The organism is Bacillus cereus group sp. BfR-BA-01347 (assembly GCF_022663835.1).
In the GTDB taxonomy this organism is placed as follows: Bacteria; Bacillota; Bacilli; order Bacillales; family Bacillaceae_G; genus Bacillus_A; species Bacillus_A thuringiensis_K.
In genome coordinates this window covers 115,343-173,013 of sequence record NZ_JAKUGG010000011.1, presented here as the reverse complement: position 1 = coordinate 173,013, position 57,671 = coordinate 115,343, and the positions used below count along the sequence as shown (strand labels likewise).

Sequence of the window (57,671 nt, the reverse complement as noted above, 5' to 3'; positions counted from 1 at the left end):
GTGTTGGCCGAACAGGGGTTGTAACACCGACTGCAGAACTAGAGCCAGTGAGAGTTGCTGGTACGATTGTTCGTCGTGCTTCTTTACATAACGAAGATTTAATTCGCGAAAAAGACATTCGAATTGGTGACTACGTTGTTGTGAAGAAGGCTGGAGATATTATTCCTGAAGTTGTGAACGTTATTTTTGATAAGCGTACTGGTGAGGAAGAAGAATACCGCATGCCAACTCATTGTCCAGCATGTGAGAGTGAACTTGTTCGTTTAGAAGAAGAAGTAGCACTTCGTTGTATAAATCCAACTTGTCCTGCTCAAATTCGAGAAGGGTTAATCCATTTCGTTTCAAGAAATGCAATGAATATTGATGGACTTGGAGAACGTGTCATTACACAACTCTTTGATGCTGATTACATTCGTACATTTGCTGATTTATATGCATTGACGAAAGAGCAATTATTACAGTTAGAACGTTTTGGTGAAAAATCAGCAACAAACTTAATACAAGCAATTGAAAATTCTAAAGAAAACTCGTTAGAGCGATTATTATTTGGTCTTGGAATTCGCCACGTTGGAGCGAAAGCAGCACGTACATTTGCAGAGCACTTTGAAACGATGGATGAGCTTGTAAAAGCAACGGAAGAAGAACTAAAAGCAATTAATGAAATTGGCGAAAAAATGGCTCAATCTGTTGTGACATATTTTGATAATGAAGATGTATTAGAGTTATTACAGCAGTTTAAAGAGTATGGCGTGAATATGACATACAAAGGTATAAAAATTGCAGATTTACAAAATGTTGAATCTTACTTCGCAGGAAAAACGGTTGTTTTAACAGGTAAGCTAGAAGTTATGGGACGAAGTGAAGCGAAGAAGAAGATTGAGGCATTAGGTGGAAAAGTAACAGGAAGTGTTAGTAAGAGTACGGATTTGGTTGTTGCAGGTGAAGCAGCTGGTTCGAAATTAGCACAAGCGGAGAAACATAATGTTGAGGTTTGGAATGAAGAGAGGTTCTTACAAGAGCTAAATAAGTAAGAGGTGCAAACTTACCATGAAAAAAATAGCATTAGCGGTATTAAGCCTTGGCCTACTTGTAAGTGGGTGTAGTGCAGGTGCCGACAAAGATGAAAAAGTGGCTGGGAAATCGGGGAAAGCAAAAGAACAATCAGTTGTTCCAAAATACGCTATTTCGGATGAATATTATAAGACGACTATTCCATTTGATGGTGGAAAGGCACGTGGTTTAGTGGTGCAAGGGTTAAATAGTCGCCTTGATATAGATGAATTTGAAACAGGATTAATGCGAATTGCAAAAGAATCATTTAGTACGAAAGATAATTTTTTAAAAGGCGGAAAAGCTCTAGATACTCAAACTATACAGATGCTTGTTAAAAGAAAACGTACAGATGCTGAACAAAAGGAACTAGAGGAAAAATTAAAAAAAGATGCAGTTAAATTTCCTAATATAGGATTAAATCCTGCATTAGGAACAGGATCCGAATCACTAGAAGTGAAAAATAAAAAAAATCCAATATATATTTCAAATATTTTAGAGCATGATTATTATGTGAAAAAAGGCGATAATGGCGAGGAACGTGTTGGTATGGTAGTTGGATTAGCGATGAATTCTGTTCAATATTTTAACGAAGAGCATGGTTACCCACGTGAAGCTGCAATCCCAGATGAAAAGATGTTAGCTGAAGGGAAAAAAATGGCGCAAGAAATTTTGAAAGTCATACATCAAAAAGAACCTGAAACAAAAAATATTCCGATAACATTTGCGATTTATCGCCAAGCTCCAAAGTCTTCGCTCGTGCCAGGTAATTTTGTTTCTTATGCAAATGTCGAAAAAGGTAGTGAAACGGTTGAAGATTGGAAACAAATTAATGAAAAATATTATTTGTTCCCATCAGAGCAAGCGAAAACAGATAATAAACGTGAAGATCTTGCAAGAGTATCCAACTTTAAGGCAAAACTAAGCGATTATTTCCAAGGAGACTATACAGCTGTTATTGGTACTGGTATGTATAGAGATGATGAATTAAGAGAAATGAAGCTTGATATTCCTGTCCAGTTTAATGGAAAAGCTGAAATAGTTGGTTTTACACAATATGTGGCAGGGCTTGTTATGGAATACTTCCCGAATTATATGAAAGTACAAGTAACGATTAAATCTGTAGAACGCCCAGAAGCTATTATTATACGTGAAGCAAAAAAAGATGAACCACTTGTGAAAATTTTAGATTAAATATGAAGGCTGTTCCTCTATGGAACAGCTTTTTTTCTTATGTAATTTTGTTATAATTTAAAATGTTGTAAAAAATAGGGGTAAGGGGTAAAGCTCATGGACGAATTAAGTTTTCAAGTCATTATTTTATTAATTGCATTCGGTTTTTTAGCAGCTTTTATTGATTCCGTTGTTGGAGGAGGAGGGTTAATTTCGCTTCCTGCACTTATGTTTGTTGGCCTATCGCCAGCTTCGGCAATTGCAACGAATAAATTAGCGGCAACAATGGGGACATTTACGAGTGCGATGTATTTCATTCGATCAGGAAAAGTTGATTTTAAAATTGTAGGAAAGTTAATACCGTTAACTATTGTTGGAGCTGTGGCAGGCGCTTTAGTAGTAAAATTTATTCCATCGGATATTTTACGCCCATTAGTACTTGTAATGTTGGTATTTATTTCTATTTATATTATTGCAAAAAAGAATTGGGGAAGTGTGTCTACCTATAAGAAGATGACGCAAAGAAAAACATTAATATTTTTCTTTGTTATTTTAATGATAGGATTTTATGATGGATTTTTTGGACCAGGGACAGGGTCGTTTTTAATTTTTGCATTTTTATTAATTGGCTTGGATTTTATTCAAGCAGCAGCATCTGGAAAACTTTTGAATTTTGTTAGTAATATTGTATCTTTAATTACTTTTTTATTTTTAGACATAATTCATTTTGAATACGGTATTATCATGGGATTATCAATGATCTTAGGTGCTTATTTTGGATCGAAGTTTGCGGTTCAAAAAGGCGTTGGATATGTGAGGACTTTATTTTTATTAGTTACCATATTATTGATTGGAAAAAATGTTTTGGAATATACTCATATTTTGTAGATTCATACCCATGTATGGATCTCTTTTTTTATTATATTTTAAAAATTTATTAATTTTTAAAATATAAGTCTAGGAATATTTGAATAAATCTAAATTATCGTGTAGAATAATGTTGTAAAATGTAAACGTTTTTCTAAGGGGAGGCTAAAAAGAATGGTAGTAGCATACAAACATGAGCCATTTACAGATTTTTCAGTGGAGGCTAACAAATTAGCGTTTGAAGAAGGTTTAAAGAAAGTAGAATCTTATCTTGGACAAGACTATCCATTAATTATTGGGGGAGAAAAAATCACTACAGAAGACAAAATTGTTTCTGTAAACCCTGCAAATAAAGAGGAACTTGTTGGTCGTGTTTCAAAAGCAAGCCGTGAGTTAGCTGAAAAAGCAATGCAAGTAGCGGATGAAACATTCCAAACTTGGAGAAAATCAAAGCCAGAAATGCGTGCAGACATTTTATTCCGTGCTGCAGCAATCGTTCGTCGCAGAAAACATGAATTCTCTGCTATTCTTGTAAAAGAAGCAGGTAAGCCATGGAATGAGGCAGATGCTGATACAGCAGAAGCAATCGACTTTATGGAATATTATGGTCGTCAAATGTTAAAATTAAAAGACGGTATTCCAGTAGAAAGCCGTCCAATTGAATATAATCGTTTCTCTTACATTCCATTAGGAGTAGGTGTTATCATTTCTCCTTGGAACTTCCCATTCGCAATTATGGCAGGTATGACAACAGCTGCTTTAGTTTCTGGTAACACAGTATTACTAAAACCAGCTAGTACAACTCCTGTAGTAGCAGCGAAATTTATGGAAGTATTGGAAGAAGCTGGCTTACCAGCTGGCGTAGTAAACTTCGTTCCAGGTAACGGTTCTGAAGTTGGTGACTACTTAGTAGATCATCCTCGTACACGTTTCGTAAGCTTCACGGGATCTCGTGATGTAGGTATCCGTATCTATGAGCGTGCAGCGAAAGTAAACCCAGGACAAATTTGGTTAAAACGCGTTATCGCTGAAATGGGCGGTAAAGATACAATCGTTGTTGATAAAGAAGCAGATCTTGAATTAGCAGCTAAGTCTATCGTTGCATCAGCATTCGGATTCTCAGGACAAAAATGTTCTGCATGTTCTCGTGCAGTAATCCATGAAGATGTATACGATCACGTATTAAATCGTGCTGTTGAATTAACAAAAGAATTAACAGTTGCTAACCCAGCAGTATTAGGTACAAACATGGGTCCTGTTAATGACCAAGCTGCATTCGATAAAGTAATGAGCTATGTTGCAATTGGTAAAGAAGAAGGTAGAATCTTAGCAGGTGGCGAAGGAGACGATTCTAAAGGCTGGTTCATCCAACCAACAATCGTTGCTGACGTTGCAGAAGATGCTCGCTTAATGAAAGAAGAAATCTTCGGACCAGTAGTAGCATTCTGTAAAGCGAAAGACTTCGATCATGCACTTGCAATTGCAAACAATACAGAATACGGTTTAACAGGAGCAGTTATCTCTAACAACCGTGACCATATTGAAAAAGCACGTGAAGACTTCCACGTAGGTAACTTATACTTCAACCGTGGATGTACTGGTGCAATCGTAGGATACCAACCATTCGGTGGCTTTAACATGTCTGGTACAGACTCTAAAGCTGGTGGACCTGATTACTTAGCACTTCACATGCAAGCAAAAACTACTTCTGAAACTTTATAAGAAATAGTAGAGGAGCTCTTCACAGAATGTGAAGAGCTCCTTTTAAAATTGAAATCCTATATATTACTATCGTTCGAAAGGAATGAGCTAAAACCTATTAATAGCGGGATAAACATGTGAACAGAAATAAAATGATGAGAAAAGTTGACTTATTAGTCATTTTTTTTAGTATTCATTTTGAGAATTTCCTGTATAATACAATTTGAAAGAAAATCTATGGTTCGACAAGGAACACTCCTTTCGGTTTTGCTCACTGAAAGGAGTGTTTTTTTATGTAGCTAAAAATTCTTTCGTGCTTATTACATTTGCATATACACCATTTAAACTAGCTAAAATTGTATTGTGAATATAAACAGCTGGTATAGTAGCGTTCTTAAAAGAAAGGTCTTTTGTAGCACAAGCATCATGTATAACGGTACATTGAAAGTCAAAATCGAATGCAGCCCTTACTGTAGCATCAATACACATATGAGTCATCATCCCGCATACAACGACATGTTCAATATCTAAACGTTTTAATTGCTCTAGAAGATTAGTTTCTCGGAAGCTATTTGGATAATGTTTGACTATAACTGTTTCTTCTCTAAGTGGACGTACGCTTTCGTGAATATGTACACCTTCTGTATTAGGTAGGAAAAAAGTAGCGTCATCTTTTATAGCTACGTGTTGGATATGAAAAATAGGTTCGTTGTTTGTTCTAAAGTGTTGTAATAACTGATTAGCATATTCGCTTGCTTCTACTGGATTACGCAATTCCATCTTTCCATTTGGAAAATAATCGTTTTGAATATCGACGAGTAAAAGAGCTGTTTTCATATATTTATCTTCCTCCGAGTTTCATATTCAAATAAATTTATTCAATTCGTAGAGAGGATTCTCCTGTTTAAAAATATGAGGAAAAAGAATTTTAAATAACCTTGAAAGTTACTATTTTCTCATGAATTCTCATCTGAAAATTTTAATAAAGGAATAATTAATATTTTTCTAAAAAATGTATTGACTCTTATTATTCTGAGTTCTATAATGAGAATTAATTAAACGACAATTAAATCGATACATTCTTATCCAGAGAGGTGGAGGGACTGGCCCTACGATACCTCAGCAACGGGTTTTTTTAATACCGTGCTAACTCCAGCAAGCCATATAAAGGCTTGGAAGATGAGAAGATGTGAACGAGTACATATAAGTGCTCTCCTTCTTATCTTTATGGTTGATAAGAAGGAGGGCACTTTTTATTTTACCTCGAAAGCTCTGCTTCAAGTTTTTACAGCATATAGGAGGGGAAAAAATGATTTCTTTTAACAATGTAAGTAAAGTGTATGAATCAGCTGGGCAATCTGTTCATGCGGTGGAGGATGTAACATTATCAGTTGAGAAAGGCGAAATTTTTGGCATTATTGGTTTTAGTGGCGCTGGAAAGAGTACGTTATTACGCTTAGTAAATATGTTAGAGAGACCGACGGCAGGAACGATTTCAATAGATGATAAAGATATTACATCATTATCGACGAAAGAATTACGTAAACTGAGACAAAGAATTGGAATGATTTTTCAAAGTTTTAATTTATTTAATTCAAGAACAGTATTTGGAAATATTGCTTATCCATTAAAGTTAGCGAAAGTACCAAAGAATGAGATAAAAGAAAGAGTAAATGAACTGCTGAAGTTTGTAGGGTTAGAAGATAAAGCAAACTATTACCCAGAGCAGCTATCAGGTGGACAAAAGCAGCGTGTGGGCATTGCTAGAGCACTTGCGACATCGCCAGATATTCTTATATGTGATGAGGCAACATCAGCCTTAGATCCAGAAACAACGACAGAAATTCTAAACTTATTAAAGAAAGTAAATAGAGAATACAATTTAACAATTCTTCTTATTACACATGAAATGCATGTTGTGAAAGAAATTTGTCACCGTGTAGCTGTAATGGAGAAAGGAAAAGTTATTGAAGAAGGAAAACTGTTTGATGTTTTCACGCAACCAAAAACAAAGACGACTCAAAACTTTGTACGTTCTGTCATTAATGATCATTTACCGGAAAGTGTTCTAGCGAAAATTCAAAATGGTGGTCAAATTTATCGTCTAACATTTACTGGTGAGGAGACAGGACAGCCGGTACTATCATATATCGCAAAAAACTATAACGTCGATGTAAATGTACTGTACGGAAATATTATTGAACTTCAAAATGTGCTATTTGGAAATCTTCTTGTAGAGTTGCAAGGTGAGCAGAGGGAAATTCAAAAAGCATTACAACATCTAAGACTGCAAGTGCAGCTGAAGGAGGTAGAAGCTCATGCGAGTTGATTGGAGTATATTTTGGCCGCGCATACTAGATGCGACGGGGGATACCCTCTTAATGGTAATTGTAACCCTTATATTCGCTACAATTCTTGGTATACCCCTAGGTTTACTATTATATGTAACGAGAAAAGGAAACTTTTTGGAAAATAAATGGGTCTTTTCTATTCTTAATATCATTATTAATACAATTCGTCCGGTTCCATTCATTATCTTTTTAGTAGCTTTAAGCCCACTAACAAGAAGTGTTATCGGAACGACGATTGGAACAGCAGCAGCAATCTTCCCAATGACGTTAGTTGCATCAATCGGCATTGCTAGAATGGTTGAAACAAATCTTGTTTCTGTTCCAAAGGGAGTCATTGAAGCAGCTCAAGCAATGGGGGCTTCGCCAATTAGAATTGTTTTTGAAATTCTTGTGCCAGAAGCGTTAGCGCCATTGATCTTAGGGGTTACATTTATGACAGTTGGTTTAATTGAATTTTCTGCAGTTGCTGGGCTTGTCGGTGGTGGAGGTCTTGGTGATTTAGCGATGACATATGGTTATCAACGTTTTGATACATCAGTTATGTTCGTAACGGTCGTTTTACTTATCATTCTTGTACAGGTAGCTCAAAATTTAGGAAACTACTTTGCGAAAGTCTTTTTACGCAGATTATAAAAAGGAAGAGGGTAAAAGAAAATGAAGAAAATTTTAGCATTTGCATTATCAGCGATTGTAGGAGTTTCAGCGTTAAGTGGCTGTTCAAGTGGAGACATAGGGGCAGGAGCTAAAGAAAAAGTAGTTCGCGTTGGTGTAACTGGAACGGATGGAGACGCTTGGGAAATTTTGAAGAGGAAAGCTGAAAAAGAAGGAATTAAAATTAAACTGGTTGAGTTCTCTGATTACACAACGCCAAATAAGGCGCTAGCTGATGGAGATATTGAACTAAACTCATTCCAGCATATTGCTTTCTTAGAGCAATTTAAAAAAGAGCATAAGTTAGATATTACAGCTGTTGGTACAACGCAAATTGCGCCAATGGGTTTATACTCTGAAAAATATAAGAAAGCAAATGAAATTCCAGATGGTTCAGAAATTGCAATTCCAAACGATCCAACGAACCAAGCACGGGCATTAAAACTTCTTGATGCAGCTGGATTATTAAAGCTTAAAAAAGACTTTGGTCTATTTGGAGATCCAAGTGGTATTGCTGAAAATCCGAAGAAATTAAAAATTACACCGGTTATCGCACAGCAAACACCTCGTGTGTTAAAAGATGTAGCGGCATCAGTTATTAATAACGGTGTTGCTGGTCAAGCTGGATTAGATCCAGCGAAGGATCCTATTTTCTTAGAAGATCCAAAGAATGAAAATGCGAAGCCTTATATTAATATTTTCGCAGCTCGTACGAAAGATAAAGATGATCCAACACTGAAAAAAGTAATTGAATTATACCATTCAAAAGAAGTAACAGATGCAATTAAGAAAGAAACAAATGATGGTTCCATTTCAGTAGATCTTTCACTTGAGGAGCTTGAAAAAATCGTAAAATAATCATTGGGTTTAATGGACTAACAGAAGGAACCCCTCCGCTGTTAGTTCGTTCAACATATAATCTACTTAACAAACAAAACAAACCCTAATTCTGTACCTTCCAATTCTGTATAATATAGAATCCAATGTTTGTTAAGTAGAGTAATAGACCAGGAGTTTTCCTGGTCTTTTTTTATTACTGAAAGCAGCTAGCGAGTAGTAAGGTAATCCAAATTATAATGGGATAAGAAAATAAGCTGAAAAGGAGTGTAATTACGAATTGCTTTTGATGAATTAAGTGTTTTTTTGATAAAAAAAAGAAAATAGAAAAGAGAGTAATGAAAAATGCGGATATTACGCCGGGGTTATAGGAGCGATAAATGAAAAACAAAATAATATGTTGAACAGAGTTGAAGAAGATGGCCCCTTGTATAAAAATAATCCAGCATATAGAAGACAAGAAGTTAAGTTGATATAGAAAGACGATAAGTAATACAAAGATTGTTAATACGGAAATGGCAATGAAAAATTGTTGGCTAGTTATAAGACGGATTGAAAATTGATTAGCAAGGTATTGTGGCATTTGGAAAGCTTCTTCAAGGTTATGAATGAAAAATAATAAGGGAATAATCCAGAGTATAGTAGTGGAATGTTTTTTCATCAATTTACATCACTCCAATAAAGTATAGAAAGCCTAAAAAAAGGCCATCTATACAGAGATAGTTAATCAATTATGATATTTTTTAAATTAACTTCATGATGCTCTCGTTCTATCGAATAAGCAGCTAGTTCCTCTTGTAAAATATTTAATATTTGCTTAGCGGATTGCTGGATTGGATTAGGTAGCTCTTCTAATATATGCATCCCGACTTTTACTTTTGTACGAATTACCCTTCGTAGTAATTCCTCATGCATGGACTATACCTCCAAACCGAATATTTAGTACATCTTCATCAAATTTTGCTCCTTGAATAGAAAGGTGTGTTAATGTTTTTGGTAACGTGATGTTCCGTTTAACAGAACCCGCTCGAATAATAAGTTCATCACCTTTTTGATTTAAGGAAAGTTCACTTTTGTTTGAGAAGGGAATGGACAGAACGAAAATATACTCATCGCCATCCTTTTTTACATATTGAGTGCGCCCGTTAAATTTCACTTCTGTAGGGGAATGATCAGTTTTAAATAAAGAATCTCCTACACGTTCTAACATAGACAAACCAACAACTTCTTGTTCAAACATTGGAGCTTCGTAAATAGGAAGGGGTTGAAAACTATCTTGAATTAATGTTTTATATTTCTTCTGTGCATCTTTCCATGCCTGAAAATAAGGATCGGTGACAGTGTTAGGGATGACGCGGTTAATCATAATGGCATCTACGTTATAATCGTATAAATTCAAATAAGTAAAGCTGCGCTGGGCTTCCTTAATGACCATTTTTTCAGGATTTACAACGATGCGGATACTTGTTACTTCTCGATTTGATAAAATATCTCTCATTTCTCCGAGCTGTTCAAGTGTACTTGTTAATTCGTCCATAATATCGTCGGTTGGAAGAGGGACACCAAGGAGTGGTTGAGCTACAGGACGAACGACTTTTAAAACTTTTCTTTTAATAGGAAATAATTTTTCCATCCACCAGCCGAGCATGTCTGGAAAGCTTAGCATTGCTAATGTTTCTCCTGTTGGGGCACAATCAATAATGATAACATCATATGTGTTTTGTTTATAATAATCGAGTACGCGAAGTAGGCTAATTAAATCTTCCATACCGGGAAACATCGTTAATTCTTCTGTTGTAATATCATCGGCTGCTTTGGAAGTGAAGAGTAGTGTAATATATTTCTGTAATTTTCCCCAGCCTTTTTCCATCTCATAAATCGTATTAATTTCTTGTGCCCACAAATTTTTACGAACTTCTAATGGCTCAGAAGATAGCTTTATACCAAATGAATCTCCTAAACTATGAGCAGGATCTGTGCTCATTACTAATGTTTTTAATCCTTGTTTCGCACTTTGAATTGCTGTTGCTGCTGAAATGCTAGTTTTTCCTACGCCGCCTTTACCTGTATACAAGATAATTCTCATCATTCATATCCCCTTTGTTTCGAATATCGAATATTACGAGTGTCGAAGTAAATGATTGAATAAAAACCCAGATAGGGTTTTATTCAATCGGAATGTTTTTCATTTTAGGTGTAGAAATCTTTTCTTCTGTTTTTTGCTGTGACGTAGCGATGTGATCCATGATTTTTTGGAAGATTTGTAGTAAGAATGCTTTTTCTTCTTCTGATAATGCTTCTGTTACTAAGCTAAAGTAATGGGCCGCATTTTGTTTTAATTCTTGAACGAGCATTACGCCGTTTTCTGTTAACCGAATTAATACAATACGTCGGTCATTTTCATCACGGTAGCGTTCAATATATCCCTTTTTTACAAGGCGATTTACAACGCCCGTTGTTGTACTCATCGGTATATCAAGAAGATCAGCAATTTTCGTCATTGTAATATCTGTATTTCGTTCCATCCAAAGTAAACAAAATACTTCTGTTTTAGAAAGTGTTAAATCTAGGCTTACCCATTCTTCAGGATAGAAAAGTTTCTTGGCGTTATCTAGCAGTAAGTCTAAAAAATGTTCATATTGCAACAATTAATTCCACTCCCGTATATTTCGAGGTTCGTAATATTTATTTTTATTTTATGTAGAATAGAAATAATTGTCAATGATTTTAATTGTTTTTTCAGATTAGGCAGAAAACTTTCTTTAAAATAGTATTCTTTTATGATAGATTTATAAATATAAAACTAGAATTTACATAAAAATCCATCATGGTAAATATACTTATCTATAATGGGTATACAGCTAACGAGGGGGAGAACGATGAGAAGACGTAATACGCAAGCGTTCACGTTTTTAGCATGGACTTCATTTGTTTGTGCACTTTCAGGTATGCTAATTGGGATTTATACGTTAGATGAAACGCTTAGTGTAAAAGGATACTATTTAATTGGAACATTATTTTTAACGATGTCTTGTTTTGTATTACAAAAAACAATTCGTGATAATGAAGAAGATAACGAGAGATTTCCGAAAAATAAACCGTTAGATAAAGAGTAAATTGTAAAGAAAGGCATTTGCCTTTCTTTTTTTATGTAAAAATGGCGTAAGTACTCTGTGTTGACTTGCTTGAAGTACTGAAAATTTGGTATCATCAATAGTATTGTAGATTGAACGATATATTATGGAGGTGGCCTAGCCGTGTCAAGAATTTCCGTTGAGAATGTAAAGCACGTAGCACATTTAGCACGTCTTGCAATTACTGATCAAGAAGCAGAAAAATTTCAAAAACAACTAGATGCAATTGTTACATTTGCAGAACAGTTAAATGAATTAGATACAACAGATGTAAAACCAACAACTCATGTATTAACTATGAAAAATGTTATGCGTGAAGATGTACCAGAAAAAGGTTTACCAGTTGAAGAAGTATTAAAAAATGCACCGGATCACAAAGATAATCAAATCCGTGTTCCAGCAGTATTAGAATAGAGGAGGGGAATTTCGATGTCATTATTTGATCATTCAGTATCAGAGTTACATAAGAAGTTAAACAACAAAGAAATTTCCGTTACGGATTTAGTAGAAGAATCTTACAAACGTATTGCGGATGTTGAAGATAACGTAAAAGCTTTTCTTACATTAGATGAAGAAAATGCACGCGCAAAAGCGAAAGAATTAGATGCAAAAATCGGCGCTGAAGATAATGGTTTATTATTCGGTATGCCAATTGGTGTAAAAGATAACATTGTAACTAACGGTCTTCGTACAACTTGTGCGAGCAAAATGTTAGCAAACTTCGATCCAATTTATGATGCGACAGTTGTGCAAAAGCTAAAAGCTGCTGACACAATTACAATCGGTAAATTAAACATGGACGAGTTCGCAATGGGTTCTTCAAATGAAAACTCAGGATTCTACGCTACGAAAAACCCATGGAACTTAGATTACGTTCCGGGTGGATCTAGTGGTGGTTCTGCAGCAGCTGTAGCAGCAGGAGAAGTACTATTCTCTCTAGGTTCTGATACGGGTGGTTCTATCCGTCAGCCAGCTGCATATTGCGGTGTTGTAGGTTTAAAACCAACTTATGGACGCGTATCTCGTTACGGATTAGTAGCATTCGCATCTTCACTTGACCAAATCGGACCGATTACACGTACAGTAGAAGACAATGCATACTTATTACAAGCTATTTCAGGTATTGACCGCATGGATGCAACTTCTGCAAACGTTGAAGTTGGAAACTATTTAGCTGGTTTAACAGGCGATGTTAAAGGTTTACGCATTGCTGTACCGAAAGAATACTTAGGCGAAGGTGTTGGCGAAGAAGCTCATGAGTCAGTACTAGCTGCTTTAAAAGTATTAGAAGGTATGGGCGCAACTTGGGAGGAAGTATCGCTTCCACACTCTAAATACGCTCTAGCAACGTATTACTTACTATCTTCTTCTGAAGCATCTGCGAACCTTTCACGCTTTGATGGCGTGCGTTACGGTGTTCGTTCTGATAATGTAAATAACTTATTAGATCTTTACAAAAACACACGTAGTGAAGGTTTCGGTGATGAAGTTAAACGTCGTATTATGCTTGGTACATTTGCGCTTAGCTCTGGTTACTATGATGCATATTACAAGAAAGCACAACAAGTACGTACATTAATTAAAAACGACTTTGAAAATGTATTTGCTAACTATGATGTTATTATTGGACCAACAACGCCAACTCCGGCATTTAAAGTGGGCGAAAAAGTTGATGATCCAATGACAATGTATGCAAATGACATTTTAACAATCCCAGTAAACTTAGCGGGTGTTCCAGCGATTTCTGTTCCATGTGGATTCGGTGCTAACAACATGCCACTTGGTTTACAAATCATTGGTAAACACTTCGATGAAGCGACAATTTACCGCGTTGCACATGCGTTTGAGCAAGCAACAGACTATCATACAAAAAAAGCAAGTCTGTAAGGAGGCGAGCATAGATGAATTTAGAAACAATTATTGGTTTAGAGGTTCACGTTGAGTTAAAAACAAATTCGAAAATTTTCTCTGCGAGTCCAACAGAATTCGGAGCGGAGCCAAATACACAAACAAGTGTAATTGACTTAGGATACCCAGGGGTACTTCCTACTTTAAATAAAGAAGCAGTTAACTTTGCAATGAAAGCTGCAATGGCATTAAACTGTGAAATCGCAACGGAAACGAAGTTTGACCGTAAAAACTATTTCTATCCAGATAACCCGAAAGCTTACCAAATCTCTCAATTTGATAAGCCAATTGGTGAAAATGGTTGGATTGAAATCGAAGTAGACGGTAAAAAGAAACGTATCGGTATTACACGTCTTCATTTAGAAGAAGATGCTGGTAAATCAACGCATACAGCTGATGGTTCATTAGTAGACTACAACCGTCAAGGTATGCCTTTAATCGAGATCGTATCTGAGCCAGATATGCGTACGCCAGAAGAAGCATATGCATACTTAGAGAAGTTAAAATCAATCATTCAATACACCGGTGTATCTGATTGTAAGATGGAAGAAGGTTCCTTACGTTGTGATGCGAACATTTCTCTTCGTCCAGTTGGACAAGAGAAGTTCGGTACAAAAGCGGAACTGAAAAACTTAAACTCATTCACTTACGTACAAAAAGGTCTTGAGCATGAGCAAGTGCGCCAAGAAAAAGAACTGTTATCTGGTGGCATCATCCAACAAGAAACACGTCGTTATGATGAAGCAACAAAGAAAACAATCTTAATGCGTGTGAAAGAAGGATCTGACGATTACCGTTACTTCCCGGAGCCAGACTTAGTTGAACTTTACATCGATGATGAGTGGAAAGAAGCAGTTCGAGCTTCTATTCCAGAACTTCCAGATGCACGTAAAGCTCGCTACGTTGCAGAATTAGGCTTACCAGCTTATGATGCACACGTGTTAACATTAACGAAAGAGATGTCTGATTTCTTTGAAGCAACTGTTGCAGACGGTGCTGATGCGAAATTAACATCGAACTGGTTAATGGGTGAAGTACTTGCATACTTAAACAAACAACAAAAAGAATTAAAAGACGTTGCATTAACGCCTGCTGGTTTATCTAAAATGGTTCAATTAATTGAAAAAGGTACAATTTCTTCTAAAATCGCGAAGAAAGTATTTAACGAATTAATTGAAAAAGGTGGAGACCCAGAAGAAATCGTTAAAGCGAAAGGTCTTGTTCAAATTTCTGACGAGGGTACACTTCGTAAAGTTGTAACAGAAATTCTTGATAATAATGAGCAATCTATCGAAGACTTTAAAAACGGTAAAGACCGTGCAATTGGCTTCTTAGTTGGTCAAATTATGAAAGCTACAAAAGGACAAGCAAATCCACCACTTGTTAACAAAATCTTACTTGAAGAGATTAATAAGCGATAATAGTAGTGACTTTTAAAGATTAAGCAGAAAAACACCCGTACATGGGTGTTTTTCTAGGTTAATCAAACGTTTGTTTAAATGAGACAAAATCGTTTAAACAAACGTTTGATTAACTGTCAAAAGTGGAAAAATGTTTGTATAGCAACTATGGTATGATAGTTGCAAAAAGGTGGGAATAATGATAAATCTAAACATAGAGGTTTTTTTCATCTCATGAAATAATAGATAGTTATTATTCGTTATATGTAAATTTTTATGGAAGAATGGATAGAAATAAAGTGAAACTTTAATCAGTAGGAGGTTCATCCAAAGCTGATTATTAGCCCTCACCAATTGGGCATTTACTGCCCGCAAATAGCGGGATAAATTTTGGAGTCAAATAAAAAACCATTGAAATGAATATTTACTTTTGATGGACTACACGAATCGGGTTCTTACTGCCTGTTTGAGCGGGATAAAAGAAGGATAGCAAGATGAGAGGAGGTAGGCATGGGAATACTGAATAGAAGTTCAGTATGTTCTTTTTCGATACATAAAGAAATTTCCTGTGCTAATAAATGATGAAGCGAGCAAGAATTATTTATAATCCTACTTCTGGGCGTGAGCTATTTAAGAAGAGCTTACCAGAAGTATTACAAAAATTAGAACAAGCTGGCTATGAGACATCTTGTCATGCGACAACGGGTCCTGGAGACGCTACTGTGGCGGCGAGGCAAGCTGCGGATCGTAAGTTTGATGTTGTTATTGCGGCTGGTGGCGACGGTACATTAAATGAAGTAGTAAACGGTTTAGTTGGGCATGAATTCCGTCCGAAATTTGGAATTATTCCAGTTGGAACGACAAATGACTTTGCACGTGCAATTGGTGTACCTCGTTCTATTGAAGAGGCAGCAGATATTATTTGCGAAGGAAAAACAGTGCCATTAGACCTTGGTAGAGCGAACGATACATATTTTATTAACATCGCTGGTGGCGGTCGTATTACAGAATTAACATACGAAGTACCGAGTAAGTTAAAGACAGTATTAGGACAACTTGCTTATTACCTAAAAGGTATCGAGATGTTACCATCATTGCATCCGACATATGTTGAAATTGAGTATGATGGAAAGTTACTACAAGAAGAAATTACGATGTTTTTAATTACGAATACTCGTTCAGTAGGTGGATTTGAAAAGGTAGCACCGTATGCATCTATTAACGATGGGTTATTTGACCTATTAGTACTGAAAAAAGGTTCTATCGCTGATTTAATTAAAGCAGCAACACAAGCACAACGTGGTGAACATATTAATAATCCAAAAGTGTTATATACACAAGCGAACCGAATTAAAGTACATTCACCAGATAAACTAATGATTAATTTAGATGGTGAGTATGGTGGAGATGCACCGATGGAATTCGAAAATATATATCATTGTTTAGAACTATTTGTTCCTGAACATCAAGAGGATGCCCTGTAAAGGCATCCTTTTTTACTTTGTTAAAATGAATTGTAAATTGGGAGTTAGTTTGATTTTTATGGTATTTTTACAATTCTTTTATTTTACATCCATATTTTATTGATACACTGGAGGAGATAAGAAACGAGAGGTAGGATGCTATGGAGAAGGTAAAAGCAATATTATTTGATAAAGATGGGACATTAATGGATTTTCATTCAATATGGATAAAAGTAGCTGAAGAACTTGTAGCTGAATGTATAAGTTTATATCATTTACCAAGTACAATAGGGCAGACCTTATTAGAAGAGATTGGTGTAGAGGGAGCATTTGTTAATCCGAGGAGTGCAATAGCTGCTGGAACAAGCCTTGATGTAGCGAAGGGGCTTTGTAATTATATTGAGTCTGCTAGAGAAGAAGAGATGCACCATTGGGTAAGTGAGAAGTTATTTTCCCTTATGTATGAGCATCGTTCGCATATGAAAATGACAGCAGATTTACCGAAAGTGTTACAGGCATTAAAAGATAAAGGATTTATATTAGGGGTTGTCACGGCAGATGATTTCGCACCAACAGAATTATTTTTAAAACAATATAAGTTGGAGAACTTTTTTGATTATATTATAGCCTCGGATACATTCCCTGCGCAAAAACCAGATAAAAAGATTATAGAAGTGTTTTGTGAGAAATTTAATTTAGAATCATGTGAGGTTGCGGTTGTTGGAGATACGCCAACTGATTTACATTTAGCCAAAAATGGCGATTGCTATGCAATTGGGGTGCTATCTGGTACGGGAGACCGTCCAACATTAGAACCACTTGCTGATTTAGTGTTAGATTCTGTTGGAGAGTTTATTTCTCAATCGGGTGAGTTTTTCTGGGAGAAAGAAAAGTCTAATGTGTAAGGAAAATAAGTCTATAAAGACTCTTAATGAGTCTTTATAGACTTATTTTTTATGCCTGGATACAAAGAATATAGGATAAATGCTAGAAAAGAAAGTTGGCATACATTTTGCAATAAAAAGAGAAAACAATGTAAAGAAAAGGATGGGGTACGCAATGAACACAAAAAAATTTGCTAAAGTAAATGAACAAATTCCAGGACCGAAAGCGGCATCTTTATTAGAACGCCGTCAAAATATAGTACCAAAAGGAGTAAGTAACGGCATCCCAACGTTTGTACAATCTGCCAATGGTGCTCTTGTAACGGATGTTGATGGTAATCAGTACATTGATTTTGCAGGAGCAATTGGGACAATTAACGTAGGGCATTGTCATCCAACGGTTAAAGAAGCGCTCCATAAACAAGTCGATCAATACATTCATACTGGATTTAATGTCATGATGTATGAGCCATATATTGAATTAGCGGAAAAGCTTGCGGCATTGGCACCGGGAAGTTTCGATAAGCAAGTCCTCTTTTTAAATAGTGGTGCAGAAGCAGTTGAGAACGCGGTGAAGATCGCTCGTAAATATACGAAGAGACCTGGTATTATCGCATTTTCTAAAGGTTTCCACGGGCGTACATTAATGACAATGACGATGACAAGTAAAGTGAAGCCATATAAATTTGGGTTTGGTCCCTTTGCTCCAGAAGTATATAAAGCGCCATTTCCATACGAATACCGTCGCCCAGAGGGATTAACGGAAGAGCAGTATGATGATTTTATTATTGAAGAGTTTAAGAACTTCTTCATATCGGAAGTAGCACCAGAAACAATCGCAGCTGTTGTAATGGAACCTGTTCAAGGGGAAGGTGGATTTATCGTCCCAAGTAAGAAATTTGTTCAAGAAGTACGCCGCATTTGTTCAGAGAACGGCATTTTATTTGTAGCGGATGAAATACAAACAGGCTTTAGTCGTACAGGAAAATATTTTGCAATTGATCACTATGATGTCGTTCCAGATTTAATTACAGTGTCTAAATCATTAGGGGCTGGTGTACCGATAAGTGGTGTCATTGGACGTAAAGAAATTATGAATGAATCTGCACCAGGTGAACTTGGTGGAACGTATGCAGGAAGTCCATTAGGATGTGCGGCAGCATTAGCAGTACTGGATGTAATAGAAAAAGAGAATTTAAATGATAGAGCGATAGAATTAGGAAAAGTCGTAATGAACCGATTCGAAGAGATGAAAAATAAATATCATTGCATTGGTGATGTGCGTGGGTTAGGAGCAATGTGTGCATTTGAGGTCGTTCAAGACCGTAAGACGAAAGCACCTGACAAAACGTTAACGGCTAATCTATGTGCAGAAGCAAATAAGCGTGGGTTACTGTTATTATCAGCAGGAACATATGGAAATGTTATCCGTGTGTTAATGCCTTTAGTTATTACAGATGAGCAACTTGAAGAAGGTTTAACAATAATTGAAGAATCATTGCAAGCTTGTTATGAGCAAACAAACATAGCTCGTGTTTAAAAACTGAAGGATAAATAGCAAACATTCTAGCTGACTCTATATTAAATACAGAAAATTCACTTTATAATAAAGGTAGTGAAGTGGATCGATGGATTTGAAGTTAGGGGTGGCTAGGATGGTTGCAGAAAAGGAACGAGTTTTAATGGATTTAAAAGATGTATTTGAATATGCGTTTGACGAAATTTTTGTTACAGATGAGCAGGGAATCGTTGTGCGTGTAAATAGTACATGTGAAAGGCACTACCAACTAGCTGCCGAAGAGTTAGTGGGTAAGCATGTAAAAGAACTACAAAAGGATGGAATCTTTTATCCATCAGCGACATTAGAAGTGATTGAAAAAAAGAGGCCAATTGAACTCGTTCAAACTACAAAATCAGGAGAGTATTTACACGTTCGTACAAGGCCTGTTTTTGATGATGAGGGAAATTTAAGAAGAGTGATTAGTTATTCTCGGGACCTTACTGAACTCTATCAATTACGTCAAAAGGTAGAGGAAATGGATAATCAGCTAAAAACATATAAAAAAGAATTAAGAGAAACATATGAGCATGAAGGACTTATTTTTAAAAGTCTAGCTATGCAAAAAATAGTCGATACAATTAAAAAAGTATCTGTAGTGGATAGTACTGTTCTCGTTTTAGGCGAAACTGGAGTTGGGAAAAGTCGATTAGTACGCCATTTACATGAAGTGAGTCACCGTAAGAATGAAAGTTTCTATGAAATTAATTGTGCGGCATTGCCAACTAATTTAATTGAATCAGAGCTTTTTGGATATTCAGGTGGATCTTTTACAGGTGCGAATCGTGAAGGGAAAAAGGGACTATTAGAATCCGCGCATAAAGGAACTCTTTTTTTAGATGAAATCGGTGAAATGCCGATTGAAATTCAAGCGAAGCTTTTGCAAGTATTGCAAGAAAAAACATTTCGTCCTATAGGCGGAAGAGAATTAAAAAAAGTGGATGTTCGAATTGTGGCAGCAACAAATAGAGATTTAAGTGAGATGGTGAAACAAGGAACATTTCGGAAAGATTTATACTATCGTTTGAATGTCATTCCAATTGCAATTCCCCCGCTTAGGGAAAGGACAGAAGATATTTTACCGCTTATTTATCATTACTTGCAGCACTTTAATAAAAAATACGGACGTGATGTGAAACTAGCGCCGAGTACGTTACAAATGTTTGTTGGATATCCGTGGGAAGGAAACAATAGAGAAATAGAGAATGTAATTGAGAGAATTGTTATTACTGTCGATGATGTTGTAACGGTAGAGGATTTGCCACTCTCTATGCAAGAGGCTGCAGTTGAACAATCGGGGCAAAGCCTTTATAAAATGCTGGAAGAGGTAGAGAGAAATATTATTCTTAAAGCGTATAAAACGTATGGATCAAGTTATAAAGTAGCTGAGTTTTTGCAAATTAGTCAATCTGCTGCTACTAGGAAAATTAAGAAGTTCATAGAGGAGGAAGAAAACATTGGATAAAAAGGCGACTTTCGTAAGTATAGATAGAAAGGCGATGTATATAAATGGTGAGTGGATTACACTACAAGAACAAATTGAAGTAAATAATCCTGCGACGAAGGAAATATTTGCAACTGTACCAAAAGGCGGAGTAACAGAGGCAAAGCAAGCTGTTGATGCTGCACATGAAGCTTTTAAAACGTGGTCTAAGTTAACGGCAGCAGATCGTGCAACGAAGTTAAAAAAGTGGTTCATGCTTATTGATAAAAATAAAGAAGAGATCGCAGCGATTATGACGAAGGAACAAGGAAAGCCGTTTGCAGAAGCGCTTGGTGAAGTAAATTATGCAAATAGTTTTGTTGAATGGTATGCAGAAGAAGGGAAACGTGTGTATGGTGAAATGATTCCTGCTGCTCATCCGAATAAGCGCATTTTAGTTATGAAGCAACCAGTTGGCGTTATGGCAGCTATTACACCTTGGAACTTCCCAGCTGCTATGATTACGAGAAAGGTAGCCCCAGCGCTTGCAGCAGGCTGTACAGCCGTTGTGAAACCGGCAAGTCAAACGCCGCTAACTGCATTAAAATTAGCTGAATTAGCTCATGAAGCGGATATTCCAAAGGGTGTAATTAATATCGTAACAGGTAGTGCAAAAGCAATTGCTGATACATGGATGGAAGATAGTCGCGTTCGAAAAGTGTCCTTTACAGGGTCAACGGAAATTGGGAAAGAGTTAATGGCTAGTGCGGCGCAAACGATGAAAAAAGTTTCACTTGAGTTAGGTGGTCACGCTCCGTTTATCGTAATGAATGATGCAGATTTAGATAAAGCAGTAGAAGCGATGATTGGTTCGAAATTCCGTAACGCAGGACAAACGTGTATATGTACAAACCGAGTATTCGTTCAAGAAGAAGTATACGAAGTATTTGTAGAGAAGTTCCAAAGGGCAGTAGGGCAGTTGAAAGTAGGAGACGGTTTCGGTGACGGAACGACTGTCGGACCACTTATTGATGAGAATGCAGTTTCAAAAGTACAAGAACATATTGAAGATGCTATTCAAAAAGGTGGAACCGTTTTATATGGGGGTGAAAAGGTCGCAGAGTTAGAGGGACATTTCATTCAACCGACTGTAATTGGGTTGGCAAATGATACGATGCTTTGTATGAATGAAGAAACATTTGGGCCAGTGGCACCAGTTGCGAAATTTAAAACAGTTGATGAAGTAATCGAACGTGCAAATAATACACCATACGGTTTAGCTGCGTATATTTTCACGAAAGACATTAGCCAAGCATTCCAAATTAGTGAAGCGTTAGAGTACGGTATTATCGGTCTAAATGACGGTCTTCCATCAGTTGCACAAGCACCATTCGGTGGCTTTAAAGAAAGTGGTATCGGCCGTGAAGGAGGCCATTTCGGCATCGAGGAATATTTAGAAATTAAATATATTTCATTAGGACTATAAGTAGTATACTAGAATCTCTATAAGGTAACAGAGAAGGAGATTCTAGTATGGTATATTGGCTATTATTACTTGTTACAATTATTTTTGAAGTGGCTGGAACAATTGCGATGAAACTATCAAATGGTTTAACAAAGCTCGTTCCAAGTGTATTGATTTTCGTATTTTATGGAATTTGCTTCAGTGTGTTCGCCATCGTTGTGAAGAAGATTCATTTAAGTATTGCTTATGCTATTTGGTCTGGCGTTGGAACATTACTTATTACAATCATTAGTGTGTACTTTTTTAAAGAGCATATTAGTTTATTTCAAGCATTTTGTATTCTTTTTATTGTTTTGGGTGTCATTGGGCTTAAGGTTTCATCGGCATCCTGAAAGCTATCTTTTGTAGAAGATAGCTTTTTTCTATTTGTGCAGTTAGCAATTAATACGACAAAATATGACAAGAAAGAGTAAAGCGTTTTGTTATAATACATATGAAATATTGTCTTATGTGGAGGAAAGAGTATGTTAAAAAAGGTAAGTCAAATTGTTTTAATTTTTGGCATAGCTTTTAGTTTAAGTGCTTGCACTGAGACTAAAGATAGTAATGAAAGTAAACAAGAAGATGTTCAAGATAAAGTGTATAAAATAGGGGAGACAGTAGACGTAGATGGTTTGCAAGTAACTATCGATTCAGTTAAATTAGGATATCCGGATTATGATGAGGATAAAAAGAAAGAGGAGATTTTGGGGATTATTTTCAAAGTAGAAAATAATAGTAAAAAGGAAATACCTTTTGCATTTTATGAATTTGAGATTACCGATAAGAAAGGTACAAGATTTAAAGAATATAATAACCCTGATAGCTTTATTAGTAAAAAGTTAGCACCAGATGAAAAAATTCAAGATATCATGCTATTTGACGTAGCGAAAGAAAATACGTATATCGCTACGTATAGACCGGAGTTTACGCGTGAAAATAGAACGATAAAATTTGAATTGAAACCAAATAAATAAAGAAACACATTGGATTATCCAATGTGTTTCTTTATGGTAATAGATTTAAAACGCCCAGTTACCTTTACGGAAGATAGGCTCATGTCTGCCATCAGCAGTAATACCGTCAATATCAAGCTCAGCTGATCCAATCATAAAGTCGTTGTGTGTGATACTAGCGTTTGCGCCGTTTTCAGCAAGTTCTTCTTTAGACATTGTTTTTCCGCCAACTAAGTTAAATGCGTAAGCATTTCCAATCGCAAGGTGGCAAGATGCATTTTCGTCAAATAGTGTATTGTAGAATAAAACATTTGTGTTTGAAATTGGTGAGTCATGAGGTACTAAAGCTACTTCCCCTAAGAAGTGAGAACCTTCATCTGTTTCTACTAAATGTTTTAAAGCTTCTTCACCAGCTTCAGCTTTATAGTCTACGATACGTCCGTTTTCAAATGTTAACGTGAAATTATCGATAATATTACCTGCAAATACTAACGGTTTTGTACTAGAAACTTGGCCGTTTACACCTGTTTTAAGTGGCATTGTAAATACTTCTTCAGTTGGAATATTAGCCATAAATGGTACGTTCTTTTCATTTAAGCTACCAGCACCAGCCCATACATGTTTTTCTGGAAGTTCGATTGTTAAATCTGTTCCAGGACCTGTATAGTGAAGAGCTTTATAATGCTTTTCGTTTAAGTAATCCACTTTTGTATGTAATGTTTCATCATGTTCTTTCCATGCTTCTACAGGGTTTTCTAAATCAGCACGAGTAGCTTTGAAAATAGCATCCCATAACTTTGCTTCTTGTTCTTCTGGCGCTACGTCAGGGAATACTTTCGCAGCCCATTCTTTCGTAGGAACAGAAATGACACACCAACTTACTTTATCTGCTTGTACGTAATCACGGTATACTTTCATTGCTTCTCCAGCTACTTTATGAGCTGTTGCGATACGCGATGGTTCTACACCTTTTAATAAATCAGGGTTTTCTGCATAGATAGACATAAATGCAGCGCCTTCTTTTGCTAATTCTTCACGAGCATGTGCTTTCCAAGATGGAAATTCAGCGAAAGCTTCTTCAGGAGCTAGATCGAATTTTAAGCGTGTTAACGTCTCATCATTCCAATCTACATATACGTGTTTTGCACCAGATTTATATGCTTTTTCTGTAACGAGGCGTACAAATTGTACAGCTTCAAGAGGTGCACTAATTGATAAAGTTTGTCCAGGTTGAATATTAACACCAACATTAACTGCAAGAGCAGCATATTTCTCTAACGTTTGTTCAAATGACATATGTATAATCTCCTTTAATTTGAAAGATTTCTTACTATATATAATACAAGAAAATTCTAAAAATATATATAAATATAAAGTAAAAAGAGAGCTCAAAATGTATTGAGCTCTTATATTTACTTAATTGAAGAAGCAAACTGCTCTACAGTCGTTGTATGGTGTATACGAACGCGCTTCATCTTTAACAATTCATCAGGTTCACCCTTCGTAATGAATTGGCCAGGCTTTGTCGTCGTCGCAAATTGATAATACTTCTTCGTTTCTGTAACAACCTTATCATCTACATGACCGAATGGATAAGCAATCGCGATAACAGGCTTACCTGTTATTTTTTCTAGCTTTTCTTTTGAACCTTTTAACTCTTCCTCATAGTTTGTAATTTTCGGTAAGTCTGCATGTGTTGCAGTATGAGATTGCACCGAGAAAATGCCGGAATCAACCATTTCTTTTATTTCAGAAGTAGACAATGCTCCTTCTACATCAACGTTATCAACAATCATATATTCTGTTGCTGCCGGTTTAAAAGTATCATCTTTTAGCTTTTGTAAAATGCGAAATGCATTCATATTATTTTTCATACCGTCATCAAATGTAACAAAAATCGGCTTATTTACTTTATTTATATCGCCCCAGCGTTCAAACGTTAAAAGCGTATAACCATTATCCTTTAAATATTTTATTTGTGCTTCAAAGTTAGCTGGTGATACGAATAAGTCTTTAATACCTTGACCATGATAATCATCGATTGCGTGATACATAAGAACAGGAACCTTTTGTTCGAAAGTAATAGTAGATTTCGTAAGCGGGATTGTTTTCCCATCTTCTTTCATTCCTGTTGCTTCAATTTGGAACTCACCGCGTTTTCCTTCAAATTCTTTTATGTCAAAAGGAATTGTAAATTGTTTCTCCTTTTCTTTAGAAGAAAAAGATTTAGCACGTTCCTTTCCATCAGCTGTGCGCCAAATTTTATATTGTACTTCATTTAAAGAATCTTTTAAGTCTGTAATATGAATACTTGTGTTTGTAGATTCGTGTGTGATGGGAGTATAAGAAATTTTACCTTGTTCGTGTAGAGTCTCTTTTTGTATAGCTACTTCTTGAACCTTTTTCTCTTTTTTAGGTTCTTGGCTTACATTGCTAGTATTGCAGCCTGCTAGAATGGCAGACGTACATAAAGCAATTGCTGCGTATTTTCTCATAAAAATCACCTTCTATTGTGTAGTATGTTGCATATTGACATTAAAATCCCCACCGCTATAAGAGTGGTGGGGATATACCCTTGTTCATCATATCATTTGAAGAAAATGAGGGGAATATGATTTTTAGGAGGCTATTAAGGTAATAGATTAGTGACTTTGAATAGATGTATTTTTTTGTTTCTTATTAGAATTAATAATAATATAACCGACTACAAAGATAAGAGGAATAATGAAGACATAGATAGGCATTCCCCATACATAATAGCTTTTCAGCGTTAAGACTAGTAAATGTAAGAAATCGAAAAGGGCGTGAATTTTCATAAGGTCCTCCAATGTTTTTTTACAAATTATAACATTTAATACTTGTTATTTGTATAATTTGGAAAGTGATTTAAGCTAATTTTAAAGTAAGAAGAAGACTTATTAATATGCAATTTTGCATACAGATATGGATTTTATTAAAATATAAAGATTTTATACTATAATAAAAACCGCTATAAAACTAAGTAAGAACAATGTATGGAGTGGAGAATAGAAATGAAATATAAAAAAATAATATATATCTTTTTCATATCACTATTTATAGTTGGTTGCCAAAGTGAAGTGAGTAAAGCGAATAGTGTGGAAGAGTATATTCCATCGCATCTTATGAATGCGGAAGTGACGGCGGATATTATGACACTAGAGATGGAACCAGATACTCTTAAAAAGGTAGGGAGTATTGGTCAAAGAATGAGAGAGCATCTAGCGAGTAATATGGAATGGTATTTAAAATATGTAGAAGAACATGCAGAGAAAAAAAGTTTTCCATATCACCCTAATTTCGGTGTTACAAAAGAAGAGTATGAGTTTGTACTAAATGCAATTGATCAAAGTAAATTGGTTAATACAAAAGATGGAAAGCTGAAATTTAAGAAAAAAAATGATCATGAAGTAGAGATTTTTTCAAGTGAAAGTATAAAGCTCCTTAAATATGTAGTTATTAATACGAAGAAGAATACAGTAAAAACATCTCTAGGCGAATGTGAATATTTTGGAGAAATACTGGCGTCACCAGAACAGAAGTTAACTGGTCCTTGGCACGGAAAACAATGGATGTTAAAAAAAGATGATTTAATATATATATTTTCTTTAGGGAAAATGGAAGCAGAAAATAAATCAATTATTGATATTTCGGTGAAAGGTAAATATAAGGGGGAAATTATTAATAAGGAAGAGGCATTAGAGTTTTCTTCAGTTTCTTAAATGATGATAATAAAAAAATCACCTTGCTGTCTAAGCAAAGGTGATTTTTTATTAAATAAACAATCCAGCGATTGTCGCAGATAAAATAGAAGCAAGTGTTGATGCAAATAGCATTTTCCAACCAAATTTAGAAACAACGCTTCCTTGTTTTTCAGAAAGGGCACGGATTGTACCAACGATTGCACCAATTTGGCTAATACTTGCGAAGCTAATTAAGAATACTGTAACGATTCCAACTGTACGTGGAGCTAATGTTGTAGCTGTGTCTTTTAAATCAAGGATTGCTACAAACTCGTTTAAAACAATCTTCGTACCCATAATACCACCAGCTGGGATAATATCTTGAGTTGGAATACCCATTAAGAATGCGAATGGAGAAAGTACGTAACCGAAGATTTGTTGTAAAGTAACAGCATGTCCCATTGCGCCTGAAGCTGCACTAATTACGTAGTTTACAACTTCCATCACACCGATAAAGGCGATCATTAATGCGGCAACGATACCAGCTACTTTTAAACCATCAAGCGCACCGTTAATCATTGCGCCGATAAAGCTGTCTCCGAATAGAGTTCTATCAAATTTCTGAATCACTTCATCTTCTTTCTTCGTATCAACTGGTGTTAATAACGAACAAACGATTAAGCTTGAGAATAAGTTTAGCGGAAGAGCTGCTAGTACGTATTTTGCATCTAACATCATTACGTATGATGCTGTAACAGAAGCAGAAACGGAGCTCATCGCAGAACAACAAATGATAAACATACGGTTTTTATTGAAATGCTGTAAATCGTTTTTAATAACGATTAATGCTTCACTTGAACCGAAGAATACAGAGTTTACTGCGTGGAATGACTCAACGCGTGGTAAACCAGTAATTTTTGAAATTGCACCGCCGACAACGCGAACGATGAATGGTAAAACACCTAAATAACTAAAGATTGAAAGTAGTGCTGAGAAAAATACGATGATTAATAATACGTTTAAGAAAAAGACAAAATCTCTGTGAATTCCATTAAAGAGAAAATCGACACCTGTCGTACCAAGTTTAATTAGTTTGTTGAAAACTTTACTAATGAAAATAATGATTTGTTGACCAATCTTTGTAGCAAACATAAACCAACCGATTAAAATTTGGAAACCAATCATAATTGCAATTGCACGGAAGTTGATTTTACTTTTGTTGTTTGACAAAGCAAAACATAAACCTAACACGGCAATAATACCGATAATGCTCATTACATATTGCATGTAGTTGCCCCTTTCAGAAGTTCGTATAAAGTTTGTACATAAAACGCTCGTTATATTACTAAAAATAAAGGAATGAGGTTTTATGTCATACGTAAGATGTCTGACCTTTTAGAAAAATAAAAATAAAAAAAGACCCATATGGATTCACTTTCATCTATGAGAGAAAGCTAATCAATATGAGTCCTTTTTTGCGCATAGGCTAATATTCATTAGTTTTCCCCATAGTCCAGCAATTTAAGGTTGCCGGGTAGAAACTCTCGATCCATATTATCAAGTATATATGAGGTAACATCGTCCGTATTAAATTAGTAGTAGCGTAACATTAACAGAGAAGTATCGTCAATAGCTTTTTTTCTTCCAATAGAAAAAGACCATATAAGTATGATAAAATGTAACGCAGTGTTATGAAAAAGAGAGGTCGGAAAATGAGTACTAAAATGACGCCACCAGTTGAGAAAAACGAGTTTATAGATGTAGTATTTGAAGATTTAACACATGATGGTGCCGGTGTTGCGAAAGTAAAGGGCTATCCTATTTTCGTTAAAAACGGATTACCAGGTGAAGAAGCGCAAATTAAAATTATTAAAGTGAAGAAAAACTTCGCATTTGGTCGTTTAATGAAGCTTCATACAGAAAGTCCATATCGTAAAGATGCTGAATGCCCAGTATATAATCAGTGCGGCGGTTGTCAGCTTCAGCACTTAACTTATGAAGGACAATTACAAGCGAAAGAAAAACAAGTACGTGACGTTATGCAGCGCATCGGAGGACTAGGCGATGTTCCTGTTCATCCTGTACTTGGTATGAAGAATCCGTGGGTATACCGCAATAAAGCACAAGTACCAATCGGAGAACGTGAAGGTGGGCTTGTAGCTGGTTTCTATCGCCAAGGAACGCATGACATCATTAATATGGAATCATGCTTAATTCAGGCAGAAGAAAACGATACATTAATTCAAGAAGTAAAACGTATTTGTGAAAAGCATGGTATCACTGCGTACAACGAAGAACGTAACAAAGGAACACTTCGTCACGTAATGGCTCGTTATGGACAAGTAACAGGGGAAATTATGCTTGTCTTCATTACACGTACAGCAGAACTACCAAACAAAAAAGCAATTATTGAAGAAATTGCAGCGAAATTTCCAGAAGTAAAATCGATTGTTCAAAACGTAAATACGAAGCGTACGAATGTAATTTTCGGAGATAAAACGACAGTACTGTACGGATCAGAATATATTTATGACTTTATCGGTGACATTAAATTTGCGATTTCAGCACGTTCATTCTATCAAGTAAACCCAGAACAAACGAAAGTGCTATACGATAAAACGTTAGAATTCGCAAAATTAAACGGTAACGAAACAGTAATTGATGCCTATTGCGGAATCGGATCAATCTCTTTATTCCTAGCGCAAAAAGCGAAAAAAGTGTACGGCGTTGAAATCGTCCCAGAAGCAATCGAAGACGCAAACCGAAACGCAGCACTAAACAACATGACAAACGCTGAATTTGGTGTAGGAGAAGCAGAAGTAGTCATTCCAAAATGGTACAAAGAAGGCGTAATTGCTGACACAATGGTCGTAGACCCACCACGTAAAGGCTGTGACGAAGCATTACTAAACACAATCATCGACATGAAGCCAAACCGCGTCGTATACGTATCATGTAACCCAGCAACATTAGCTCGTGATTTAAAAGTACTAGAAGAAGGCGGATATAAAACAAAGGAAGTACAACCTGTTGATATGTTCCCGCATACGACGCATGTGGAGTGTGTGGCTTGGCTTAAGTTAGTATAATAGGAAAGCAGTTGATATAGAAAAAATCTATACCACCTGCTTTTTGGTTTACAAAAATACCATTCATAAGCGATTTTAGTTAAAATAAATATTGCTGATTTTCACAAATTATAAATTGAGATTTTGAAATTGTATTCATAGTGAGAGGATTTGAATTTGAAATGATAGATAATTTTTGGCGTGAATTACCACGACCATTTTTCGTACTTGCACCAATGGAAGATGTGACAGACGTTGTTTTCCGTCACGTAGTAAGTGAAGCTGGTCGTCCGGACGTATTCTTCACAGAGTTTACAAACTCGGATAGCTATTGTCATCCAGAAGGTATGAAAAGTGTACGTGGCCGTTTAATTTTTACAGAAGATGAACAACCGATGGTGGCACATATTTGGGGAGACAATCCCGAATACTTCCGTCAAATGAGTATCGGTATGGCAGAGCTAGGATTTAAAGGCATCGATATTAACATGGGTTGCCCTGTACCGAACGTAGCATCAAGAGGAAAAGGTAGTGGTCTTATTCTACGTCCAGACGTTGCGGCAGAACTTATTCAAGCAGCAAAAGCGGGCGGACTACCTGTCAGTGTAAAAACAAGACTTGGCTTTAAAGAGTTAAGCGAGTGGGAAGATTGGTTAACGCACATTTTTAAACAAGATATTGCAAACCTTTCTATTCATTTACGCACAAGAGAAGAAATGAGCCAAGTAGATGCGCACTGGGAACTAATTCCGGAAATTAAAAAATTACGTGACCGCATTGCACCAAATACGTTAATAACAATCAATGGAGACATCCTTGATCGTAAAATGGGACTGGAACTTGCTGAAAAATACGGCATTGATGGCGTAATGATCGGACGAGGCATCTTCAAAAATCCATTTGCTTTTGAAAAAGAGCCAAGAGAGCATAGCAGCAAAGAACATCTAGATCTTTTAAGACTACAACTTGATTTACAAGATCAATATGCAGAAGTACTGCCACGCTCAATCACAGGGCTTCACCGCTTCTTCAAAATTTATGTGAAGGGCTTCCCAGGAGCTGCGGAATTGAGAAATCAATTGATGAGCACGAAGTCGACGGATGAGGTGCGAGCTTTGTTGGATAAGTTTGAGGATAGTGCTGGTGAGGCTAGGGATAGTGAAACGGTTTAACTTTTAAGCAGTTAAATCATTTCATATGTAGTGCATGACATGAGTGAGTTGAAAATAAGTGCAGAGCTGGAAAAGAACAGTGTATTTGAGAAATCAAAGCACTGTTTTTTTCTTTTAGTTAATGTTAAGAGAGAAATCTTTTTATAGGCATATAAAAAACATGTAAGAGCTCTGTAGATACAATGATAGAGAAAAGTTCGGGTAAGACTATAAAACATATCTTTAAAATGTTAAAGTATTAATTTAGCGGACAATAACTAAAAGGTTAGATTAAACATGATAATTTAAAGCAGGTTATAGCATAAACTTTAACCGCTGAATAAATAATCAACATTTCAGGAGGAAACCCAATGGCAATGAGCAACAACGATATATTAAAAAGAGTACGATACGCTTTAGACATAAGAGATATAGATATGGTAGAAATCTTTAAACTTGGCGGGATGGAAGTAACGAAAGAAGACGTAGTTGATATGCTTACAAAAATAAAGAGGGCTCCTCAGCATGAAGCTGAAAATGATGAGGTAGCTGAAGATGAGTACGTAAAAACATGCGATATGATGATGTTAGAGGCATTTTTAAATGGATTTATTACTTTAAAAAGAGGAAAGCAAGATCCGAAACCAGGACAACCGACACCTGTACAAAGCAAGGAGAGTGCCAATAACCTTCTTCTAAAGAAAATGAAAATCGCACTATCTTTAACGAGTGAGGATGTACTTGATATATTAGATAGCGTGGGCGTTACGGTAACAAAAGGAGAGTTAGGCGCTCTGTTAAGAAAAAAAGGCCATAAAAATTACAAAGAGTGCGGCGATAAATACGCAAGGAATTTCATTAAAGGATTAGCTGTAAAGTATAGAGGATAATGAGTTCGTTAAAGCAGTAAATGATATAATAGGTAGAGTAGGACGTTTGTATCCTACTCTTTTTTATTTGTAAAAATACTATGCTAGGTGATGAAATGGTACATACATATTTAGGTGAGACAATTAATTTTCATATAACTTATAAGAAGAAAAAGTCCGTGCGTCTTTTTGTAGATTCATACGGAAATGTGGAAGTGCAAGCTCCGAAAGGAACACCTGTTGAATACTTAGTCCAGTTGCTAGAGGAGAAGTGGGATTGGATTCAGACAACACGTAAGGAAATGCAGGAGCGAGCGCATGGACCACAGGAAAAGGATTACGATCAAGGAGAGGGCTTTTTGTATTTAGGGAATACGTATCCGATACAGATTTCCCAAGATATAAGCATTGAGCAAGACAATGCGATTTTTGAAGGGGATAAGTTACATATTTATGTAAAAGAGCTAAAGGATGAGAAAATACAGCAAGCTTTAAAACGATTTTATTATAAGCAGTGTAAAACTTTAGTAGAGAAGAGTATTAAAGCGCATCAAAGTAACTTTAAGACAAAACCACGTTCTATTCGTATTACAGATAGTAGTCGTACTTGGGGTACTTGCGATTCGAATTTACAACTAACATTCAATTGGAAGCTAGCAATGGCACCACAGCGAGTAATTGACTATGTAGTCGTTCATGAAATGTGTCATATGGTTCATTTAAATCATGATCGCTCTTTTTGGCGTCTTGTCGGGAAGATAATGCCTGATTATAAAGAAATGGAGAATTGGTTAGCCTTATCTAGTTGGAAAATGACGGTCTAATGTTGCGCTTTGTATAGGTTGCAATTATTGTCAATCTTTGTCGGTAAGTCGATATATTTCGAAAATCGCTGATATATTTGGAGTTGCGCCGATATATTTCGAAAACCGCCGATATATTTGGAGTTGCAATCGATATGTTCAATGAAGAGAAAGTAAAAGGAGATGTCATAGCAGGCATCTCCTTTTTTCGAGTATATAGATTATCGTCCAAACTTCACAACAAAATCCCCATCCACTTTCGCCATCTCATACCCACGATACCCCTCCGAAAGCAAAGCCTGCTGTCCACTAGCATCACTCATTAGAATACTTTGAACATCTGTCCAATCGTTTTCCTTATCTCTGCGCAATTCCTTCACAAAAACATACCGCAGACTACCACCATACTTCTCCTTCAGCGCAGCAATCTCCATCCCTTGCGCAAACTTATCCTTCAAGCTCGGAATGTTAAAAGGAGCAACGGTGCAGCATACATAATCATATTTGCTATCTTCTTTTTGTAATTCGTCCATGATGACGTTTGCTAATATTTTTTGCATCCCATTTCCTCGACAGTTCGGGTGAACGTTTGAGATTTCTTGATAGATGACGCGGTGTAGTTCACTTTCTGGCAAACCAATATCGAGCCCTAAATGTTCATCATCGATAGGAGGGACGAGTAGAGCGCGAAATGCGATGAGTTCGTTTTCGATAAAAGCACCGATCATCATGCCGTTTCCTTCTAGAATGTATTGAAATTCTTCTTGTGAGAGTGGTTGTAAACGACTTTTATCTTCTAGTGCTTCAACTACAATGTTTTGTAGTGATAAGATTTGCTCGATATGCTCTAGTGATAGTAATGTAACGTGAAATGATTCGTTATTTTGTTTTAATGTTCCTTCGTATAGAACCGTCATATGATAGTCCTCCTTTAGCGTACAACGTCTTGAAAGACGGTTAGTTCTTGTAGTGTATCTTCGTTTATTTCAATGCCGAGTCCAGGCTTTTCGTTTAAGCGAATGAATGGTACATCGTAATGTAAGTTTCCAATGTCTTTCGTAAATTTTAATGGTCCTGTTAGCTCTACGCTCGTAATGATTTTCTTTGAGAAAGCGACATGGAATCCTGCGGAAGAGGCAACAGATGATTCGACCATTGATCCCACTTGGCATTCAATGCCTGCCATTTCTGCTTGATGAGCGAGCTTTACAGCTGGATATATGCCGCCGCATTTCATTAGTTTTATATTTACTTTATCAGCAGCTTCTAATTTAATAATTTGGCGCATTTCACGAGAACTTTTTAATCCTTCATCAATCATAAGCGGGAGGTCTGTTTTAGAACGAATATGAGCCATGGCATCAATATCGTCCGCGATAACAGGTTGTTCAATCCAGTCAATGTTTAAATGTCCTAATGAACGCAGTGCTGTTAATGTGTTTGCGCTATTTTTCCAGCCTTGGTTTACATCAACGCGAATAGCAATGTCATTTCCTACACGTTCTCGTACAGCTTCAATACGTTTCACATCTTCTTTTACATTCGTACCAACTTTCATTTTGAAAGATTGGAAACCTTTTTGAATCATAGAAGCAGCTTCTTCAGCCATATCTTCAGGATCGGCAATACTTAAAACGTGAGTGACAGGGAATTCTTCATGATAGCGCCCGCCAATTAATTGATATACAGGTTGATTTAGTTTTTTGCCCATTATATCAAAACAAGCAATATCAATTGCGGCCTTCGCTGTTGGAACACCGTAAATTTTATTGTCCATCATGTCGTGTATTTTTTCGATATTCATTGGATTTTGTCCGATTAGAGTTGGGGTTAGCGTATGTTTTAAAGTATGGAAAGTACTTTCCCATGATTCACCTGTGACGTGATCATCAGCAACGCCTTCACCGTAACCGATAATACCTTCATCTGTTTCCATTTTGACGATAATAGAGGGCATATCAGAATAAGAGCCATAACTAATAACAAACGGATTGCGAAGCGGTAAACGAATTGCGTAAAGATGAATAGCTGTAATTTTCATTGAATAGAAACCCCTTCCTGTTTACAATAGTTTTATACATTTGATATAGTTGACGTTAAATAGTCGTTAATTAATGATAAGGAGTTAGAGAAAATGATGATAAAAATTGCAGTTGTTGGTTCAAAGGAGTTTATGGAGAACCTTTTTCCTATTGCTCAAAAATTAGAGGGAATAGAAATTGATCCATATATTTACCTTCATCCGGCGGAATCTTCTGAACTATTAAAGTGTCTAAAGCCTTGTGATGTCATCTTTTTCTCAGGTGCTTTACCTTATTATATGGCAAAAGAAATAAGAGAACAATTACGAATTCCAAGTACATACTTACAGCAAGACGAGACAACTGTCGCATCTTCAATTCTTTCTATCATGTATCATCAAAGTATTCAACCACATAACATTTCCATCGATTTAGTAGACCGCTCGTTTATTACAAATGTGTTCCATGATATCGGTATAAAAGAAAGTCCGCAAGTGTTGGATTATGAAAATATGCTGTGGAGTAAAGATGAGATAAATAGAGTTATCGATTTTCATGTAGCTAAATATCAATCTGGAGAGGCTCATTTAGCTTTAACTAGTATTCACGCTGTTTACGATGAGCTTCAAAAAATAGGTGTTCCTTCAGAGCGTATGATTGATCCAACGCAGTCCATTATACATGGGCTAAAAGATGCAAAAATAAAAGCTGAGTTAGCAAAAAGCTATTCAGCTACTGTTGGTGCTTGTATTATTTCTTCCCTAGAATTACGAACGAGTTTGCTTGAAAAACTAGATGTCATTTCAAAAGAACTACGTGGTTCATTTAAACAAGTGGATGAAATGACATGCATTTTGTATACAACTCGTGGTGATATCGAATCGATTATTAAAACAAATGCGATAAATAACTTGTTTGCAAGCGTAGAAGGAACGATAGCTATTGGATTTGGTTATGGAAAAACCGTGAAAGAGGCGGAGCAAAATGCAAAAATTGCTCAAAGTTTTGCAAAGAATAATCCAATAGATCGTTGTTTTTATATACTAACAAGTGATAAAGATTTGTTTGGGCCGTTCCCGAAAGAACAGAGAGTACAAAGTTTGAAAAATGATAATCCGGAACTAATGAAAATAGCGAAGGAAACGAAGCTTAGTCCGGCGAACTTGTCAAAAATCATTCAATTTAGTCAATCGCATCCGTCATTGAAGTTTACAGCAGCTGACCTTTCTGAGTACTTACAAGTGACTCGAAGATCGACAGAAAGGTTGTTAAAGAAATTAGTTGATTACGGGTATGCTCATATTTGCGGCGAGGAAATGCCCTATCAACAAGGGCGACCTCGCGCACTATATGAACTGAATTTACCGCTATTTTTAAGCTTCTAGTTGAGCTTTTTGTTTCTTTAGCAGTTCTGCTTTTTCAATGTCTGATAGTTTTACAATTGTGAAACCTGTTATACCATAAATGATTGAGATAATAGGTACGATGAAATTCAAAATAGCATAAGGGGCATATTCAAATGCACCTACGCCAAGTGTAGCGAGAATAAATACACCGCACGTATTCCAAGGAACGAAGACAGAAGTTAATGTTCCGCCATCTTCTAATGCTCTGGATAAGTTTTTTGAATGTAGTCCTTTTTCTGTGTAGGCATTTGCGTACATTCTTGAAGGGACAACAATTGAAATATATTGTTCAGAGCAAGTAAGGTTTGTTGCAAAACAAGATGCGATAGTAGAAGCGATAAGCCCTTTTGCTGATTTCGCTAACTTTAAAATTTGATTTACAATTGAGCGAAGAATACCTGTATGTTCTAATACTCCTCCGAAAGTCATAGCGACAATTGTCATAGAGACTGTATTCATCATCGAATCTAAGCCACCGCGGTTAAATAGTTCGTCTACTAGCTTGTTTCCAGTGTCTATAACAAATCCAGCTTGGAGTGCACCGACAGATGCTGAGACAGAACCACCTTGAATAAAGACTTGTGATAAAAATCCTAAAATAATACCGACGAGAATCGCTGGTATAGCAGGGACCTTTTTAGCGACCAATACCATAACGACTACGGGTATAATGAGTAGGAAAGGTGAGATAACAAAGTTTTGTTGCAATACTTGTAACGTTTGATCGATGCTCTTCGCATCAATATTGTTAGCGCCGAAGCTTCTTCCTAAGAGAGCATAGACGATAAGAGTAATAATTAAACCTGGAACTGTAGTAAATAACATGTGACGAATGTGTGCGAATAAATCTGTATTTGTTAATCCTGCGGCTAAGTTAGTTGTGTCTGAAAGCGGTGACATTTTATCGCCAAAATAAGAGCCTGAAATAATGGCACCAGCAACCATTGGAGCTGGGATTCCCATACTTAGGCCAATTCCCATTCCAGCAACACCAATTGTCCCCATTGTAGACCAAGAGCTACCAATTGCTAATGCAACGATAGAACAAATGACGGTAATGGAAACTAAAAATAGTGATGGAGTTAAAAGTTTTAAACCGTAATAAATCATCGTTGCGACGATTCCACCGCCAATCCAAGCACCAATTGTTAAGCCAACAAGAATAATAATGACGATAGCAGGTAATGCAAGACGAATCCCTTTATACATTGCTTCTTCAAGATCATTCCATTTGTAACCGTAACGCCAAGCGACAATAGAAGCAACGGTTGTACCGATAATAAGTGGAACGTGAGGGCTTTGTTTTAATACAACAATTGTAACCATCATAACTGCAACGGTAATGATAATAGGGATAATCGCTATTCCAAAAGGTATTTCTTTTTTCATAAAGTTCCTCCTTGTTACGTATTTTTGTTTGTATTTTTAGAATTGTCGTAAAATAGACGTTTATTAGGTTATGATAACTAAAAGTTTATGTAAGCGTCAACATAAAAAACAGAAAATAAGGAATGTTCTAGTTGTTTGTTTAGTTTGTAATATAAGTGCAGAGTAAGATTTTTAAGTGTTTAAAAATAAATAATTGACTTTTTTCTTAAAATTCAATATGTTCATAAAAACATCTGTTTTTCATAAGTATAATTAACCCGAATCGTTTGTAATGTGGGAAGGAGACTGGAACGTTGAAAACATTAGAGCTACAAGAGCGCTTAACGGAGATTTTTCAGCATTTACACGAAAACCCTGAAGTAAGTTGGAAAGAATATGAAACGACAGCGTATATTACTGACTTTTTAAAAGAAGAAGGAATTTCATATAGAACATTTGATGATTGTCCAGGTGTAATTGCTGAGATTGGAGGCGGGAATCCAGTTATTGCGATTCGTGCTGATATGGATGCACTTTGGCAAGAAGTAAATGGAGAATTTAAAGCGAACCATTCATGTGGCCATGATGCTCATATGACCATTGTAATGGGACTTATTTTACAATTGAAAAATATGAGATGGAAAAGTGGTACGGTTAGATTTATTTTTCAGCCGGCAGAAGAGAAGGGGAATGGTGCTTTAAAGATGGTGGAGAAAGGTGCTGTAGATGATGCTGATTTCTTATTTGGCGTCCATCTAAGACCAATTGAAGAACTATCTTTGAAACAAGCAGCCTCATCTATTCGCCATGGAGCAGCAGGATTTTTAGAGGGTATGATTCATGGGGAGGATGCACACGGGGCAAGACCACACCAAGGTGTGAATGCAATTGATGTCATTTCCATGATTAATATCGGTTTGAAAAATATTTGGCTGCCACCGCAAAGTTCTTATTCAGTAAAAATGACGAGATGCCAAGCTGGTGGTGATAATTTAAATATTATTCCGGGAAATGGTCATTTTAGTTTAGATGTAAGAGCAGAGAGTAATATACTATTAGAAGAATTAAAGAAAAAGATTGAGCATGTAATAGAATCAGCTGCATCGATGGGATCAAAAACTTCATACGAATGGATGGATCTTGCACCAGGAGCAGAGGTTTCCGAAGAAGCAGAGCGTTTTATGCGTAAAGGTATTCTCGAGGTGTATGGGGAAGAGAGATGCACAGGGCCCCTCTATACGACAGGAAGCGATGATTTCCATTACTATACAGTGAAAAGACCACATTTAAAAGCTGTCATGCTTGGACTAGGAGCAGACCTACAACCTGGATTACACCATCCGTATATGAGATTTGATCATAGTTGTATTATGGATGGGGTAGAAATATTGAAACAAACTGTATTGAAAGTGTTAGAAGACAGGGGCTAAAGAGCTCCTGTTTTTTTGTCGTGAATTGTCGGTAAATCGATATATTTGAAAAATCGTTGATATATTTGAAGTTATGATAGATATATTGAGAAAATCGTTGATATATTTGAAGTTACGATAGATATATTAAGAAAATCGTTAATATAATTTCACGTACCTATTAATTTGATGAAAAATGAGCCTCCAGTACATGGTGTATAATAATAAGTACCATTTTTTAATAGGAGAAAACGAATGAATGAACAATATTACGATGCAGTTTTACATATAAAAACAGTCGGTGAGCAAAAAGGGTTTAACAAGTCTATGCACTATCACCGTTATGAACCGACGCCGTATAGCGGGTTAGATGAGTTATTGAATCAATATGAAATACGAAGTAGCGATCGAATTGTAGACTTTGGGTGCGGAAAAGGGCGATTAAACTTTTATATTCATCATAAATGTGGTGCTTCAGCAGTTGGAATTGAAATGAATGAAGAGTTTTATAAAGAAGCGATGGATAATCGAGATCGTTATGCACGAAAGGCACGAAACAGTAAGGGGAAAATTCAATTCCAATGTTGTTTAGCGCAGGAATATGAGATTGATCCACATGATAATAGATTTTATTTCTTTAATCCATTTTCTGTACAAGTGTTTATGAATGTAGTAAATAACATTTTGCTTTCAGTAGAAAACACGGGGAGAGAAGTGGATATTATTTTATATTATCCTTCTGAGGACTATATTTTCTTCTTAGAAAATCAGACTGCGTTTGTGCTGAAGAAAGAAGTTAGATTGCCAGGTGCTTATGAGAAGAATGGGAATGAGAGGTTTTTAGTTTATACATTAGGGTAATAAAAAACAGGTGCCAAGGCACCTGTTTTTTATTAGTTACGGATTAAGTAATCAAATGCACCTAAAGCTGCGTTTGCACCTGAACCCATAGAGATGATAATTTGTTTGTACGGATTATTTGTACAGTCACCTGCAGCAAACACTCCTGGTACGTTTGTAGCACCGTGCTTGTCTGTTACGATTTCACCGCGAACGCGTTCAACTGTTTCGCCTAACCAGTCTGTGTTTGGCACAAGACCGATTTGTACGAATACACCTTGTAATTCAACGTGATGAACTTCTTCAGTTTCACGATCGATGTAAGAAATACCGTTTACTTTATCAGTACCAGTGATTTCTTTCGTTTGAACGTTTTTCAGAACAGTTACGTTTGGTAAGCTGTTAAGACGCTCTTGTAATACAGCATCAGCTTTTAATTCTGGCATGAATTCAAGAACAGTTACGTGCTTAACGATACCTGCTAAGTCGATAGCTGCTTCAATACCAGAGTTACCACCGCCGATAACTGCTACGTCTTTGCCAGTGAATAATGGACCGTCACAGTGTGGGCAGTATGCTACACCTTTATTTTTGAACTCAGCTTCACCTGGTACGCCAACATTACGCCAGCGAGCACCTGTAGAAACGATTACGCTCTTACTTTTCAGAATAGCACCGTTTTCAAGTTCCACTTCAATAAGTTCTTTTTTCTCTAAACGTTTCGCACGTTGTAGATTCATTACATCGATGTCGTATTCTTTTACGTGCTCTTCAAGGCTTGCTACTAGCTTAGGACCTTCAGTCTTTTTTACGCTGATGAAGTTCTCAATGCCCATAGTATCCATTACTTGACCACCGAAGCGCTCAGCAACGATACCAGTGCGGATGCCTTTACGTGCTGCGTAAATTGCTGCACTTGCACCAGCAGGGCCGCCACCAACAACAAGAACATCGTATGGATCTTTATCAGAAAGCTCTGATGCATCTGGACCGTTACCCATTTTCGCTAAAATTTCTTCAAGTGTCATACGACCGCTTCCGAAAGATTCGCCGTTTAGGTAAACAGTTGGTACTGCCATGATGTCTTTACTTTCTACTTCCTCTTTGAATGCAGCGCCATCAATCATAGTATGTGTAATACTAGAGTTAAGAACGCTCATTACGTTAAGAGCTTGTACAACATCAGGACAGTTATGACAACTTAGGCTGATATAAGATTCAAAATGATATTCGCCTTGAATGTTTTTAATTTGATCGATTAATTTTTGTTCAATCTTTGGAGCGCGTCCACTTACTTGTAGTAAAGCTAACACTAGTGATGTAAATTCGTGTCCTAATGGAATACCAGCGAATACGACACCAGTGTCTTCATCAGTGCGGTTTACGCTAAAGCTTGGTGTTCTCTCTAATTCAACTTTTTCTACTGTAATCTTAGATGACATAGTAGCTAATTCGTCTACTAGAGCTAACATATCTTTAGATACGTTATCATCTCCTGCGCTTACTTTAAGTAAAATATCGTTCTCCATTAACTGAAGGTATTGGGATAGTTGTGTTTTTATATCTGCATCTAGTATCATTTTGATCGAACTCCTTAGATTTTGCCTACAAGGTCAAGGCTTGGTTTAAGTGTTGCAGAACCCTCTTGCCATTTAGCTGGGCAAACTTCACCTGGGTTGTTACGTACGTATTGAGCAGCTTTAATTTTGTTAACAAGAATGCTTGCGTCACGGCCGATACCGTCAGCATTGATTTCCATAGATTGGATAACGCCGTCTGGATCGATGATGAATGTACCACGAGCAGCAAGACCTTCTTCTTCCATTAAAACGTTGAAGTTTGTAGTGATTGTGCGAGTTGGGTCACCAATCATGATGTACTCGATTTTGCCGATAGTTTCTGAGCTATCATGCCATGCTTTGTGAGTGAAGTGAGTGTCTGTAGATACAGAGTATACTTCAACGCCTAAGTCTTTTAGAGTTGCGTATTGGTTTTGTAAGTCTTCAAGTTCAGTTGGGCAAACGAATGTGAAGTCAGCTGGGTAGAAACAAACTACACTCCATTTTCCTTTTAAACTTTCGTCAGTAACTTGGATAAATTCTCCATTATGGTAAGCATTAGCTTTAAACGGTTTTACTTCTGTGCCGATTAATAACATGTTAAAATTCCTCCTAAATGTTGGTTTTGAGCATCAAAAAATAGTGTGCTCATAAAATATATTTTTTAATTAACTATAATAATTCTAATTCGATATTAATTATCATATAGAAGTGGTTATTTTGTCAAGAGAATAAACCAACTTTATACCAATTTAATTAATATTTATTCTCAATTAAGACTAACAGGGAGTGGAAAGGTAACTTTAAGTTTATAAATTTTCAATGATTGTTTGAAAGAGTAGTGTGTATGTTAGAGATAGTGTGTAAGTTTAATTTCTTAGGAAGGAAATATTTCTTAGAGGTTGTGGTTTTGAAAAGGAACTGCTTACTTCTATTTTACAAAGAATTTTGTGATAAATAAAATAAAATGAATCGGAAATTTTTTGAACAATTTTTGTCATCTCAAATATATAATTAGGAAGTATATTACGATGATAGTTAGAAACATTGACTCAAAGTGCTAACAAGATATAATAAAATCTAGATATAACTTTCAAAAAGAAGAATACATATTTATAGGATGAAAAAATTCAACCTATTATTTTTTATAGCTTTTAGAAAACGCTTACAGTTAGTGTGGAGGGGAAACCATGTCTAAGTTCACGAAGTATTTTTTAATGGAAGCTAACGATGTGATTGCATATGTGAAAGAGAAATTATCTAAGTTTGAACATGCAAAGGGGTTACAGTGTAAAGAAATAGGTGATGGCAATTTAAATTATGTGTTCCGCGTTTGGGATGAAAAAGAGAACATGTCTGTCATCGTAAAGCAAGCTGGGGATACAGCGCGCATTTCAGATGAGTTTAAGTTGTCGACAAATCGTATTCGTATAGAATCAGATGTTTTGCAGTTAGAGGATGAGTTAGCACCTGGACTTGTTCCTAAGGTGTATTTATTTGATAGTGTGATGAATTGTTGCGTAATGGAAGATTTATCGGATCATACAATATTACGTACAGCACTTATAAATCATCAAATATTTCCGCGGCTTGCTGACGACTTAACTACTTTTATGGTAAATACACTTTTATTAACATCGGATGTTGTAATGAATCATAAAGAGAAGAAGGAACTTGTGAAGAATTATATAAATCCTGAATTATGTGAGATTACAGAAGACCTCGTATACGCTGAGCCATTTACAAATCATAATAAGCGTAATGAGCTGTTTCCGTTAAATGAAGGATGGATTAGGGAGCATATTTATAGTGATAAAGAGCTTCGTATGGAAGTAGCGAAACGTAAATTTTCTTTTATGACAAATGCACAGGCGCTTATTCATGGTGATTTACATACTGGTTCTGTTTTTGTAAGAGAGGATTCTACAAAGGTTATTGATCCTGAGTTTGCTTTTTATGGACCTATGGGATATGACGTTGGGAATGTAATGGCGAATTTAATGTTTGCTTGGGTGAATGCAGATGCAACGATGCCATCTGGAGCTGAGAAAGATACGTATATGGATTGGTTACAAACTACGATGGTAGAGGTAATTGATTTATTTAAGAAGAAGTTTTTAGATGCTTGGGATATTCATGTGACCGAGATTATGGCGAAAGAAGAAGGCTTTAACGAAGTCTATTTACAATCTGTATTAGAGGATACAGCTGCAGTGACAGGTCTGGAATTAATCCGCCGTATTGTTGGATTAGCGAAAGTAAAAGATATTACTTGTATTGAGAATGAGGAAGCACGTGCTAGAGCGGAGCGAATTTGTCTTCAAGTAGCAAAGAGTTTTATTTTACGAGCGAATCAATATAGAACGGGCACAAGTTTTGTAGAAACATTAAAAGAACAGTCAATGCACTACGCGAAGTAAGGGGAGAAGATGATGGAAGAGCAATTAATACCCATTCAGTGGAAAGATGATTCTTTAGTTTTGTTAGATCAAACATTATTACCGAATGAGGTTGTCTATGAATCTTTCAAGACAGCTGAAAGCGTGTGGGATGCCATTCAAGTAATGAAAGTAAGAGGAGCGCCAGCGATTGGTGTTTCGGCAGCGTATGGTGTGTATTTAGGTGCTAAGGAGGTTACTCAAAGTACGATAGAAGACTTTATAGCAGAAGTCAAAAAGGTGTGTGCATATTTGGCAACATCAAGGCCGACAGCAGTAAATCTATTTTGGGCACTTGAAAGAATGGAGGCAATCGCGGCGGAGAACTTACATTTATCAATTGCTCAGTTGAAAGATAGATTACTAGAAGAGGCAAAAGAAATTCATAGAGAAGATGAGGAAATTAACCGTCAAATCGGGGAACATGCATTAACGTTATTCCATGATGGAATGGGAGTATTAACACATTGTAATGCTGGTGCGTTAGCGACGACTAAGTATGGTACTGCGACAGCTCCAATGTACTTAGCGAAAGAAAAAGGATGGGACTTAAAAATCTATTCAGATGAAACTCGTCCTAGGTTACAAGGTTCAACGTTAACAGCATTAGAACTGCAGCGAGCGGGCATTGATGTTACTGTTATTACGGACAATATGGCAGCTATGGTCATGTCACAAGGGAAGATTGATGCGGTAATTGTTGGATGCGACCGTGTGGCAGCAAATGGTGATGTAGCAAATAAAATTGGCACATTAGGCGTATCTATTTTAGCGAAATACTACAACATTCCGTTTTATGTAGCAGCACCAACACCAACAATTGATTTAAAAACACCGACAGGAAAAGAAATCCCAATCGAGGAAAGAGATGGTTCTGAAGTGATTAATCGCTTCGGACAATATTCTGCTCCGAAAGAAAGTAAAGTATATAATCCAGCATTTGATGTTACGCCACATGAAAATGTAACAGCGATTATTACAGAAAAAGGGATTGTCAAGGCACCATTTACGGAAAACTTAAAAAAGCTATTTTAGTAAGTAGATAGATACAAAGTCAGTCATCATAAGCTTCATACTTAGGGGGATGTATATGTTATTACAAAAAGAAAGAGAAGAAATTGTAGCATACGGAAAGAAAATGATTTCTAGCGGTTTAACAAAGGGGACAGGCGGTAATATTAGTATTTTCAATCGTGAACAAGGTCTTGTTGCGATTAGCCCAAGTGGTTTAGAGTATTATGAAACAAAGCCTGAAGATGTAGTTATATTAAACCTAGATGGTGAAGTAGTAGAAGGAGAGAGAAAACCATCAAGTGAATTAGATATGCACCTTATTTACTATAGGAAGCGTGAAGATATAAATGCACTTGTGCATACACATTCTCCTTACGCAAAGACGATTGCGTCATTAGGATGGGAGCTTCCTGCTGTGTCATATTTAATTGCTTTTGCAGGTCCGAATGTCCGCTGTGCGCCGTATGAAACATTTGGTACGAAGCAATTAGCGGATGCTGCTTTTGAAGGCATGATTGATCGTCGTGCTGTGCTACTTGCAAATCACGGTTTAATTGCTGGTGCAAATAATATAAAAATGGCGTTTACTGTTGCAGAAGAGATTGAGTTTTGTGCTCAAATTTATTATCAAACCAAAAGCGTTGGAGAACCGAAGCTATTGCCAGAAGATGAGATGGAGAATTTGGCGAAGAAGTTTGAAGGGTATGGGCAGCAGTAGAATGAAACGAAAACACCCTCAAGAAAAGATCTTGAGGGTGTTTTTTACGCCTTCTTAAGCAACAAATACATAAAGTAAGGAGCCCCAATTAAAGCAACGACAATACCTGCTGGAATGCCATTAGGATCAACGATATTTCGTCCAATTGTATCTGCTAATAATAATAGCCATCCGCCGATTAAAAGGGCGATAGGCATGAAGATTTGATGTCTTGGACCTACTAAAGATTTCGCGATATGAGGAGCCATTAATCCGATAAAGCTAATTCCTCCTGTTACGGAAACAGCTGCAGCTGCAAGTGCAACGGCTGCAACTAATAAGTACCTGCGTTCTTTTTCAATTTCAATTCCAACGCCTATTGCGACTGGTTCGTTTAATGCTAAAATGTTTAATCGATTTGCTTTATAGAAAATAAATGGAATGAATACGATTAACCATGGGAGCATTGCTAAAACAAAGATCCAGTCATCTCCCCAAATATTTCCGGCAATCCATTTTGAAATAAAGTCTACTTTCATACGATCTGCGGATGAGATAAGGACAATCATCGTTCCAGATAGTGCAAATGCAAAACCGATACCGGTTAATGTTAATCGGATTGGCTGAAGTCCAGTTGACTTACTATATGAAAATACGTAAATTAGAACAGCTGTCAGAAATGCTCCGATAAATCCAACTACAGGTAGTAAGTAAAGAAATGAACCTACATCTATTGGAAAGTATAAAAAGAAAATAGCAACAGCAACACCGGCCCCAGAGTTGATTCCGAGAATACCAGGTTCAGCTAAATCATTTCGAGTAATTCCTTGGAATATAGCCCCTGATAAAGCGAGAGCCATACCAGCTAATAATGTAATGACGATTCTAGGTAGTCTTAAAGAGTATAAAACGAACTCCTCTTTAAAAGTCCCTTTCCCCATTAAGGTTGGGAGTAGTCGATCATAAGATAAAGATGCTGAACCAAGCCCCATTCCAACTACAATGGTTGTGATGATTATTATAAGTAAAGCGAGTATAATAAGACGCTGTTTTCTTAAAATAGATTGCATCATGAGAATGTTTTTCCCCCTTTACGTACAATGAATAGGAAGAATGGTAACCCTACAATCGCGACAATTGCCGCAACTGGTGTTTCGTATGGAGAGTTAATAGTACGTCCGATTGTATCTGCAAGTAGCATAAAGGAAGCTCCAGCAATTGCTGACATTGGTATAACAAATCGGTAATCTGGACCGACAATTGGGCGTACCATGTGAGGTACCATTAAGCCGATAAATGCCATATTTCCAACAAGTGCTACAGATGCACCTGCAAGTAAGATAATAATGATAAATAAAATAGTTTTAATAACAATAATTTTTTGACCTAGTCCAATAGCCACTTCCTCACTGAAACTAAGAACTGTCAATTTTTTTGCTAGTAAGATAGCGATAAAGATACTAATTGAAATGACTGGAATAATAATTTTTAATTGGCTCCAAGTTGTTCCAATTACGCCCCCAGCAGTCCAAAGTGATACATCTTGTGAAATTTTAAAGTAAATGCCGATTCCTTCTGAAATTGCAAGTAGAAATGCGGAAACTGCAGCGCCCGCTAATACAATTCGAAGAGGAGAAAGGCCGCCTTTTTTTACCATACCAATTCCAAATACCATAATTGCGCCAATTGCAGCACCGATAAAGCAAGCTAATGTTAAGTAAAGATAGCTGATGGAAGGGTTGAAAGCAAGTGTCAGTGCAAGCGCAGCATTCGCTCCACCAGATAGCCCTAATAATCCAGGATCTGCAAGTGGATTTCGTGTTAATCCTTGCATAATTGCTCCAGAAACGGCTAATCCAGCTCCTACAAAAATAGCAGCAACTTCACGTGGTAAACGTATTTCTCGAATAATAGATATTTTGTCTCCTTTAGCGGAGGAAGTGAGTGCTAACCATACATCTTTTATCGAAGTATCTGCAGCACCTAATACCATTGCAACGATAAAAATAAGAAAGAATGCAATTAAGCTTAAAATTAGTTTGTATGTAAAAGCTATAGAACGTGGATTTTCATGATCTTTTGTCATTCGTTTCACATCTTTTCTGTTCATAGAATAAAGGAAGAGGAATTCTTAAATTAAGAATTCCTCATGTTTGTATTATTTACCAAGAAAGTTCTTCTTGAAGAAGTCTAGTTGGAAATCTAATGTAAGTGGATCATTGAAATAGAATTCCATCATGTTTGCTTCATATACGCGATTATTTTTTACTGCTGGGATGTTTTTATATGATTCTGTCTCTTGGAATGAGTTATCAGTATCTTTATTTTTACTTACGATTAAGTAATCACCAGCAAATTCAGGTAATACCTCAGTAGATAATGCGTAATAACCTTCTTTTAATGCTTTTTCTTTTACTTTTTCAGGCATTTTTAATTTCATTTCTTGGTACAGAATTTCTGTTCCGCGGCCCCAGTTCTCGCCGTATACATAAAGCTGTTTGTTGAAGTTTTCTACAACAGAAACTGTAGCATCTTCACCGATTTTTGCTTTAATTTCTTTACCAGCTTCTTGTGCACGTTTCTTGAAGTCATCAACCCAAGTTTTTGCTTCTTTTTCTTTGTTTAATAACTTACCGATTTCTAAATGCTGTGTTAAGTAATCAACTTTTCCGTAAGTGTATGTTACAGTAGGAGCGATTTTCTTTAACTTATCGACATTTTTAATATTTGATAAACCGATGATTAAATCTGGATTTAGTTCAGCGATTTTTTCAACATTTTCATCTGATACTTCAGCAACATCTTTAAGTTTGCTATCAAAACGTGGGTTTTGTTTAGACCATGAATCTACCCCAACAAGATTTACACCTAATGACATTACGTTACCAGCGAATGATGATAATACAACAACGCGTTTTGGATTTGCAGGAACTTCTACTTTACCATTTTCAGATTGGTATGTAATTTTTTCTGATTTACTACCTTTTGCATCGTTCTTTTTGTCTGTAGAGCTATTGCTACAAGCGCTCATAACAAGAACGAAAAGAACTGTTAGTGAAATAAATAACTTTTTCATCGTCTTTCTCCTTTAACATAGATGATATGTGTATACAATAATTTGTTTAACTGTAATCTTTTTGAAAGAGTAGTGGTAAAGCAAAATAATTTATTAAAAATCTTGAATATGAGATTTTATAATATAGTATTAACCATATTAATGAAAGAAGATGTAATCTCAAATTTGCTAATTATTAACAAAATGATAATGATTATCACTATTGATTCTTTAAATAATATAATTTTATATAGGTGTATTGTCAATAGTAATTTTGATTGTAAATTTTGCGGAAACAGGTTATATTTTATTGAGAATGATAATCAATGATTAGTAGCTGAGGAGTGAGCACGAATGAATCGAGAAGAATTGTTTGATGTAACCGTGATAGGTGGAGGACCTGCAGGGCTTTATTCAGCTTTTTATAGTGGACTCAGAGAAATGAGAACGAAAATAATAGAATTTCAACCACATTTAGGTGGAAAAATACATGTGTATCCGGAAAAAATGATTTGGGATGTAGGAGGACTATTGCCAGTTACAGGTGATAAGTTAATTGAACAACTTGTACAGCAAGGGTTAACATTTAAGCCAGAAGTTGTATTAGATACAAAAGTGGAATCAATTATTCGTAATCAAGATGGTACTTTTACATTAAAAACAAGTACTGGGGAAGAACACTTTTCAAAAACAGTTATCGTCGCAACAGGAAGTGGTATATTGAAACCGCAAAAGTTATCTATTGAAGGTGCTGAGCGATTTGAAGTATCGAATTTAAATTATACAGTTAAATCTTTAAAGCGTTTCAAAGGTAAAACAGTTATTATTTCCGGTGGAGGCAATTCTGCTGTTGATTGGGCAAATGAATTGGAACCAATTGCGAAAAAAGTGTATGTAACGTATAGAAAAGAAGAATTATCTGGTCATGAAGCACAAGTAAAACAACTTATGAATAGCTCAGCGGAGTGTTTCTTTAATACATCGATTACAAAATTAATTGCTGGTGATAATCATGAAGCGATCGAATATGTAGAATTAACAAATCATGAAACAGGTGAGATTTCTCATTTACCTATTGATGAAGTTATTATTAATCATGGATATGAACGCGACATTACATTATTGGAAAATAGTGAGTTAGACGTTGCAATTATAGATAATTATTATATTGCAGGTAATGCAAATAGTGAGTCTTCAGTAGATGGATTATATGCTGCTGGAGATATTTTAAAGCACGAAGGGAAACTACACTTAATTGCAGGTGCATTCCAAGATGCTGGAAATGCTGTGAATAAAGCAAAGCAATTTATCCAACCAGATGCAAGTGAGTACGGAATGGTTTCTTCTCATAATGAAGTATTTAAGAAGAGAAATCGCGAACTGATTAAGCAGATGATGAAATAATAAGGAACAAGTATACCCCCACATACTTCTCTATTCAAATGGATGAGAGATGTACGTGGGGGATTTCCTGTTTACTATATTTTCAATCATTATAATGACACCGGTTTCATCAGTTCATATCATATGAACATTTTATTGGTAAAGCATCCTAGAAAACAATTTAGCTATGTTTTGCTTACGCAGAACATGGCTAAATTACGCTGTCCCTTTAGCGCGTTCATTAGGAAATGGCATATTTAGTATAGAAGCAATATACTGTTTTCCATGCATTCGAGCTAATGATTCTAATATTTGGCGAACACGTTTTGTAAGATGACCTTGTTTTTTGATGGCTTCACAATATGCGTCATAGAAAGCATATTTAGCCCAAAGGAAATCATCTTGTTGGAATAAGAAATGATTTTTGTACCATTCACCAATTGTATGATAACAATTGTTTTCATGTATTGCTGTGCTTTGAGAAAGAAAACGATCAGATAAAGATACATTCAAATGAGAAATTGTGTTTTCTGTTTCAACTTGTAGTGTTTTTTCTAACATTGTAATGATGTGACGAGTAGCCATATGTTAACTCTCCTTTGTGTAAATGGGTAATACCATTCTATATTTAAAAAATTCTTACTATATAATACTATACAATATATGGAATGCATCTACCTGCTTTTTGAACTGCATTTACAAAATCTTTTTTATTTGTTTACAAAAATAAAGTAAGATACAGTATAGATGAAAAAATAATAAAGGAATGAACGCATTGTATATAACAGTAGAAGAGACTGCGGAGTATTTGAATTTACCAAAATCGTATATTGAAGAGTTAATTCAGCAAAAGAAAATTCGTGCGCTATTCGATGGAGAGCAATATTTAGTAAATAAAGAACAATTTAATACACATTTAGAACAAATGGAGAAATATAAGCAATTAGTGGAAGAAATATTGAACGAACCAATTCCAGAAGATATGGATGTTAAAGACGAAGATTAAACTATGGGAAATCCCTTATGAAGATATGCAGAAATGTATCTTCATAAGGGATTTTTTGTTTGAAGATATCAAAAATATAAGGAGTTGTTAGCCTTTCTTCAAATTTTGATAGGTAGTAGTCTACCATGTTAAAAGCATATTTTTTTCTAGCTAGGACAAACATAGAGAACGTAACCTGTACAGATACATATACTATCAGTGCAAAAGCTTATAAATTAATGGAAGGGGTTTTCTCGTGAGTATATTTCATTGTGATTTTTTGAAAGACTTAATTGGATCTTTTGTGAGAGTAAACAGGGGTGGTCCAGAATCTCAAAAAGGAACAATAATATCAGTATGTCCGGACTACTTCGTATTGCAGAATGAAAAAGGTGAACTGTATTACTATCAACTTAGTCATCTAAAAAGTATTACAAAAAATGCGAAAGACTGTGGATCAAGTGATTGCGAATGGGAAGATTGCGAATGTGCAGAAGACTTTGAAGCACTACTGCAAACTTTCAAATATTGCTGGGTGAAAATTAATCGCGGTGGTCCAGAGAAAGTGGAAGGCATTTTACAAGATGTTTCTTGTGACTTTGTGACAGTAATTGCAAAAGAAGAAGTTATATTAATTGCAATAAAGCATATTAAAAGCGTTAACTATAATGCATTAGCATGCGGAGAGAGCGATGAGAGCGACGATAGTAGCAGTAAAGAAAGTAGTAGCAATAATTCAGGTCGCGCTCGTGCCCAAAGACAATCAAGTAGAGGAAGATAATAAGAAAGGGGGATACAAAATTGGAGAACGTATTATGCTGTGACCAAATTAAATGTTTAGTTGGTGAGACTGTAAAAGTAAACCTTCGTGGACCAGAAAGTCGAGTAGGTGAGCTCGTATCGTTAGGCAAAGATTATCTAACGTTACAATTACCTCATGGTGAATTAGTGTATTACCAGTTAAAACATGTGAAGAGTCTAGTTAAGAAAGTGAAGGAAAGTAAATGTGGCGATTGCTATAGTTCATGTTTCTGCTCTGATGAGGATACTTTTTTAGATATATTAAAAGACTTGAAGTATAAGTGGGTAAAAATTAATCGTGGCGGTCCAGAGTGTGTGGAAGGTTTATTAAGTGAGGTACACCATGACTGTATTACACTAGTAAACTGTGATGAAGTTATTTATGTAATTAAGTCTCATATTAAGAGTGTGAGCCAAGTAGTTAAATGTAAAAAGAATGAAGATGAATAATGTTTAATAAATAAGAGGGGCATTATGAGGGAAAGAGAAGAACAATTTCTTATTTCGATAGTATGAAAAGGAATTACTTACTATTAAAACAGAACTTTGCCCTGATTATTTTTTTAGAAATGGAAGACAGGTAAGAAGAAATTCATAGGAAGGAGGATATAGATGAATGAGTTAAACAAAAGTATTGGAGAAAATATATATGTTAAATTAATCGGTGAAAAAAGGTTTAAAGGTGTATTAATAGATGTAGGAAATGATATCATTGTTCTTTACAATGGACAAGACTATGTATATATATCTTTATATCATGTACAATACTATAAATTTTTAAGACCATATGACGAAGAAATATTAAAACCAGATGTTGATTCTGTAATTAAGAGAGAATCCCCTTCCATTTCTTTGAGAAAAGTATTAAGTACTTCTAAAGGAATTTTTACAGAAGTTTATGTAGCAGGAAGTGCTCCAATACATGGTTATGTTACAAGTGTGATGAATGATTATATTGTTTTTTATAGTCCGGTTTATAAAACGGTATATATATCTTTAAAACATTTAAAATGGTTAATTCCGTATAAAGAAAACCAAGTGCCGTATGACCTCAATAAAAATGAACTCCCCGTAAATCCGTTAAATATTACGTTAGCTCGAACGTTTGAAGAACAACTTATTAAAATGTCTGGCAAAATCATGGTGTTCGATTTAGGTGAGGAATCTAATAAGATCGGAAAGATGGCGAAGATTGATGAAGGGCATATTGAAATATTAAAAGCACGTGATGCGAAAATGTATGTAAATATTCAACATGTAAAATCTGTCCATTGTCCGTAAGCTAGTTGAAAGGGCTGGCTTTTTCTTTTATATGCAGAAGAAAAGGTCGAGCCTATTTGTTTAGCTCGATTTGAATATGAGGGGAAAAATGAATTGAATATAAATATATTATGGTGTGATTTTTTAAAAAAATTTTGTACTAATTTATAAAGAAATGTGTACGAGCTATCTTTTTATGTATTCAATTTATTTTTTGAGAAGGAGCTGCTCAACTAATTTATTAAAGGAGTTTTGTTGGTGGAGCAGTTTCTAAATCCGTTATCGATTACATTACTTGGTAGTGCTGGTGGAGCAGCAAAAGCAGTTTTAGCAATTTTAAATCAAGCGATAGCAAATGAAAAAGATCCAATTTATGAAGTATTAAAGAATGCCAAATTTCATTTGGTGGATATAAAACAAAAAGATAGGACTTATTATGATGAGTTGTTTTCGAATTTGAAAGGTCAATTATATTTATATGAGATAAACCTTCAAAATGTAGTGGAATTTAAAGAACATTTAAAAGAAAAAAGTACGAGTGTTGTGATTGATGTTTCAGGGGCAGATACAATTAGAGTATTAAGCTGCTGTAATGAATTAGGAATTTGCTATATTAATTCAGCCTTGGAAAATGAAGCAGTAGATCAGGACGACAGCTTAATCGGCTTTCAGCTTACGGAAAGATATACAAGGTTTGAGAAGGAGAAAGAGAAATTTACAAATACAAAAGCGATTATAGGTTCAGGTATGAATCCAGGTGTTGTTCAATGGATGGTTGTTGAGCTTATGAAGGAACGACCAAATGAAAGGCCAAGAGCATGTTATATTGTAGAACATGACACATCATTTTTGAATGATACAGCACTTATAAAGCCACATACACTTTATGCTTCATGGGCAGTAGAGCGATTTTTAGATGAAGCGATCTGGAGTTATCCGATGTATATGAGTCATCATCGTCCTCTTTACTTTTATGAAGATGTATATTCTTCAGAGTATAAAGTGAAGTTAGGAGAAAAAGAATTCTATGGTTGTTTAATGCCACATGAGGAAGTATTAATTTTAGGGAAAAACTTTAATATGGAAGTTGGTTTTCTTTACCGAATTAATGAGTATACAACAAATATAATTAGACAGAACTTAGATCAAGTAGAAGATTTATGGAACTGGAATCGTAAAGTGTTTAATCCAGCGGAAGAAGAGGTTGCTGGAGAGGACTTGGTGGGTGTGTTACTCGTTTATGAAAATAGTGAGACATATATGTATAATGTGATGAATAGTAGCAAAGTTTTTCGTAAATATAAAACGAATGCAACGTATTTTCAGGTAGGGTGCGGGATTTATGCGGGCCTGTCCAGTTTACTTTTAGATCAATTTGAACAAGGTGCTTATTACGTCGAGGAGTTGTTATTAAATACAGAAAGTAAGTACGGTGAGTATTTAAATTTATATATGAAGGATTTTGTAATGGGGCATAATAATTTTACGGATGGATTGTTACATGACAGGGTAAGATGGATGTAAGTTGTTACTAAAAGGAAGGAGAGATCTCCTTCCTTTTAGTATTATAAGGAAGGAGAGATCTCCTTCCTTTTAGTATTATAAGGTTAAATATTGCCCTGAAAGCAATTTCATACTTATACTTTAAGGAGAATAACAATGAAAGTTTTTTGTATCGATCAAGGGGAGTTTTTATATGAATAAATACAAGAGCTTGATTTATGAAGAAAGAAGAGCCTTAAAGGTATTTATATTATTATTCTATATTATATTCTTTTTATATGACGCTATATATTATTTTGTATATCCTGCTATGAATATTAGTGGAACAGCGGTAGGTTGGCCAGAAGGTAGTCTTGGGATAGGTGTGCCTATATTTGTAATGGCATTATTACCTATTTCTATATATCTTCAAAAAAGAGGATATGTATATTCTGTAAAATATTTATTTTTATTTGGGTACATGTTTATCAATCTTGTTAATAATTTAATGATTTATTTGCGAACGGATAGACCTTTTGAACATGGCAGTATGGTAGAAATGTTATTAATTTTATTTGCCCCAGTTTTCGTGAATAAAAAATACTTTTATTTAGTGTCCTTTAGTGTAATTGGAAAGTACGTATTTTTCACATTGCTATTACAAGATTTAAAAGTGATAATTCCACTTGTTTTATGTGTATTTTATTTCATTATTTCACATTCTTTATTAAAACGATTTCAATCTTATGTAAGAACAGTGGTTGAAATGATGAACAATATGAAAGAGACGGAAAATTTAGCTGTGATTGGGACTATGTCTACAACAATTGCCCATGAAATTCGAAATCCGTTAACAGCGTTAAAAGGATTTACGCAAATGCAAAAAGAAAGAAATCCAACTGATACGATGAGCTACGACATTATGCTACAAGAAATTGAAAGAGTCAATGGATTTGTTAGTGAATTAATGTTGTTAGGAAAACCAAAGCCAACAAATTATGAAAGGTGTAATATACGAGACATCCTTCTATATGTTGTGCATCTAATGGAAAGTTATGCAATGCAATATAGAGTTAAATGTTATTTACAAGTAGATGGGAATTTACCAACTATAAACGGTAATGATAAGCAATTAAAACAAGTGTTATTAAATATCATTAAAAATGGAATAGAATCAATGCCAGAGGGTGGAGAAATCCATATCCGTGCATATCAAAAAACGCAAGGATATTTGTGTATTTCTGTTGAAGACCAAGGATTTGGTATAGAGAATGAGAAGTTAGAAAAAATCGGCAAGGCGTTTTACACAACAAAGGAAACTGGTACAGGACTTGGATTAATGATTACATATAAAATTATTAAGGAACATCAAGGGAGTATCACAATCCAAAGTAGTATAGGAGTAGGAACAAAAGTAGAAATTTTTCTGCCGACCGTTTAATGTATTGGGAGAAAAGATTTTTCAGAAAAGTGTTCTTGTTGTGTAAATATAAACATTTTATAAAATGTTTCAAGAAGGGTTTTTTTTATAAAATACTTCGTTTATAATGGAGGAAAATATCGACATGAGATTGATTGCTCATGTAGCGGTTCAGTAGTGTTATGAAAAGATAAGAAGGGGTGCACGCGCATCCTTTTTTCTATGCAGATATTATGAAAGAGGTGGTATGATGGAATTAACATTAAATTCGACTGTATGTTTACACACGATTCAATTTCGAAAAGAGCAAAAGAATTATATTGTAAAAGATACAATTACAGGAGAAAAATATGAAATGCCGCCACTTTGGATTGATGCATTGGCAATGATGCGTGACGGTTTTTTATTGGGGGAAATTGAGGAGAAATTAAAAGAAGAGTATCCATCCGAAGAAGTGAATATGTTAGCATTCACGAAGCAACTGTTAGAACTAGAACTTGTTGAAATGGTAGATGGGGAAGAAATAGCTTGTACAAAGAAGAAAGAGAAGGATTATTTAGCTTGGTTACGTCCCCATGTTGAGCAATTCTTTCTTAATTTAAATAAAAAAAATAGAAGCAAAGGTCAATGATGATCTTTGCTTTTTTGTATAGTTTGTTTAAAAAATTACAGCGAATGCTCTTGCGAAAGCACCGTCGCTATCTTTAATTTTTAAAGGTGCTGCTGAGAAGAAGAAACGTTTCGTGTGAATGGCATCTAAGTTTGTTAAGTTTTCGATTAAATAAATATTATTCCCAAGTAGTATGTGATGAATTGGTGATGTTTCTGTCGTTACCTCATCAGGAGAAATAAAATCTAAACCGACAGATTTTACTTTTAATTGTACTAGTTCCTCGGCTAATTCTTCAGAAAGATAAAAAGCTTCTTTCTCATACGCCTCTGTATTCCATTTAGTAGATAGATTGGAATGGAAAATAACAATATCTCCTTCTCTTATATCAGCATCGTGCAGTACTTCTTTAGGTAGTTTTCGTTCTTGTACATGAGTTACATCAATAAGAATCGCTTCGCCTACAAATTGATTTAGGGGTAATTGATCGATAGTCGTTGCGCCTGAAATAAAATGCGCAGGAGCATCACAATGCGTGCCAACATGAACGACAGAATGAAAATCTGTAACTTGATAGCCTGATTCTTCAACACTTGTAACAGCTTCTAGTTGTATTTTAGGTGTTCCAGGAAATTGAGACATATTATTTTCAAATGTTTGCGATAAATCAATTACTTTCATTTTACATACCTCCAATATATGTTTTTCAAATAATAAAAAGCTCACCCTTCAATATCAAGAAAGGTGAGCTTTACATGCTAGTTGAATTTTATCTTCCAAAATGCAATGCATTTTGCAGGAATTAGCACCTATTCAGTTTGTATAAACTGAGGTTGCTGGGCTTCAAAGGGCCGGTCCCTCTGCCTCTCTTGATAAAGAAGTATTTAATTTTAAAACCGGAATTTTCCGATAGTTAAATTGTAATTCATTTCCTTTTTGCGTGCAATACAAAATAGGTATTCACCCAAATAAAGCTACGCGCATATTGTAGCTTATGTAAATAGAATGCTGCGAAGGAGTGAGTGCAGTGACAGGAAATGTATTGAATTATTATGCTGGTGGTAATACAGCTAGGGGATTTCATAATTTATATGAAGAGAATTTAAAAGGGTTAGACAGATTATTTATCTTAAAGGGTGGTCCAGGAACGGGGAAATCTTCTTTAATAAAGGCAATCGGTCGTGGATGGGTTGAAAAAGGATATGATATTGAATTTTTACATTGTTCTTCTGACAATAAATCGGTTGATGGTGTAATTATCCCAAAATTAAAAGTAGGAATTGTTGATGGGACATCACCACATGTAATTGAGCCCAAAATGCCAGGAGTTGTTGAAGAGTATATAAATTTAGGAATTGCTTGGGATTCAGATAAACTAAGGAAGCAGAAGTTAGAAATTGAAAGATTTGTTTCAGAAGCAAGCAAAGCTTTTCAGTCTGCTTACGCATGTTTTAAAGAGGCATTGCTTATA

Annotated in this window: 57 protein-coding genes and 3 riboswitches (2 of these 60 running past the window's edge); of the genes, 38 read left to right on the top strand and 19 right to left on the bottom strand. The window is 35.7% G+C overall.

Annotated elements, in window-relative coordinates; translation table 11 throughout:
• The 4 genes from ligA to pruA all read left to right on the top strand — a co-directional run.
• Positions 1-1,031: the 3' portion of an NAD-dependent DNA ligase LigA gene (gene ligA / locus MR143_RS17510; RefSeq protein ID WP_000031452.1), read on the top strand. Its footprint begins 979 nt before the window's first position; the window shows 1,031 of its 2,010 coding nt (coding positions 980-2,010); its start codon lies off the left edge, out of view; the stop codon is at positions 1,029-1,031.
• 16 nt (positions 1,032-1,047) lie between these two features.
• Positions 1,048-2,244: a CamS family sex pheromone protein gene (locus tag MR143_RS17505; RefSeq protein ID WP_000717033.1), complete on the top strand. Its 1,197-nt coding sequence runs from the start codon at positions 1,048-1,050 to the stop codon at positions 2,242-2,244.
• Between the two features lie 96 nt (positions 2,245-2,340).
• Positions 2,341-3,111 carry a TSUP family transporter gene (locus MR143_RS17500; RefSeq protein WP_000343975.1) on the top strand — a complete coding sequence of 257 codons (771 nt, stop codon included), beginning with the start codon at positions 2,341-2,343 and terminating at the stop codon, positions 3,109-3,111.
• 153 nt (positions 3,112-3,264) lie between these two features.
• Positions 3,265-4,812, top strand: a complete 1,548-nt coding sequence (gene pruA, locus MR143_RS17495) for an L-glutamate gamma-semialdehyde dehydrogenase (protein ID WP_000259554.1) — start codon at positions 3,265-3,267, stop codon at positions 4,810-4,812.
• A 270-nt stretch (positions 4,813-5,082) separates the two neighbouring features.
• On the opposite strand, the gene MR143_RS17490 is transcribed toward pruA, so the two are convergent.
• Positions 5,083-5,628, bottom strand: a complete 546-nt coding sequence (locus tag MR143_RS17490) for a cysteine hydrolase family protein (protein WP_000844905.1) — start codon at positions 5,626-5,628, stop codon at positions 5,083-5,085.
• A 242-nt stretch (positions 5,629-5,870) separates the two neighbouring features.
• A riboswitch (SAM riboswitch) is annotated at positions 5,871-5,977 on the top strand.
• 123 nt (positions 5,978-6,100) lie between these two features.
• Here MR143_RS17490 and MR143_RS17485 point away from each other — a divergent pair.
• From MR143_RS17485 to MR143_RS17475, 3 genes are read left to right on the top strand one after another with little or no spacing between them, the layout of a single operon-like run.
• Entirely contained in the window at positions 6,101-7,120 is a 1,020-nt protein-coding gene (locus tag MR143_RS17485) for a methionine ABC transporter ATP-binding protein (RefSeq protein ID WP_000622969.1), read from the top strand.
• Positions 7,110-7,775, top strand: a complete 666-nt coding sequence (locus tag MR143_RS17480) for a methionine ABC transporter permease (RefSeq protein ID WP_001261867.1) — start codon at positions 7,110-7,112, stop codon at positions 7,773-7,775. The genes MR143_RS17485 and MR143_RS17480 overlap by 11 nt, the downstream gene beginning before the upstream one ends.
• A gap of 21 nt (positions 7,776-7,796) precedes the next feature.
• Positions 7,797-8,651, top strand: coding sequence for a MetQ/NlpA family ABC transporter substrate-binding protein (locus MR143_RS17475; protein WP_000721592.1), 855 nt, complete (start codon positions 7,797-7,799; stop codon positions 8,649-8,651).
• A 175-nt stretch (positions 8,652-8,826) separates the two neighbouring features.
• On the opposite strand, the gene MR143_RS17470 is transcribed toward MR143_RS17475, so the two are convergent.
• The 4 genes from MR143_RS17470 to MR143_RS17455 form a co-directional block, all read right to left on the bottom strand.
• Complete coding sequence (locus MR143_RS17470; RefSeq protein ID WP_002181829.1) at positions 8,827-9,291, bottom strand: HXXEE domain-containing protein; 465 nt, start codon at positions 9,289-9,291, stop codon at positions 8,827-8,829.
• A 62-nt stretch (positions 9,292-9,353) separates the two neighbouring features.
• Entirely contained in the window at positions 9,354-9,545 is a 192-nt protein-coding gene (locus tag MR143_RS17465) for a DUF3926 domain-containing protein (RefSeq protein WP_000544110.1), read from the bottom strand.
• Positions 9,538-10,719 (bottom strand): ArsA family ATPase, encoded by a 1,182-nt coding sequence (locus tag MR143_RS17460; RefSeq protein ID WP_242280872.1) that lies wholly within the window; start codon positions 10,717-10,719, stop codon positions 9,538-9,540. The genes MR143_RS17465 and MR143_RS17460 overlap by 8 nt, the downstream gene beginning before the upstream one ends.
• 76 nt (positions 10,720-10,795) lie before the next feature.
• Complete coding sequence (locus tag MR143_RS17455) at positions 10,796-11,278, bottom strand: MarR family winged helix-turn-helix transcriptional regulator (protein ID WP_000942475.1); 483 nt, start codon at positions 11,276-11,278, stop codon at positions 10,796-10,798.
• Positions 11,279-11,509: 231 nt separating this feature from the next.
• Here MR143_RS17455 and MR143_RS17450 point away from each other — a divergent pair, with 231 nt between their 5' ends.
• The 11 genes from MR143_RS17450 to MR143_RS17400 all read left to right on the top strand — a co-directional run bounded on the left by MR143_RS17450 (position 11,510) and on the right by MR143_RS17400 (position 22,881).
• Positions 11,510-11,746 (top strand): YiaA/YiaB family inner membrane protein, encoded by a 237-nt coding sequence (locus tag MR143_RS17450; protein ID WP_001254393.1) that lies wholly within the window; start codon positions 11,510-11,512, stop codon positions 11,744-11,746.
• A 141-nt stretch (positions 11,747-11,887) separates the two neighbouring features.
• Positions 11,888-12,178 carry an Asp-tRNA(Asn)/Glu-tRNA(Gln) amidotransferase subunit GatC gene (gatC, locus tag MR143_RS17445; protein ID WP_000086999.1) on the top strand — a complete coding sequence of 97 codons (291 nt, stop codon included), beginning with the start codon at positions 11,888-11,890 and terminating at the stop codon, positions 12,176-12,178.
• A 15-nt stretch (positions 12,179-12,193) separates the two neighbouring features.
• Positions 12,194-13,651, top strand: a complete 1,458-nt coding sequence (gene gatA, locus MR143_RS17440; RefSeq protein WP_242280871.1) for an Asp-tRNA(Asn)/Glu-tRNA(Gln) amidotransferase subunit GatA — start codon at positions 12,194-12,196, stop codon at positions 13,649-13,651.
• A gap of 14 nt (positions 13,652-13,665) precedes the next feature.
• The gene (gatB, locus tag MR143_RS17435) at positions 13,666-15,093 is read left to right on the top strand and encodes an Asp-tRNA(Asn)/Glu-tRNA(Gln) amidotransferase subunit GatB (RefSeq protein ID WP_001047685.1); all 1,428 of its coding nucleotides are present in this window, start codon (positions 13,666-13,668) and stop codon (positions 15,091-15,093) included.
• 557 nt (positions 15,094-15,650) lie between these two features.
• Complete coding sequence (locus MR143_RS17430) at positions 15,651-16,556, top strand: diacylglycerol kinase (protein ID WP_000977679.1); 906 nt, start codon at positions 15,651-15,653, stop codon at positions 16,554-16,556.
• Positions 16,557-16,696: 140 nt separating this feature from the next.
• Positions 16,697-17,440 (top strand): HAD family hydrolase, encoded by a 744-nt coding sequence (locus MR143_RS17425; RefSeq protein WP_000416660.1) that lies wholly within the window; start codon positions 16,697-16,699, stop codon positions 17,438-17,440.
• Positions 17,441-17,594: 154 nt separating this feature from the next.
• Positions 17,595-18,959, top strand: coding sequence for a 4-aminobutyrate--2-oxoglutarate transaminase (gabT, locus tag MR143_RS17420; RefSeq protein WP_002163831.1), 1,365 nt, complete (start codon positions 17,595-17,597; stop codon positions 18,957-18,959).
• Positions 18,960-19,074: 115 nt separating this feature from the next.
• A complete protein-coding gene (locus tag MR143_RS17415; protein ID WP_000225140.1) occupies positions 19,075-20,442 on the top strand; it encodes a sigma-54 interaction domain-containing protein in 1,368 nt (455 codons plus the stop codon).
• A complete protein-coding gene (gene gabD / locus MR143_RS17410; protein WP_000358140.1) occupies positions 20,435-21,886 on the top strand; it encodes an NADP-dependent succinate-semialdehyde dehydrogenase in 1,452 nt (483 codons plus the stop codon). Before MR143_RS17415 ends, gabD begins: the two co-directional genes overlap by 8 nt.
• A 47-nt stretch (positions 21,887-21,933) precedes the next feature.
• Complete coding sequence (locus MR143_RS17405; RefSeq protein WP_000263262.1) at positions 21,934-22,257, top strand: DMT family transporter; 324 nt, start codon at positions 21,934-21,936, stop codon at positions 22,255-22,257.
• A gap of 132 nt (positions 22,258-22,389) precedes the next feature.
• The gene (locus tag MR143_RS17400) at positions 22,390-22,881 is read left to right on the top strand and encodes a DUF4352 domain-containing protein (protein WP_000915104.1); all 492 of its coding nucleotides are present in this window, start codon (positions 22,390-22,392) and stop codon (positions 22,879-22,881) included.
• A gap of 45 nt (positions 22,882-22,926) precedes the next feature.
• Here MR143_RS17400 and MR143_RS17395 read toward each other — a convergent pair whose 3' ends face one another.
• The 3 genes from MR143_RS17395 to MR143_RS17385 all read right to left on the bottom strand — a co-directional run bounded on the left by MR143_RS17395 (position 22,927) and on the right by MR143_RS17385 (position 25,676).
• On the bottom strand, positions 22,927-24,156 hold the full coding sequence (locus tag MR143_RS17395; protein ID WP_000007357.1) for an aminopeptidase: 1,230 nt from the start codon (positions 24,154-24,156) through the stop codon (positions 22,927-22,929).
• A gap of 116 nt (positions 24,157-24,272) precedes the next feature.
• The gene (locus MR143_RS17390) at positions 24,273-25,355 is read right to left on the bottom strand and encodes a polysaccharide deacetylase family protein (RefSeq protein ID WP_001233732.1); all 1,083 of its coding nucleotides are present in this window, start codon (positions 25,353-25,355) and stop codon (positions 24,273-24,275) included.
• A gap of 147 nt (positions 25,356-25,502) precedes the next feature.
• Complete coding sequence (locus tag MR143_RS17385) at positions 25,503-25,676, bottom strand: hypothetical protein (RefSeq protein WP_000690673.1); 174 nt, start codon at positions 25,674-25,676, stop codon at positions 25,503-25,505.
• 216 nt (positions 25,677-25,892) lie between these two features.
• Here MR143_RS17385 and MR143_RS17380 point away from each other — a divergent pair, with 216 nt between their 5' ends.
• On the top strand, positions 25,893-26,600 hold the full coding sequence (locus tag MR143_RS17380) for a hypothetical protein (protein ID WP_000875609.1): 708 nt from the start codon (positions 25,893-25,895) through the stop codon (positions 26,598-26,600).
• A 51-nt stretch (positions 26,601-26,651) separates the two neighbouring features.
• Here the strand turns inward: MR143_RS17380 and MR143_RS17375 are convergent, their stop codons facing one another.
• A complete protein-coding gene (locus tag MR143_RS17375) occupies positions 26,652-27,848 on the bottom strand; it encodes a NupC/NupG family nucleoside CNT transporter (RefSeq protein ID WP_001200484.1) in 1,197 nt (398 codons plus the stop codon).
• Between the two features lie 202 nt (positions 27,849-28,050).
• Positions 28,051-28,152, bottom strand: a riboswitch (purine riboswitch).
• Between the two features lie 121 nt (positions 28,153-28,273).
• Between MR143_RS17375 and rlmD the strand changes: the two genes are divergently transcribed.
• From rlmD to MR143_RS17355, 4 genes are all read left to right on the top strand, one after another.
• The gene (gene rlmD, locus MR143_RS17370) at positions 28,274-29,650 is read left to right on the top strand and encodes a 23S rRNA (uracil(1939)-C(5))-methyltransferase RlmD (RefSeq protein WP_199718170.1); all 1,377 of its coding nucleotides are present in this window, start codon (positions 28,274-28,276) and stop codon (positions 29,648-29,650) included.
• A 161-nt stretch (positions 29,651-29,811) separates the two neighbouring features.
• Positions 29,812-30,801, top strand: a complete 990-nt coding sequence (locus tag MR143_RS17365; RefSeq protein ID WP_000566704.1) for a tRNA dihydrouridine synthase — start codon at positions 29,812-29,814, stop codon at positions 30,799-30,801.
• A gap of 350 nt (positions 30,802-31,151) precedes the next feature.
• Entirely contained in the window at positions 31,152-31,670 is a 519-nt protein-coding gene (locus MR143_RS17360; protein ID WP_001251729.1) for a YehS family protein, read from the top strand.
• 95 nt (positions 31,671-31,765) lie between these two features.
• Positions 31,766-32,473, top strand: a complete 708-nt coding sequence (locus MR143_RS17355) for a M48 family metallopeptidase (protein WP_000233767.1) — start codon at positions 31,766-31,768, stop codon at positions 32,471-32,473.
• A gap of 200 nt (positions 32,474-32,673) precedes the next feature.
• Here MR143_RS17355 and MR143_RS17350 read toward each other — a convergent pair whose 3' ends face one another.
• Together MR143_RS17350 and MR143_RS17345 are read right to left on the bottom strand one after the other, a co-directional pair.
• Positions 32,674-33,369, bottom strand: coding sequence for a hypothetical protein (locus MR143_RS17350; protein ID WP_000217550.1), 696 nt, complete (start codon positions 33,367-33,369; stop codon positions 32,674-32,676).
• 14 nt (positions 33,370-33,383) lie between these two features.
• Positions 33,384-34,493 (bottom strand): mandelate racemase/muconate lactonizing enzyme family protein, encoded by a 1,110-nt coding sequence (locus tag MR143_RS17345; RefSeq protein WP_000704496.1) that lies wholly within the window; start codon positions 34,491-34,493, stop codon positions 33,384-33,386.
• Between the two features lie 93 nt (positions 34,494-34,586).
• On the opposite strand from MR143_RS17345, the gene MR143_RS17340 reads away from it, so the two are divergent.
• Positions 34,587-35,858, top strand: a complete 1,272-nt coding sequence (locus tag MR143_RS17340) for a hypothetical protein (RefSeq protein WP_000972812.1) — start codon at positions 34,587-34,589, stop codon at positions 35,856-35,858.
• On the opposite strand, the gene nhaC is transcribed toward MR143_RS17340, so the two are convergent.
• Positions 35,847-37,268: a Na+/H+ antiporter NhaC gene (gene nhaC / locus MR143_RS17335; protein WP_000711511.1), complete on the bottom strand. Its 1,422-nt coding sequence runs from the start codon at positions 37,266-37,268 to the stop codon at positions 35,847-35,849. The genes MR143_RS17340 and nhaC overlap by 12 nt on opposite strands.
• A 293-nt stretch (positions 37,269-37,561) precedes the next feature.
• Between nhaC and MR143_RS17330 the strand changes: the two genes are divergently transcribed.
• Entirely contained in the window at positions 37,562-38,677 is a 1,116-nt protein-coding gene (locus MR143_RS17330; protein ID WP_000853517.1) for a M20 peptidase aminoacylase family protein, read from the top strand.
• Between the two features lie 234 nt (positions 38,678-38,911).
• The gene (locus tag MR143_RS17325) at positions 38,912-39,517 is read left to right on the top strand and encodes an SAM-dependent methyltransferase (RefSeq protein ID WP_001005618.1); all 606 of its coding nucleotides are present in this window, start codon (positions 38,912-38,914) and stop codon (positions 39,515-39,517) included.
• A gap of 32 nt (positions 39,518-39,549) precedes the next feature.
• Here MR143_RS17325 and ahpF read toward each other — a convergent pair whose 3' ends face one another.
• Positions 39,550-41,076 (bottom strand): alkyl hydroperoxide reductase subunit F, encoded by a 1,527-nt coding sequence (ahpF, locus tag MR143_RS17320; protein WP_000599510.1) that lies wholly within the window; start codon positions 41,074-41,076, stop codon positions 39,550-39,552.
• Between the two features lie 14 nt (positions 41,077-41,090).
• A complete protein-coding gene (ahpC, locus tag MR143_RS17315) occupies positions 41,091-41,654 on the bottom strand; it encodes an alkyl hydroperoxide reductase subunit C (protein WP_000924420.1) in 564 nt (187 codons plus the stop codon).
• Between the two features lie 591 nt (positions 41,655-42,245).
• On the opposite strand from ahpC, the gene mtnK reads away from it, so the two are divergent.
• Genes mtnK through MR143_RS17300 form a run of 3 tightly spaced genes read left to right on the top strand, consistent with a single transcriptional unit; the run spans position 42,246 to position 45,225 of the window.
• A complete protein-coding gene (gene mtnK / locus MR143_RS17310; RefSeq protein ID WP_046945091.1) occupies positions 42,246-43,475 on the top strand; it encodes an S-methyl-5-thioribose kinase in 1,230 nt (409 codons plus the stop codon).
• 12 nt (positions 43,476-43,487) lie between these two features.
• The gene (gene mtnA, locus MR143_RS17305; protein WP_000392498.1) at positions 43,488-44,528 is read left to right on the top strand and encodes an S-methyl-5-thioribose-1-phosphate isomerase; all 1,041 of its coding nucleotides are present in this window, start codon (positions 43,488-43,490) and stop codon (positions 44,526-44,528) included.
• Between the two features lie 55 nt (positions 44,529-44,583).
• Entirely contained in the window at positions 44,584-45,225 is a 642-nt protein-coding gene (locus tag MR143_RS17300; protein ID WP_000926555.1) for an L-fuculose-phosphate aldolase, read from the top strand.
• A 44-nt stretch (positions 45,226-45,269) separates the two neighbouring features.
• On the opposite strand, the gene MR143_RS17295 is transcribed toward MR143_RS17300, so the two are convergent.
• Genes MR143_RS17295 through MR143_RS17285 form a run of 3 tightly spaced genes read right to left on the bottom strand, consistent with a single transcriptional unit; the run spans position 45,270 to position 48,280 of the window.
• Positions 45,270-46,277 (bottom strand): FecCD family ABC transporter permease, encoded by a 1,008-nt coding sequence (locus tag MR143_RS17295; RefSeq protein ID WP_000983739.1) that lies wholly within the window; start codon positions 46,275-46,277, stop codon positions 45,270-45,272.
• Positions 46,274-47,314, bottom strand: coding sequence for a FecCD family ABC transporter permease (locus MR143_RS17290; RefSeq protein ID WP_002181855.1), 1,041 nt, complete (start codon positions 47,312-47,314; stop codon positions 46,274-46,276). The genes MR143_RS17295 and MR143_RS17290 overlap by 4 nt, the downstream gene beginning before the upstream one ends.
• A gap of 48 nt (positions 47,315-47,362) precedes the next feature.
• The gene (locus MR143_RS17285) at positions 47,363-48,280 is read right to left on the bottom strand and encodes an iron-hydroxamate ABC transporter substrate-binding protein (RefSeq protein WP_000732595.1); all 918 of its coding nucleotides are present in this window, start codon (positions 48,278-48,280) and stop codon (positions 47,363-47,365) included.
• A gap of 333 nt (positions 48,281-48,613) precedes the next feature.
• Here MR143_RS17285 and MR143_RS17280 point away from each other — a divergent pair, with 333 nt between their 5' ends.
• Entirely contained in the window at positions 48,614-49,663 is a 1,050-nt protein-coding gene (locus MR143_RS17280; protein ID WP_001078297.1) for an NAD(P)/FAD-dependent oxidoreductase, read from the top strand.
• A 195-nt stretch (positions 49,664-49,858) separates the two neighbouring features.
• Here MR143_RS17280 and MR143_RS17275 read toward each other — a convergent pair whose 3' ends face one another.
• A complete protein-coding gene (locus MR143_RS17275) occupies positions 49,859-50,227 on the bottom strand; it encodes a hypothetical protein (protein ID WP_000235475.1) in 369 nt (122 codons plus the stop codon).
• A 181-nt stretch (positions 50,228-50,408) separates the two neighbouring features.
• On the opposite strand from MR143_RS17275, the gene MR143_RS17270 reads away from it, so the two are divergent.
• The 7 genes from MR143_RS17270 to MR143_RS17240 all read left to right on the top strand — a co-directional run bounded on the left by MR143_RS17270 (position 50,409) and on the right by MR143_RS17240 (position 56,221).
• Positions 50,409-50,648 carry a helix-turn-helix domain-containing protein gene (locus MR143_RS17270; RefSeq protein WP_001998970.1) on the top strand — a complete coding sequence of 80 codons (240 nt, stop codon included), beginning with the start codon at positions 50,409-50,411 and terminating at the stop codon, positions 50,646-50,648.
• A gap of 235 nt (positions 50,649-50,883) precedes the next feature.
• Positions 50,884-51,408 carry a hypothetical protein gene (locus MR143_RS17265; protein ID WP_000021529.1) on the top strand — a complete coding sequence of 175 codons (525 nt, stop codon included), beginning with the start codon at positions 50,884-50,886 and terminating at the stop codon, positions 51,406-51,408.
• Between the two features lie 20 nt (positions 51,409-51,428).
• Positions 51,429-51,878, top strand: a complete 450-nt coding sequence (locus MR143_RS17260) for a PI-PLC domain-containing protein (protein WP_000432506.1) — start codon at positions 51,429-51,431, stop codon at positions 51,876-51,878.
• A gap of 162 nt (positions 51,879-52,040) precedes the next feature.
• Positions 52,041-52,709, top strand: a complete 669-nt coding sequence (locus tag MR143_RS17255; protein ID WP_001004269.1) for an LSm family protein — start codon at positions 52,041-52,043, stop codon at positions 52,707-52,709.
• Positions 52,710-52,946: 237 nt separating this feature from the next.
• A complete protein-coding gene (locus MR143_RS17250) occupies positions 52,947-54,212 on the top strand; it encodes a hypothetical protein (protein WP_000434668.1) in 1,266 nt (421 codons plus the stop codon).
• Positions 54,213-54,384: 172 nt separating this feature from the next.
• Positions 54,385-55,611 (top strand): ATP-binding protein, encoded by a 1,227-nt coding sequence (locus MR143_RS17245; protein ID WP_001046111.1) that lies wholly within the window; start codon positions 54,385-54,387, stop codon positions 55,609-55,611.
• A gap of 229 nt (positions 55,612-55,840) precedes the next feature.
• Positions 55,841-56,221, top strand: a complete 381-nt coding sequence (locus MR143_RS17240) for a hypothetical protein (protein WP_000424114.1) — start codon at positions 55,841-55,843, stop codon at positions 56,219-56,221.
• Between the two features lie 27 nt (positions 56,222-56,248).
• Here the strand turns inward: MR143_RS17240 and MR143_RS17235 are convergent, their stop codons facing one another.
• Positions 56,249-56,881, bottom strand: a complete 633-nt coding sequence (locus tag MR143_RS17235) for a cyclase family protein (RefSeq protein ID WP_000862984.1) — start codon at positions 56,879-56,881, stop codon at positions 56,249-56,251.
• A gap of 85 nt (positions 56,882-56,966) precedes the next feature.
• Positions 56,967-57,079, bottom strand: a riboswitch (SAM riboswitch).
• A 148-nt stretch (positions 57,080-57,227) separates the two neighbouring features.
• Here MR143_RS17235 and MR143_RS17230 point away from each other — a divergent pair.
• Positions 57,228-57,671, top strand: the 5' portion of a protein-coding gene (locus tag MR143_RS17230; protein ID WP_000147490.1) for a PRK06851 family protein. It continues 663 nt past the right edge of the window; the window shows 444 of its 1,107 coding nt (coding positions 1-444); it begins with the start codon at positions 57,228-57,230; the stop codon falls past the right edge of the window.

What these genes read in the sequence shown, in the direction of transcription:
- MR143_RS17505 (WP_000717033.1), top strand. Translation starts at nt 1,048, where the DNA reads ATGAAAAAAATAGCATTAGCGGTATTAAGCCTTGGCCTACTTGTAAGT.
- MR143_RS17500 (WP_000343975.1), top strand. Translation starts at nt 2,341, where the DNA reads ATGGACGAATTAAGTTTTCAAGTCATTATTTTATTAATTGCATTCGGT.
- pruA (WP_000259554.1), top strand. Translation starts at nt 3,265, where the DNA reads ATGGTAGTAGCATACAAACATGAGCCATTTACAGATTTTTCAGTGGAG.
- MR143_RS17490 (WP_000844905.1), bottom strand. Translation starts at nt 5,628, where the DNA reads ATGAAAACAGCTCTTTTACTCGTCGATATTCAAAACGATTATTTTCCA.
- MR143_RS17485 (WP_000622969.1), top strand. Translation starts at nt 6,101, where the DNA reads ATGATTTCTTTTAACAATGTAAGTAAAGTGTATGAATCAGCTGGGCAA.
- MR143_RS17480 (WP_001261867.1), top strand. Translation starts at nt 7,110, where the DNA reads ATGCGAGTTGATTGGAGTATATTTTGGCCGCGCATACTAGATGCGACG.
- MR143_RS17475 (WP_000721592.1), top strand. Translation starts at nt 7,797, where the DNA reads ATGAAGAAAATTTTAGCATTTGCATTATCAGCGATTGTAGGAGTTTCA.
- MR143_RS17470 (WP_002181829.1), bottom strand. Translation starts at nt 9,291, where the DNA reads ATGAAAAAACATTCCACTACTATACTCTGGATTATTCCCTTATTATTT.
- MR143_RS17465 (WP_000544110.1), bottom strand. Translation starts at nt 9,545, where the DNA reads ATGCATGAGGAATTACTACGAAGGGTAATTCGTACAAAAGTAAAAGTC.
- MR143_RS17460 (WP_242280872.1), bottom strand. Translation starts at nt 10,719, where the DNA reads ATGATGAGAATTATCTTGTATACAGGTAAAGGCGGCGTAGGAAAAACT.
- MR143_RS17450 (WP_001254393.1), top strand. Translation starts at nt 11,510, where the DNA reads ATGAGAAGACGTAATACGCAAGCGTTCACGTTTTTAGCATGGACTTCA.
- gatA (WP_242280871.1), top strand. Translation starts at nt 12,194, where the DNA reads ATGTCATTATTTGATCATTCAGTATCAGAGTTACATAAGAAGTTAAAC.
- gatB (WP_001047685.1), top strand. Translation starts at nt 13,666, where the DNA reads ATGAATTTAGAAACAATTATTGGTTTAGAGGTTCACGTTGAGTTAAAA.
- MR143_RS17430 (WP_000977679.1), top strand. Translation starts at nt 15,651, where the DNA reads ATGATGAAGCGAGCAAGAATTATTTATAATCCTACTTCTGGGCGTGAG.
- MR143_RS17425 (WP_000416660.1), top strand. Translation starts at nt 16,697, where the DNA reads ATGGAGAAGGTAAAAGCAATATTATTTGATAAAGATGGGACATTAATG.
- gabT (WP_002163831.1), top strand. Translation starts at nt 17,595, where the DNA reads ATGAACACAAAAAAATTTGCTAAAGTAAATGAACAAATTCCAGGACCG.
- MR143_RS17415 (WP_000225140.1), top strand. Translation starts at nt 19,075, where the DNA reads ATGGTTGCAGAAAAGGAACGAGTTTTAATGGATTTAAAAGATGTATTT.
- MR143_RS17405 (WP_000263262.1), top strand. Translation starts at nt 21,934, where the DNA reads ATGGTATATTGGCTATTATTACTTGTTACAATTATTTTTGAAGTGGCT.
- MR143_RS17400 (WP_000915104.1), top strand. Translation starts at nt 22,390, where the DNA reads ATGTTAAAAAAGGTAAGTCAAATTGTTTTAATTTTTGGCATAGCTTTT.
- MR143_RS17395 (WP_000007357.1), bottom strand. Translation starts at nt 24,156, where the DNA reads ATGTCATTTGAACAAACGTTAGAGAAATATGCTGCTCTTGCAGTTAAT.
- MR143_RS17390 (WP_001233732.1), bottom strand. Translation starts at nt 25,355, where the DNA reads ATGAGAAAATACGCAGCAATTGCTTTATGTACGTCTGCCATTCTAGCA.
- MR143_RS17385 (WP_000690673.1), bottom strand. Translation starts at nt 25,676, where the DNA reads ATGAAAATTCACGCCCTTTTCGATTTCTTACATTTACTAGTCTTAACG.
- MR143_RS17380 (WP_000875609.1), top strand. Translation starts at nt 25,893, where the DNA reads ATGAAATATAAAAAAATAATATATATCTTTTTCATATCACTATTTATA.
- MR143_RS17375 (WP_001200484.1), bottom strand. Translation starts at nt 27,848, where the DNA reads ATGCAATATGTAATGAGCATTATCGGTATTATTGCCGTGTTAGGTTTA.
- rlmD (WP_199718170.1), top strand. Translation starts at nt 28,274, where the DNA reads ATGAGTACTAAAATGACGCCACCAGTTGAGAAAAACGAGTTTATAGAT.
- MR143_RS17365 (WP_000566704.1), top strand. Translation starts at nt 29,812, where the DNA reads ATGATAGATAATTTTTGGCGTGAATTACCACGACCATTTTTCGTACTT.
- MR143_RS17360 (WP_001251729.1), top strand. Translation starts at nt 31,152, where the DNA reads ATGGCAATGAGCAACAACGATATATTAAAAAGAGTACGATACGCTTTA.
- MR143_RS17355 (WP_000233767.1), top strand. Translation starts at nt 31,766, where the DNA reads ATGGTACATACATATTTAGGTGAGACAATTAATTTTCATATAACTTAT.
- MR143_RS17350 (WP_000217550.1), bottom strand. Translation starts at nt 33,369, where the DNA reads ATGACGGTTCTATACGAAGGAACATTAAAACAAAATAACGAATCATTT.
- MR143_RS17345 (WP_000704496.1), bottom strand. Translation starts at nt 34,493, where the DNA reads ATGAAAATTACAGCTATTCATCTTTACGCAATTCGTTTACCGCTTCGC.
- MR143_RS17340 (WP_000972812.1), top strand. Translation starts at nt 34,587, where the DNA reads ATGATGATAAAAATTGCAGTTGTTGGTTCAAAGGAGTTTATGGAGAAC.
- nhaC (WP_000711511.1), bottom strand. Translation starts at nt 37,268, where the DNA reads ATGAAAAAAGAAATACCTTTTGGAATAGCGATTATCCCTATTATCATT.
- MR143_RS17325 (WP_001005618.1), top strand. Translation starts at nt 38,912, where the DNA reads ATGAATGAACAATATTACGATGCAGTTTTACATATAAAAACAGTCGGT.
- ahpF (WP_000599510.1), bottom strand. Translation starts at nt 41,076, where the DNA reads ATGATACTAGATGCAGATATAAAAACACAACTATCCCAATACCTTCAG.
- ahpC (WP_000924420.1), bottom strand. Translation starts at nt 41,654, where the DNA reads ATGTTATTAATCGGCACAGAAGTAAAACCGTTTAAAGCTAATGCTTAC.
- mtnK (WP_046945091.1), top strand. Translation starts at nt 42,246, where the DNA reads ATGTCTAAGTTCACGAAGTATTTTTTAATGGAAGCTAACGATGTGATT.
- mtnA (WP_000392498.1), top strand. Translation starts at nt 43,488, where the DNA reads ATGGAAGAGCAATTAATACCCATTCAGTGGAAAGATGATTCTTTAGTT.
- MR143_RS17300 (WP_000926555.1), top strand. Translation starts at nt 44,584, where the DNA reads ATGTTATTACAAAAAGAAAGAGAAGAAATTGTAGCATACGGAAAGAAA.
- MR143_RS17295 (WP_000983739.1), bottom strand. Translation starts at nt 46,277, where the DNA reads ATGATGCAATCTATTTTAAGAAAACAGCGTCTTATTATACTCGCTTTA.
- MR143_RS17290 (WP_002181855.1), bottom strand. Translation starts at nt 47,314, where the DNA reads ATGAACAGAAAAGATGTGAAACGAATGACAAAAGATCATGAAAATCCA.
- MR143_RS17285 (WP_000732595.1), bottom strand. Translation starts at nt 48,280, where the DNA reads ATGAAAAAGTTATTTATTTCACTAACAGTTCTTTTCGTTCTTGTTATG.
- MR143_RS17280 (WP_001078297.1), top strand. Translation starts at nt 48,614, where the DNA reads ATGAATCGAGAAGAATTGTTTGATGTAACCGTGATAGGTGGAGGACCT.
- MR143_RS17275 (WP_000235475.1), bottom strand. Translation starts at nt 50,227, where the DNA reads ATGGCTACTCGTCACATCATTACAATGTTAGAAAAAACACTACAAGTT.
- MR143_RS17270 (WP_001998970.1), top strand. Translation starts at nt 50,409, where the DNA reads ATGAACGCATTGTATATAACAGTAGAAGAGACTGCGGAGTATTTGAAT.
- MR143_RS17255 (WP_001004269.1), top strand. Translation starts at nt 52,041, where the DNA reads ATGAATGAGTTAAACAAAAGTATTGGAGAAAATATATATGTTAAATTA.
- MR143_RS17245 (WP_001046111.1), top strand. Translation starts at nt 54,385, where the DNA reads ATGAATAAATACAAGAGCTTGATTTATGAAGAAAGAAGAGCCTTAAAG.
- MR143_RS17240 (WP_000424114.1), top strand. Translation starts at nt 55,841, where the DNA reads ATGGAATTAACATTAAATTCGACTGTATGTTTACACACGATTCAATTT.
- MR143_RS17235 (WP_000862984.1), bottom strand. Translation starts at nt 56,881, where the DNA reads ATGAAAGTAATTGATTTATCGCAAACATTTGAAAATAATATGTCTCAA.